43 protein-coding genes and 1 pseudogene are annotated in these 46,479 nt (G+C 73.7%); 23 read left to right on the forward strand and 21 right to left on the reverse strand.

Features of this window, described 5'->3' with window-relative positions:
- Positions 1 to 274: 274 nt before the first annotated feature.
- On the reverse strand, positions 275 to 1,435 hold the full coding sequence (locus AB0D67_RS32690; protein WP_362944592.1) for a cation:proton antiporter: 1,161 nt from the start codon (positions 1,433 to 1,435) through the stop codon (positions 275 to 277).
- A gap of 8 nt (positions 1,436 to 1,443) precedes the next feature.
- A complete protein-coding gene (locus AB0D67_RS32695) occupies positions 1,444 to 1,926 on the reverse strand; it encodes a cation:proton antiporter regulatory subunit (protein ID WP_362944594.1) in 483 nt (160 codons plus the stop codon).
- Positions 1,927 to 2,322: 396 nt separating this feature from the next.
- Here AB0D67_RS32695 and AB0D67_RS32700 point away from each other — a divergent pair, with 396 nt between their 5' ends.
- A complete protein-coding gene (locus tag AB0D67_RS32700) occupies positions 2,323 to 3,483 on the forward strand; it encodes a saccharopine dehydrogenase NADP-binding domain-containing protein (protein WP_362944596.1) in 1,161 nt (386 codons plus the stop codon).
- Between the two features lie 158 nt (positions 3,484 to 3,641).
- The gene (locus AB0D67_RS32705; protein WP_362944598.1) at positions 3,642 to 4,025 is read left to right on the forward strand and encodes a VOC family protein; all 384 of its coding nucleotides are present in this window, start codon (positions 3,642 to 3,644) and stop codon (positions 4,023 to 4,025) included.
- A gap of 169 nt (positions 4,026 to 4,194) precedes the next feature.
- Here the strand turns inward: AB0D67_RS32705 and AB0D67_RS32710 are convergent, their stop codons facing one another.
- The gene (locus AB0D67_RS32710; protein ID WP_362944600.1) at positions 4,195 to 5,163 is read right to left on the reverse strand and encodes a WYL domain-containing protein; all 969 of its coding nucleotides are present in this window, start codon (positions 5,161 to 5,163) and stop codon (positions 4,195 to 4,197) included.
- Between the two features lie 95 nt (positions 5,164 to 5,258).
- Between AB0D67_RS32710 and AB0D67_RS32715 the strand changes: the two genes are divergently transcribed.
- A complete protein-coding gene (locus AB0D67_RS32715) occupies positions 5,259 to 5,708 on the forward strand; it encodes a hypothetical protein (RefSeq protein ID WP_362944602.1) in 450 nt (149 codons plus the stop codon).
- 51 nt (positions 5,709 to 5,759) lie between these two features.
- Here AB0D67_RS32715 and AB0D67_RS32720 read toward each other — a convergent pair whose 3' ends face one another.
- The 5 genes from AB0D67_RS32720 to AB0D67_RS32740 form a co-directional block, all read right to left on the reverse strand.
- Positions 5,760 to 8,210, reverse strand: coding sequence for a polysaccharide lyase 8 family protein (locus AB0D67_RS32720; RefSeq protein ID WP_362944604.1), 2,451 nt, complete (start codon positions 8,208 to 8,210; stop codon positions 5,760 to 5,762).
- A gap of 242 nt (positions 8,211 to 8,452) precedes the next feature.
- Positions 8,453 to 8,920, reverse strand: coding sequence for a hypothetical protein (locus tag AB0D67_RS32725; protein ID WP_362944606.1), 468 nt, complete (start codon positions 8,918 to 8,920; stop codon positions 8,453 to 8,455).
- Positions 8,921 to 9,109: 189 nt separating this feature from the next.
- Entirely contained in the window at positions 9,110 to 9,700 is a 591-nt protein-coding gene (locus AB0D67_RS32730) for an HD domain-containing protein (RefSeq protein WP_362944608.1), read from the reverse strand.
- Positions 9,701 to 9,813: 113 nt separating this feature from the next.
- A complete protein-coding gene (locus AB0D67_RS32735; RefSeq protein ID WP_362944610.1) occupies positions 9,814 to 10,308 on the reverse strand; it encodes a cupin domain-containing protein in 495 nt (164 codons plus the stop codon).
- Between the two features lie 209 nt (positions 10,309 to 10,517).
- Positions 10,518 to 11,441, reverse strand: coding sequence for an NADP-dependent oxidoreductase (locus tag AB0D67_RS32740; RefSeq protein ID WP_362944612.1), 924 nt, complete (start codon positions 11,439 to 11,441; stop codon positions 10,518 to 10,520).
- A gap of 298 nt (positions 11,442 to 11,739) precedes the next feature.
- Here AB0D67_RS32740 and AB0D67_RS32745 point away from each other — a divergent pair, with 298 nt between their 5' ends.
- The 4 genes from AB0D67_RS32745 (at position 11,740) to katG (ending at position 16,395) form a co-directional block, all read left to right on the forward strand.
- Positions 11,740 to 12,396: a class I SAM-dependent methyltransferase gene (locus AB0D67_RS32745; RefSeq protein WP_362944614.1), complete on the forward strand. Its 657-nt coding sequence runs from the start codon at positions 11,740 to 11,742 to the stop codon at positions 12,394 to 12,396.
- Positions 12,397 to 12,463: 67 nt separating this feature from the next.
- On the forward strand, positions 12,464 to 13,411 hold the full coding sequence (locus AB0D67_RS32750) for an alpha/beta hydrolase (protein WP_362944616.1): 948 nt from the start codon (positions 12,464 to 12,466) through the stop codon (positions 13,409 to 13,411).
- 296 nt (positions 13,412 to 13,707) lie between these two features.
- A complete protein-coding gene (locus tag AB0D67_RS32755; protein WP_362944618.1) occupies positions 13,708 to 14,139 on the forward strand; it encodes a Fur family transcriptional regulator in 432 nt (143 codons plus the stop codon).
- Between the two features lie 15 nt (positions 14,140 to 14,154).
- Positions 14,155 to 16,395, forward strand: a complete 2,241-nt coding sequence (gene katG, locus AB0D67_RS32760) for a catalase/peroxidase HPI (protein ID WP_362944620.1) — start codon at positions 14,155 to 14,157, stop codon at positions 16,393 to 16,395.
- A 135-nt stretch (positions 16,396 to 16,530) separates the two neighbouring features.
- On the opposite strand, the gene AB0D67_RS32765 is transcribed toward katG, so the two are convergent.
- The 9 genes from AB0D67_RS32765 to AB0D67_RS32805 form a co-directional block, all read right to left on the reverse strand.
- Complete coding sequence (locus AB0D67_RS32765) at positions 16,531 to 17,997, reverse strand: MFS transporter (RefSeq protein WP_362944622.1); 1,467 nt, start codon at positions 17,995 to 17,997, stop codon at positions 16,531 to 16,533.
- A gap of 338 nt (positions 17,998 to 18,335) precedes the next feature.
- Entirely contained in the window at positions 18,336 to 20,429 is a 2,094-nt protein-coding gene (locus AB0D67_RS32770; RefSeq protein WP_362944624.1) for a M4 family metallopeptidase, read from the reverse strand.
- A 339-nt stretch (positions 20,430 to 20,768) separates the two neighbouring features.
- Positions 20,769 to 21,731, reverse strand: a complete 963-nt coding sequence (locus tag AB0D67_RS32775; RefSeq protein WP_362944626.1) for a LysR family transcriptional regulator — start codon at positions 21,729 to 21,731, stop codon at positions 20,769 to 20,771.
- Positions 21,732 to 22,114: 383 nt separating this feature from the next.
- A complete protein-coding gene (gene cpt, locus AB0D67_RS32780; RefSeq protein ID WP_362944628.1) occupies positions 22,115 to 22,648 on the reverse strand; it encodes a chloramphenicol phosphotransferase CPT in 534 nt (177 codons plus the stop codon).
- Between the two features lie 192 nt (positions 22,649 to 22,840).
- Entirely contained in the window at positions 22,841 to 23,308 is a 468-nt protein-coding gene (locus tag AB0D67_RS32785; protein ID WP_362944630.1) for a hypothetical protein, read from the reverse strand.
- Between the two features lie 127 nt (positions 23,309 to 23,435).
- Positions 23,436 to 24,008 (reverse strand): DUF4396 domain-containing protein, encoded by a 573-nt coding sequence (locus AB0D67_RS32790; RefSeq protein ID WP_362944632.1) that lies wholly within the window; start codon positions 24,006 to 24,008, stop codon positions 23,436 to 23,438.
- Positions 24,009 to 24,197: 189 nt separating this feature from the next.
- Positions 24,198 to 24,746 (reverse strand): hypothetical protein, encoded by a 549-nt coding sequence (locus AB0D67_RS32795; RefSeq protein ID WP_362944634.1) that lies wholly within the window; start codon positions 24,744 to 24,746, stop codon positions 24,198 to 24,200.
- A gap of 131 nt (positions 24,747 to 24,877) precedes the next feature.
- A complete protein-coding gene (locus tag AB0D67_RS32800) occupies positions 24,878 to 25,846 on the reverse strand; it encodes an ankyrin repeat domain-containing protein (protein ID WP_362944636.1) in 969 nt (322 codons plus the stop codon).
- Between the two features lie 70 nt (positions 25,847 to 25,916).
- Entirely contained in the window at positions 25,917 to 26,576 is a 660-nt protein-coding gene (locus tag AB0D67_RS32805; protein ID WP_362944638.1) for an endonuclease V, read from the reverse strand.
- Between the two features lie 26 nt (positions 26,577 to 26,602).
- On the opposite strand from AB0D67_RS32805, the gene AB0D67_RS32810 reads away from it, so the two are divergent.
- From AB0D67_RS32810 to AB0D67_RS32825, 4 genes are all read left to right on the forward strand, one after another.
- Positions 26,603 to 27,406, forward strand: a complete 804-nt coding sequence (locus AB0D67_RS32810) for an MOSC N-terminal beta barrel domain-containing protein (protein ID WP_362944640.1) — start codon at positions 26,603 to 26,605, stop codon at positions 27,404 to 27,406.
- Between the two features lie 71 nt (positions 27,407 to 27,477).
- A complete protein-coding gene (locus AB0D67_RS32815) occupies positions 27,478 to 28,236 on the forward strand; it encodes a protein phosphatase 2C domain-containing protein (protein WP_362944642.1) in 759 nt (252 codons plus the stop codon).
- 175 nt (positions 28,237 to 28,411) lie between these two features.
- Positions 28,412 to 28,867 carry a hypothetical protein gene (locus AB0D67_RS32820; protein WP_362944644.1) on the forward strand — a complete coding sequence of 152 codons (456 nt, stop codon included), beginning with the start codon at positions 28,412 to 28,414 and terminating at the stop codon, positions 28,865 to 28,867.
- A 54-nt stretch (positions 28,868 to 28,921) separates the two neighbouring features.
- Positions 28,922 to 29,215, forward strand: coding sequence for a thiamine-binding protein (locus AB0D67_RS32825; protein WP_362944670.1), 294 nt, complete (start codon positions 28,922 to 28,924; stop codon positions 29,213 to 29,215).
- An 85-nt stretch (positions 29,216 to 29,300) separates the two neighbouring features.
- Here AB0D67_RS32825 and AB0D67_RS32830 read toward each other — a convergent pair whose 3' ends face one another.
- The gene (locus AB0D67_RS32830; RefSeq protein ID WP_362944646.1) at positions 29,301 to 30,713 is read right to left on the reverse strand and encodes an MFS transporter; all 1,413 of its coding nucleotides are present in this window, start codon (positions 30,711 to 30,713) and stop codon (positions 29,301 to 29,303) included.
- 240 nt (positions 30,714 to 30,953) lie between these two features.
- On the opposite strand from AB0D67_RS32830, the gene AB0D67_RS32835 reads away from it, so the two are divergent.
- From AB0D67_RS32835 to AB0D67_RS32890, 12 genes are all read left to right on the forward strand, one after another.
- Positions 30,954 to 32,072: an MBL fold metallo-hydrolase gene (locus tag AB0D67_RS32835; RefSeq protein WP_362944648.1), complete on the forward strand. Its 1,119-nt coding sequence runs from the start codon at positions 30,954 to 30,956 to the stop codon at positions 32,070 to 32,072.
- 257 nt (positions 32,073 to 32,329) lie between these two features.
- Positions 32,330 to 34,090 carry a cellulose synthase catalytic subunit gene (locus AB0D67_RS32840; RefSeq protein WP_362944650.1) on the forward strand — a complete coding sequence of 587 codons (1,761 nt, stop codon included), beginning with the start codon at positions 32,330 to 32,332 and terminating at the stop codon, positions 34,088 to 34,090.
- Positions 34,087 to 36,282 (forward strand): galactose oxidase-like domain-containing protein, encoded by a 2,196-nt coding sequence (locus tag AB0D67_RS32845; protein ID WP_362944652.1) that lies wholly within the window; start codon positions 34,087 to 34,089, stop codon positions 36,280 to 36,282. Before AB0D67_RS32840 ends, AB0D67_RS32845 begins: the two co-directional genes overlap by 4 nt.
- 2 nt (positions 36,283 to 36,284) lie before the next feature.
- Entirely contained in the window at positions 36,285 to 37,328 is a 1,044-nt protein-coding gene (locus tag AB0D67_RS32850) for a glycoside hydrolase family 6 protein (protein ID WP_362944654.1), read from the forward strand.
- 245 nt (positions 37,329 to 37,573) lie between these two features.
- Complete coding sequence (locus AB0D67_RS32855; RefSeq protein ID WP_362944656.1) at positions 37,574 to 39,535, forward strand: Xaa-Pro dipeptidyl-peptidase; 1,962 nt, start codon at positions 37,574 to 37,576, stop codon at positions 39,533 to 39,535.
- On the forward strand, positions 39,532 to 40,299 hold the full coding sequence (locus AB0D67_RS32860; RefSeq protein ID WP_362944658.1) for a DUF4129 domain-containing protein: 768 nt from the start codon (positions 39,532 to 39,534) through the stop codon (positions 40,297 to 40,299). The genes AB0D67_RS32855 and AB0D67_RS32860 overlap by 4 nt, the downstream gene beginning before the upstream one ends.
- Before the next feature lie 103 nt (positions 40,300 to 40,402).
- The gene (locus tag AB0D67_RS32865; RefSeq protein ID WP_362944660.1) at positions 40,403 to 40,801 is read left to right on the forward strand and encodes a hypothetical protein; all 399 of its coding nucleotides are present in this window, start codon (positions 40,403 to 40,405) and stop codon (positions 40,799 to 40,801) included.
- On the forward strand, positions 40,802 to 41,779 hold the full coding sequence (locus AB0D67_RS32870) for a MoxR family ATPase (protein ID WP_362944662.1): 978 nt from the start codon (positions 40,802 to 40,804) through the stop codon (positions 41,777 to 41,779).
- Complete coding sequence (locus AB0D67_RS32875) at positions 41,779 to 43,194, forward strand: DUF58 domain-containing protein (protein ID WP_362944672.1); 1,416 nt, start codon at positions 41,779 to 41,781, stop codon at positions 43,192 to 43,194. The genes AB0D67_RS32870 and AB0D67_RS32875 overlap by 1 nt, the downstream gene beginning before the upstream one ends.
- 89 nt (positions 43,195 to 43,283) lie before the next feature.
- A complete protein-coding gene (locus AB0D67_RS32880) occupies positions 43,284 to 43,808 on the forward strand; it encodes a hypothetical protein (protein ID WP_362944664.1) in 525 nt (174 codons plus the stop codon).
- 182 nt (positions 43,809 to 43,990) lie between these two features.
- Complete coding sequence (locus tag AB0D67_RS32885) at positions 43,991 to 44,161, forward strand: hypothetical protein (protein WP_179817711.1); 171 nt, start codon at positions 43,991 to 43,993, stop codon at positions 44,159 to 44,161.
- Positions 44,162 to 44,309: 148 nt separating this feature from the next.
- Positions 44,310 to 45,026 (forward strand): methyltransferase domain-containing protein, encoded by a 717-nt coding sequence (locus tag AB0D67_RS32890; protein WP_362944674.1) that lies wholly within the window; start codon positions 44,310 to 44,312, stop codon positions 45,024 to 45,026.
- 66 nt (positions 45,027 to 45,092) lie between these two features.
- On the opposite strand, the gene AB0D67_RS32895 is transcribed toward AB0D67_RS32890, so the two are convergent.
- From AB0D67_RS32895 to AB0D67_RS32905, 3 genes and pseudogenes are all read right to left on the reverse strand, one after another.
- Positions 45,093 to 45,527 carry a MerR family transcriptional regulator gene (locus tag AB0D67_RS32895; RefSeq protein WP_362944666.1) on the reverse strand — a complete coding sequence of 145 codons (435 nt, stop codon included), beginning with the start codon at positions 45,525 to 45,527 and terminating at the stop codon, positions 45,093 to 45,095.
- A gap of 112 nt (positions 45,528 to 45,639) precedes the next feature.
- A complete protein-coding gene (locus AB0D67_RS32900) occupies positions 45,640 to 45,930 on the reverse strand; it encodes a putative glycoside hydrolase (RefSeq protein WP_362944668.1) in 291 nt (96 codons plus the stop codon).
- A pseudogene (locus AB0D67_RS32905) lies at positions 45,927 to 46,424 on the reverse strand (transposase); the annotation flags it as partial. The gene AB0D67_RS32900 and the pseudogene AB0D67_RS32905, both read right to left, overlap by 4 nt.
- Positions 46,425 to 46,479: the final 55 nt, after the last annotated feature.

Below are 46,479 nucleotides of genomic sequence, written 5' to 3' on the forward strand. Positions count from 1 at the left end.
CGGGGGGTCACCGCCGGGGGTCCCCGGCCCCCCGCGCGGGTCGCCGGCCGGGCGGCCGGGGAACCGCCGGCGTGGGGACGCTGATCTTCCGACATGGTGGCCGCCGTCCGGAATCAATGCGTTACAGGGGGTGCACACCAGGTTCCTGGAAGGACGACGTCCCGGCAACCGGAACGCGGCGAACGGCGTGACCCGTTGGAACCACCGGGGCCACGCGCGCGTACGGCCCGGCGCGTGGTGCGCCGGGCCGTACGTATGCGGTGCCGCCGGGCCTTCAGGCCCGGTTGGCGATGGCGGTGATGAGCGGCTGGACCAGCCGGGCCGCCAGCGGGCCGAACGCCGCGAGGATGAGCACGTAGGCCGCGGCCAGCGGGCCGAGGTCCGGATGGACCCCCGCCGAGACCGCGAGACCCGCGATCACGATGTTGAACTCACCGCGCGGGATGAGCGCGATGCCCGCCCGCGCCCGGCCGGCCCGGGCGATCCCCGCCCGCCGCGCGGCGTAGAAGCCGGTGAGCAACTTGGTGATCATGCTGACCAGCGCGAGCAGCGCCGCCAGCCCCGCGACCGGGCCCATCTTGGTCGGGTCGGTCTGCAACCCGAAGAAGACGAAGAACACCGCGGCGAACAGGTCGCGCAGCGGGCTCAGCAACGCCTGGGCGTCGTGGGCCAGCTCCCCGGACAGCGCGATGCCGACCAGGAAGGCGCCGACCGCGGCCGACACCTGGAGCTGCTGCGCCACCCCGGCGACCAGCAGCGCCAGTCCGACGACCTTCAGCATCAGCACCTCGGAGTTGGGGCTGGAGACGAAGGACTCGATGAACCGGCCGAAGCGCAGCGCCACCAGCAGGACGACGCTGACCGTGCCCAGGGCGATCGCCACGGTCACCGCGCCGGCGGCGAGGGTCAGCCCGGCGAGCATCGCGGTGAGGACCGGCAGGTAGATCGCCATGGTGAGGTCCTCGAAGACCAGCAGCGACAGCACCACCGGGGTCTCGCGGTTACCGATCCACCCCAGGTCCGACAGGACCTTGGCGGTGATGCCGGATGAGGTGGCGTAGGTCACGCCGGCCATGGCGAGCGCCGCGACCGGGCCCCAGCCCAGCAGCAGCGCGCAGATCGCGCCCGGCGCGGCGTTGAGCACCAGGTCGACGAGGCCGGCCGGGGCGTTGCCCTTGAGGCTCGTCAGGAGCTCGTCGGCGTTGTACTCCAGGCCGAGGGTGAGCAGCAGCAGGATGACGCCGAGTTCGGCGCCGACCGAGATGAACTCCTCGCTGGTGGCCAGGGGCAGGATGCCGCCCTGGCCGAACGCCAGTCCGGCGAGGAGGTAGAGCGGGATGGGAGAGATGCCGACGCGCAGGGCCAGCGCGCCGAGGATGCCGAGTCCGAGGAGGACGGCGCCCAGTTCGAGGAAAAGGATCGCGATGTCGTGCACCCGGTGGCCTATCCGTTGGTGAGGATGTCGGCGACGGCGGAGGTGCTCTCGGGGCTGCCCACCACGACGATCACGTCGTCGGCGGCGAGCCCGAACTCGGGCCCGGGGCTGGCGAAGACCTGGCCCCCGCGGACCACGGCCACGACGGAGGCGCCGGTGCGGGTGCGGACCCGTGCGTCCCCCATGGGCCGCCCGACGTACGGCGTGCCGGCCAGGACGGGGAGCTGGAGGCTGACCAGGCCCTCGACCTCACGGTGCAGGGCGTTGAGACGCTGGACGATGCGCGGGGCGCCGAGCAGCTCGCACAGCGCGTCGGCCTCCTCGTCGTTGAGTTTCACGGTCTCGCATGCCCGGTCGGGGTCGTGTTTGTCGTATATGACCAGGTCGCGGCGTCCCGTCCGGTGGGAGACGACCCCGACCCGGCGCCCCGACCGCGTGGTGAACTCATGCCGCAAACCGATTCCGGGCAGCGCCGTCTGCTCGACCTCCACCGTTCCCAACCCTTCGCTTGTTCAGGAAAATGTCTGATTTTCGCAACGAACCTATCGGCTGAGGCGTTCCCCGGCCTAACCTGCGGGCCCGCCCGGGAGAGACACGCCGGAGAAGGGCGGGGAGACGGGAGCGCGTGGCCCGGCGGGGAGCCTCCGGAGGCCCGTACGGGAGCGCGGACGGGGCGTGGGACGGGGCCGGTCGGAGGGCCGTACGGGAGCGCGGACGGGGCCGGTCGGAGGGCCGTACGGGAGCGCGGGTGGGGCGGGGGACGGGGTGGCGAGGCCGTACGGGCACGAGGGTGGATCGCGGGACGGGGCGGCGGGAGGGTCGTGCGGGAACGCGGACGGGGCGGCCGGAAGTCGCATGGGAGTCCCCGGACAGGGGAGTCTCATCCCATGTCCGAAGACCGCCCGTACGACATCGTGCTCCTCGGCGCCACCGGCTTCACCGGTGGCCTCACCGCCGAATACCTCGCCCGCCACGCCGGTCCCGGCGTCCGCTGGGCCGTCGCCGGCCGCGACCGCGCCAAGCTCGAAGCGCTCGCCGAGCGCCTCGGCCTGCCCGGACTGCCGCTGCTGCACGCCGACGCCACCGACCCCGTCTCGCTCGCCGGCGTCGCCCGCCGGACCAGGGTCGTCGCCACCACGGTCGGCCCGTTCACCCTGTACGGCGAGCGCCTGGTGGCCGCCTGCGCCGAGGCGGGCACCCACTACGCCGACATCACCGGCGAACCGGAGTTCGTCGACCTGATGTACCTCCGTCACCACGACCGGGCGCGGCGGACCGGCGCGAAGCTCGTGCACGCCTGCGGGTTCGACTCCGTCCCGCACGACCTGGGCGCCTACTTCACCGTCGGACTGCTCCCCGAGGGCGTGCCGATCGAGGTGGACGGGTTCGTCCGGGCCGGCGGCAGGCCGTCCGGCGGCACCCTCGCCTCCGCGCTCCTGGTGCTCTCCCGCGCCCGCCGTACGAGTGAGACCGCGCTGGCCCGCCGCCGGATCGAGGAACGCCCTGCGGACCGCCGCGCCCGGGGCCGCGCCGGGACGCTCCGCAACGTCGGCGGCTGGGCGCTGCCGCTGCCCACGCTCGACCCGCAGATCATCGCCCGCTCGGCCCGCGCGCTGGAACGCTACGGCCCCGACTTCACCTACCGCCACCACGTCGCCGTCCGGCGGCTGCCCACCGCGCTCGGCCTCGCCGCGGGCGCAGGGGCCCTCGCCGCGCTCGCCCAGGTGCCCCCGGCCCGCTCCTGGCTGGCGGGCCGGATCGCCGTGGGCGACGGCCCCACCCCCGAGCAGCGGGCCGAGGGCTGGTTCAAGGTCACCTTCCTCGGCCGGGGCGGCGGCGAGCGCGTCGTCACCGAGGTCGCGGGCGGCGACCCCGGCTACGACGAGACCGCCAAGATGCTCGCCGAGTCGGCCCTGTGCCTGGCCTTCGACGACCTGCCCGAGGCGGCGGGCCAGCTCACCCCGGCCGCGGCGATGGGCGACGCGCTGACCGACCGGCTGCGCCGCGCGGGCATCACGTTCCGGGTGCTGAGCGACTCACGCGCCTGACCCGCCCCGCTGGGCCGTACGGTTTCGGGTGGGACCGTACGGCCCGGCCGGGCGGGGTCGTACGGCGCGTCCGGCCGGACGGAACATGATCGCGTGACGCGCCGCCCTCCGGCACGCGGACGATGATCGGTCTCCGCGTTCCCCCTACACTGCCGGGCATGGCATGCCGCATCACCGAATTGGTCATCGACGCCGCCGACCCCGAGCGGCTCGCCGCGTTCTGGAGCGAGGTCCTCGGCTACGCCGAACTCGGCCGGGACGACGACGGAAGCATCGAGATCGGACCGCCCGGTGCCGGCAACGGCGGACCGCAGCCCACTCTCCTCTTCAGCCCCAGCGACGACCCGCGGCCCGGGAAGCTCCGGCTGCACATCGACGTCAACCCCACCGACCGTGACCAGGACGCCGAACTGGAGCGGCTGCTCGCCCTCGGCGCCAGGCCCGCCGACGTCGGCCAGACCGGAGCCGAGAGCTGGCACGTCCTGGCAGACCCGGAGGGCAACGAGTTCTGCCTCCTGCGCACCCGGGTCCAGCCGCTCTGAGATCCAGGGCCCGGCCGAGCCGTACGGTGACCATGTGTGAGGCGCCCTCCCGGCCGGTCGGCCCCGGGCGAGGGTGAGCCTGCGCCCGGCTGCCGGACGGTGGGGCCCGCCCGGGACGGACGACGCCCCTGCCGGTCCTCTCCTGGAAGTCCCGGAGCGGACCGTCCGGTCAATGGTCGGCGTAACGGGCGGCGAGAGCGCGGGACGTCTCGGCGAGGCGGGCACGCAGCTCGGGCGGTCCCAGGACCTCGGCGTCCGCACCGAGCGCGAGGAACGTCCGGTGGGCGTGGTCGAGCGACTCGATGGGCAGCGTCGCGCGGATCCAGCCGTCCGGCTCGGCGGCCCCGGTGGCGGCCAGCGCACGGGCCGCCGCGCCGTCGAGGCCCGCCGCGCCGCGCGGGGAGAGGCGGACGACCGCCTCTCCCCGGTGCAGGCGGGCGTGGAAGTCCTCCTGATGGCGCCGCCAGTGGGCGGCCAGATCGAAGCCCTCGGGCGGCGAGCACTCCTCCTCCAGCACGGTCAGCTCCAGGATCTGGTCCACCCGGTAGGTGCGCGGCTCCGCGCCGGGGTCCGCCGCCGCGACGACGTACCAGCGGCCCGCCTTGAGCACCAGGCCGTACGGCGCCAGCCGCCGCTCGACGTCGGTCGGCTCCTTCCAGCGGCGGTAGCGGACCTCCAGCATCCGGCCCTGCCACACCGCGTCCGCGACCCGCGGCAGGAACCGGAGATCGTCGTCGTCGGCGTACCAGCCGGGCGCGTCGAGGTGGAAGCGGGCCCGCATCCGGTCGGCCTGCCCGCGCAGCTCCGGCGGCAGGGCCGCGCGCAACTTGAGCTGCGCGGCCGCGAGGTCCTGTCCGAGCCCGAGCTGGGCGGCGGGCCCGGGGACGCCGGCCAGGAACAGCGCCTCCGCCTCGGCGGCGTTGAGCCCGGTGAGGCGGAGGCGGTAGCCGGCCAGCAGCCGGTATCCGCCCGAGTGCCCGGCGTCCCCGTAGAGCGGCACGCCCGCCGCGTGCAGCGCCTCCACGTCGCGGTAGACGGTGCGCACCGACACCTCCAGCTCCCCGGCGAGCTGGGCGGCGGTCATCCGGCCCCGGGCCTGGAGCAGCAGGATGATCGAAAGAAGGCGGCTCGACTTCACTGCCACAAGATGTCAGGGGAGCGGCCCTATGGTCCAGCGGTACCGGGGCGGAGACCTCGACGCCCCCTTCCCGAAGACACCACAGGAGACCGTTCGTGAACGACTTCGACTTCCTCATCGGCACCTGGGACGTCGCCAACCGGCGGCGCACGGACTTCCTCGACGCGGCGAGCGAGTGGGAGGAGTTCCCGGCGGTCAGCCACGCCTCCCGGCACTTCGACGGCGGAGCGAACTTCGACGAGATCGAGTTCCCGGATCAGGGCTCCGCCGGGCTGACCCTGCGGCTGTACGACCCCGCGACCGGGCAGTGGTCGCTGTACTGGGCGAGCAAGCGCACCGGCACGCTCTTCCCCCCGGTCGTCGGCCGCTTCTCCGGCGGCCGGGGCGAGTTCTACGGCGACGACACCTACGAGGGCACGCCCATCCGGGCGCGTTTCATCTGGTCGGACATCACCGGGGACTCCGCCCGCTGGGAGCAGGCGTTCTCCGTGGACGGGGAGAAGACCTGGCTGACCAACTGGACCATGGTGTTCACCCGCCGCTGACCTCCCGCGGCGCCCGGGGCCGCCCCGGGCGTCCCCGCCGCGGTGAGGACGTCAGCCGAGCCGTACGGTGACCGTGTGCGAGGCGCCCTCCCGGCCGGCCAGCCGGCCCCAGGTGAGGACGAGCCTCCGCCCGGTCGCCGCGGCGGTCAGCAGCGGGTGGCCGACCGGCACCGCCGCCACCGGCCGTTCCCAGGTCACGGTCAGCTCCTCCAGGTCGCGCCGGGGGTCGGAGACGGTCAGCGTCGCCGTGCCGTCGCCGCGTTCCCTGACGAGCACCGAGCACGGGGCCGAGGCGGTCAGCGGCCCCGCGGTCCCGCCGTTCCAGAAGGTGACGGCGGTGAGGCCCAGCGACGGCACGTGGACGCCCTGCCGGCGGCGGTCGTTGGCGAGCACGCGCACCCAGCCGGGATCGGCGGCGCGGGCCCGCGTCACGGCCCGGCTCGCCCCCGGCATCAGCAGATAGAGGTAGCCGGCCGAGACGGGATCGACGCCGTGGTCCAGCCAGAGCGTCACGTAGCTCCTGGTCACCGCGACTCCGGCTGCGGCGCCTCCGGCCGCGCGTCCGGCGGCCGGCCGTTCCGGGACGGCCGCCGCCGAGGGCCCTCCGTCCGCGGGGGTCGCCGCGCGTCCGGCCGGCGGCCGCCCCGGGACGGCCGTGCGCTCCTCGCGGAGCGTGCGCAGCCGGGCGCAGGGCAGCACGTAGCCGCCGTGCCCCTCGAGGTGGGCCCAGCCCGCCGTACGGTCCACGGTGAGGCGTGCGGCGGTCCGGCGGTTGTCCACGACGGTCTCCACCGGAACGCCGTCCGAGCAGCCGATCCCGGCGCCCAGGCAGACCACGGCGTCGTCGAGGAAGAACCACGACTTGAACGCCTCCATCGTGCTCTCCAGGCCGGTCAGGTGCTGGCCGGCCGCCGCGTACCGGCCGTCGGTCGCGCCGCCCGCCCAGCGGACCGGCGGGCGGGTGTCGCCCCACGCCGCGCCCGCGCCGTCGGCCGGCCGCCGGGTGGAGACCGTCGTGCCGGGCAGGCGGCAGGGGTCCACGGTGTCCCAGAAGGAGTCGGAGTACTGGTCGCCGTGGCCCTCGGCCCACCAGTAGAGCATCCCGGAGCCGGTGTGCCAGCCGCGGAGGTTCTCGCCGTTGCCGTGCTCGTAGTGGCCGATCCGGTCCGAGGCCATGCTGAGCCCCGCGCACCAGCCCCGGCCCCGGTGGACGGCGCGGGCGCTCGCCGGGAACAGCCGGTGCCCGGCGGGCTCGGCGGCGGCGGGGACCCCGTCGTCGTCGAGGAGCGAGGCGAGCCGGGCGTGGAAGCCCAGGTCCTCGCGTTCGGCCGCCCGCCGCATGGGCCGGACGGTGTCACGCAGCGCCCACCCCTTGACCAGGCTCCGCCAGCGGGCCCGTTCGGCGGGGGAGGCCGTCTCGCCCAGCAGCAGGATCGCCGCGGCGATCGCGCGCCCCCGGGCGTGGTCACCGTACGGCCCGCGGCCGACGGCGCGCCCGCTGACGAGGTCCATGCAGAGGCCGTCGTGGACGAACGGCGCGAACGACCTCTCCACCGCGTCGAGGACGACCTGCCGGGCCGGGTCGGTGACCTCCCACGGTGAACCGCGCAGCACCGCGAACAGGGCCGCGAGCCCCGACAGCAGCGACGCCCCGTAGGTGCCCTGGTAGGGGACCCAGGTGTGCTGGATGAACGAGCCGTCGCGGTGGAACCCGTCGCCCTCGGTGACGTGGGGGAAGACCGGCGACAGCGCCGCGACGGCCCGCGCGGTCCCGCCCGGGTCGGCGGCGAGGACGGCGCGCAGCAGCCGCACCGTGCACAGGTCGACCCGGTTCGCCCCGGTGCTCGTCCCGTCGTAGTCGTCCAGGACGGACTCGGGCGCGAAGTGGTCCACCGCCGCGAGCAGCGCCGCGGCCCGCTGCCGCCCCAGGTGGGGGTCTGTGAGCAGCGCCGCGTCGAGGAGCGCCCGCGGGACGCCGATCCGCCAGTGCCACCAGTTGCCGGTCGCCTCGGCGCCCGCCGCGTACACCCGTCGCCGGTAGTGGTCCACGCCGTCGGCGACGGCCCCGGCGAGGCCCGCGTCTCCGGTCAGGCCGGTCCCGGGCAGCGCGTACGCGCGGGCCATGGCCCGCAGCCGGGCCGGGGTGGCGGTGAAGGAGGGGAACGGCAGGCCGGGCCAGAGCGACGACGCGCCGGGGCGCATGGAGTCCCGGTGCCGCGCCGCCGCCGCGCCCAGCTCAGCCAGCCGGCTGCGGTACGGCTCGGCCTCCGCGTCGAACCCCGACCCCGCCGTGACATCCCGCCAGGCGCGGCGCAGTGCGGCGAAGGGGTCGCCTTCCGGGCCCGGATCTCCCGGCCGCGCGTCGTCCCGGGTTCCGGCCGGGCGCTCGGTCCGGCGTTCGGTCCACGGGTGTTCGGCCGGGGGCAGGACCAGCGCCCCGGCCGCGACGGTCCCGCCGAGGCGGAGCAGTGACCTCCGGGAGTATCCGATCATGCCGGTCATGTCGGGATTATCACGCGTGAAGCCCGCCGCGTGACCGGAACGGCGCGGAGACGGCCGTGCCGGTCCGGCGCCGGTGATGAGACGGTCGTTCCGGCCCGGCGCCGGCGGTGCAGCCGGTCCGGCGCCGACGGCGTGGACGGTCCGGTGCCGGGGACGGCCGTGCCCGCCCGGCGGGAGGGCCGGGCGGGCACGGGGCGGCGTCGCGGCGCCCGGACGACACCGCGCCGGGGCCTTCCGGGAGGTCAGCCCGTGGGCGTGTGAACCTCTCTCAGCAGGCGCGATCTCCACGGGCACCAGTAGCCGCCGGGCAGGAACGCGCCGCCCGCCTCGTCGAGGTGGTCCTCGACGTACCGTGGCGAGGCGTCGCACACCTCGATCGCGGCCTGGAAGAACGAGGTCGCGGCCGGGTCGAGGGTGAAGCTCCAGCCCGGGTTGTAGGGCGCGGGACGCTTGACGATCCTGCTCAGGACGTGGGTGCGGTCCTGCTGCGCGCCGCTCAGGATGTCCCGGGCCTCCTTGATCTTGGCGGGGTCGCTGAGCTTGAAAATGAACGTGTCGGGGGCCGGCGGGTAGTCGAACTCGAAGTAGGCGTCGCCATCGTCGGCGCGCGGGCTCACGGTGTCGGCCTGCTCCGCCACGGCGGGCTGGGCGAGGGCGAGCATCGCGATCGCCGCGAGGGCTCCGATCCTGGTGGTGATGGTGCGTCGCATGGCAGCTCCGGGGCTGTCGGGCCGCGTCCACGGCCGTTCGCCACGCAATGTAACAGTAAAGTGACTAAGAGTCACTGATGTGAGGCGGTGCAACGCCACGACGGCCCACACGGAGCCGGGACCAAAGGGATCGCCCGCGATCCCGGCGGGCCGTCGCCGCGGCACGCAGACCGTGCCGAATCGGGGAACTCAGGCGGATGGGCGGCCTTCGAGCGGATTGGCGGCGATCCGCCCGGCGACGTCGTTCCTGACCGACTCGGCGGCGGCGCTGTCCGGCTTGCGCCTCGCCTGGTCCTCGAAGCACGCCAGGAACTCCGCGCCGAATCCCAGCCGGGGATGGCGGGCGAGCGTCTCCGCCCTGGCGTCCGCGGGGAACTCCTCCGGCCGCCGCCCGGACACGTCCCAGCTCGTGGCGACCTGGAGCAGGTGGGACTCGGGGTCGGCCGACGGGGCCACGTCGTCGCGCATGTGCAGGACGATGATCTCGGCGGCCCTGCCGGCCCGCTCCGCCGGCCAGCCGGCCGCCACACCGAAGACCCAGGCCAGCTGCCCTCCCGCCTCCTCGAACGGCAGTCTGTGGCTGTCGAAGGCCTCGGTCAGCCCGATGTCGTGGAGCAGCGCCGAAACGTAGTAGAGCTCGTCGTCGAAGGCGATCCCGTGCGCCGCGCCGTACATCGCCCCCCACAGGTAGGAGCGGACGGAGTGGTTGAGCAGCGCGGGCGAGCAGAAGCGGGTGGCCACCGACAGGGCCGCCGCGGCGGCGGGAGTCTCCGGAAACATGGGTCCACCTTCTCATCGGGCCGTCGGGCCCTCGGCGTCGGACGCCGTATCCACGCCGGGGACGGTACCCGACGCGGGGGCCGAGCCCGCGCCGCCGCGCCCGGCGGACGACCCTACCTCGGCGGATCGTCGACCTTGAGCCTGTCTCCCGTGTCGGAGACGAAGACGACCAGCAGCTTCGCCGGTCGCGTCCGGCTGGTGTTCTCCGTGAGCAGATGGTGGGCGCCCGGCTGCTCGACCCAGTTCTCGCCCGCGTGATACGTGCGTGCCGGCTCGCCGCCGAGCCTGCTGCGCACGGTGCCCTCGATCACGTAGGCGTAGACGAAGGCGTCGCCGTGGCGATGCGGCGCCGCGCGTGCGGCGGGCGGGAAGCTCACGATCGCCGAAGTGAACGTCTTGCCCTCGACGTTGGGAAGCGCCTGCTCCAACAGAGGCGACAGCGTCTCGGACGGCGGCTGCGAGACCACGGCGGCCACGGGCGTCCTGCCGGTCACAGGCTCCGCCACGGGCACCCGGCCCGTCACGCGCTCCGCCGTGGGCGCGCACGCGACGGACGCGGCCACCGCGCCGACGGCCAGAAGACCGCCGGCGAACCGTACTCGGATCATGACCTCTCCTGTTCCACCGGGGCCTTTCGGGCACGCCGGGTGATCGCGAGGCGTCCCGGACTCCGCCCCACGCGGCCGGCGCGGTCCGGGGGCCGGTCCGGAGAAGTGACGGTTACCCTGTCCAGACGTTCCGAAGGTCAACCACGGGTGGATTCAAAGCCTTGGTGATGGTCCGCCCAAAAGCGGCCGAGCCCGTACGGCCCCGCCGGTCAATCACCTTCGGTGACCCGGATGATCGTCCTGCCGGGGGTGCGGTGGACGGGCGCGAACGCGGAGGGCGCCTCGGCGAGCGTCCGCACGGCTCCGATGATCGGGCGGAGCCGTCCGTCCCGGACCCGTAGCGCCAGGTCCGCGAGCCGGGCACGATCGGGCTCGACGACGAAGAAGACCGCCCGCCCGTCACGGGGCCGGACCGCGGGCGGCGAGACGACGGTGACGAGCGTGCCGCCGGCGCGCACCAGCGCGGCCGAGCGGTCCAGGACGTCACCGCCGATCACGTCGAACACCACGTCGGCCTGACCGGCGTCCTCAAGGGCATCGGCCTGCAGGTCCAGGAAGACGTCCACGCCGAGGTCGCGCGCCGTGTCCCTGTCGCCGGCCCTGCCTGTGCCGATCACCCGGGCTCCCGCCTCCCGGGCGAGCTGCGCCGCGACGGAACCGACGCCGCCCGCGACGCCGTGGATCAGTGCGGTCCGCCCGGCGGTCAGGCGGCCGTGGTCGAACAGTCCCTGCCACGCGGTCAGTCCCGAGACCGGCAGCGCGGCTGCCACCGTGTGGCCGACATCGGCCGGCAGCGGCGCGAGGTTGCGGGCCTCCACCGCCACGTACTCGGCCAGCGAGCCGTTGCGGGCCCAGTCGGTCAGCCCGAACACCCGCTGGCCGACGGACAGGCCGGTCGTTCCGTATCCCAGCTCGGCGACGACGCCCGACACCTCGTGCCCGGGCACGCTGGGCGTCCGGTCGCGGCCGGCGCGGTCGGACCACGTCGCAGGCCAGTCGAGCTCCCCGGGGGTGAACCCCGCGGCGTGCACCCGGACGACGACGTCGTTCTCGGCGGCGTGCGGGTACGGCTCCTCCGTCAGGGAGAGCCCGGCCAGACCGGCGGCGCGGTCCCGGACGGTGACGGCCTGCATGACGGGTCCTCGCTCACGGTGGAGAGATCGAACAGGACGAACGTACAGGCGTTCTCCTCCTCGGCGTGCCCGACACGATGTGACACACCGATCCGTCTGAAAGCCCGCCGCGCCCCGGCGTCCCCCGGTCCGGCGGTACGGCCGCCGGACCGGGGGACGCCCGGACCGTGGCGCCGGGCCCCGGCGGGCGCGCGGCCGCGAACCCTTGCGGGTCCCGGACCCTTCCGCTGGGATCGCCCTGAAGAACCGGTGGAACCGGCAGCGAGCCGGTGGAGCCGGCCGAAGGAAGGGGACGAAGTTGTCCGAACCATCAGAGACCATTACCGGCGACCCGTTCGGTGACCGCAGCCCGACCAGTCACGAACGGATGACCGGCCAGCCCTGGGACGCGTCGTACCACGACGGCCCCGCGCCCTGGGACATCGAACGGCCGCAGCCGGCCGTGGTGCGCCTGGCGGCCGAGGGCGGATTCGCCGGAACGGTGCTCGACGTGGGCTGCGGGACCGGTGAGAACGCCCTGCACGTCGCCGCCCTGGGACTGCCGGTCCTGGGCGTCGACGTGGCGGAGACGGCACTGGCGATCGCCCGGGAGAGGGCGGCGGACCGCGGGATCGACGCCGAGTTCGCCACGGCCGACGCCTTCCGGCTGGAGCGTCTGGGACGCAGGTTCGACACGGTGCTGGACTGCGGTCTGTTCCACACCTTCGACGCCGCCGAGCGACCCGGGTACGCGGCGAGCCTGGCGTCGGTGACCGGGCACGGCGGCACCCTGTACGTGCTCTGCTTCGGCGACGGCCCCGGCGCCGGCCCGCACCCCGTCGGCCGGGAGGAGCTGGAGGCGGCGTTCGAGCCCGGCGGCGGATGGGACGTCGTCGCCGTCGAGCCGGACCGGATCCAGACGAGGTACCACGACGACGGCGCGCCGGCATGGCTCGCGACGATCAGGCGGATCTAGGTCGTGGGCCCGGCCGCCGCCGGGCGGGGCCTGCGCGGAAGCGGGCTCCGATCAATAGGCTGCTCCCATGCCGACCGGTCCGCGCCCGTATGACGTCGCCTTCCCGAGCGGGGAGGTGACGCTGGCCGGTTCGCTGACGGTCCCCGAACGGGGCGGGGAGGCGGCGGGTGTGGTCATGGTCGGCGGGTCCGGGCCGTCGGACCGGGACAACGACGTCTACTTCCCCCCGATCCGGCGGCACCTGGCCGACACCGGCATCGCGGTGCTGTCCTACGACAAACGCGGCGTCGGCGGATCGTCCGGCGAGTGGCGCGACGCGACCATCGGGGACCTGGCCGCCGACGCGGCCGCCGCGCTGGACTTCCTGCGCGCGACGCCCGGCGTACGCGCCGGCGCGGTGGGGCTGTTCGGTCACAGCGAGGGCGGCTGGGTCGTCCTGCGCGCCGCCGCGGTCCGGGACGACCTGCCCTGGGTGATCACCAACAGCTGCCCCGCCACCACCCCCGCGGTCCAGGAGCGCCACGCCCTGACCGGCGCCCTGCGGCGGGCGGGAGCGGACGCGCGGGACACCGGCCGGACCCTGGCCCTGTACGACCACCTCGTCGAAGCGGGCCGGGCCGGCGCGGACTTCGCCACGGCGGCGGGACTCGTCGGCTCGGCCGGGCCGTCCCCCGCGTTCGCCTCCTACTGGGCCGAGGTGGACGAGCGCCTCTGGAGGTTCCTCAGGCGGAAGCAGGACCACGACCCCGTCCCGGACGCGGAGCGCCTGCGCTGCCCGCATCTGGCGATCTTCGGTGGCGCCGACGAGCTGGTCCCCGTCGCCGAGAGCGTCCGCCTGTTCGGCGACGCGGCGTGCCGCCTGGACCGTCATCCCCGGGCGCGGCTGACCGTGGAGGTGTTCCCCGGAGCCGACCACCGCGTCCAGACGGACGGCGAGGGTCTCCTGGCGTCCTGCTACCTCACCATCCTGGCCCGATGGATCGGGCAGCACACGCCCATGACTCCCACGCCGTGACCTGACCGGGACCGCCGGGGCGGCCGGCGGCGGGTCGCCGCCCCGACCGAGAGGTAGAGGTGGGGTGAGGTCCCCGGGAAATGTCAGTCCGGCGATCTAGCATGGCGCACCGGCTGTGAGACGCGAACCGACCTCGGGAGACGACCGACGAACGACACCGGGCCGCAGACGGCGGGCGGAAAGGTGCTCTGGCACTTCACGATGTCCGGACCCGGGCGAGGATGTCACGGTCGCACACCAGACCTGTATCACTCGTAACTTTGAATAATTCGTGTGTGTCGAGGTAGGTTGCGACTATGACCGCATCTCAGCCCCTGACCACCGCAGAGGAGCTGCGTGGCGTCGGCCTGCGGGTGACGGCCGCTCGTGTCGCGCTACTCGAGACGGTCCGTGACGGCGATCACCTCGATGTCGAGGCGATCGCCTCAGGAGTGCGTGCGCGGGTCGGCCACATCTCGCTTCAAGCCGTGTACGAAGCCCTGCACGCGCTCACCGCCGCCGGGCTCACCCGCCGCATCGAACCGCCAGGCAGCCCGGCCCTGTACGAGGGGCGGGTCGGCGACAACCACCACCACATCGTCTGCCGATCGTGCGGTGTAGTCGCCGACGTCGACTGCGCGGTCGGAGAGGCGCCCTGTCTGACCGCATCCGACGACCATGGCTTCTCGATCGTCGAGGCCGAGGTCATTTACTGGGGCGAGTGCCCCGCCTGTTCCACCGCCAGCTGATCCGAAAGGATTCCCATGACCGAGAACGACGGCACGCAGGGCGGCTGCCCGGTCGCGCACGACTCCGTGACCGCGCACGGCAGTGAGAGCGAGAACCCGGCGATCGACTCGCCGGCTCCGAAGACGGGAGGTCGTCCGCGCACGAGCCGGGACTGGTGGCCGAACCAGCTCGACCTGTCGATGCTGCGCGCGCACTCGTCCAAGAGCAACCCGCTGGGAGCGGACTTCTCCTACGCCAGGGAGTTCGGGAAGCTCGACGTCGAAGCCCTCAAACGCGACATCACCGAGGTGCTCACCACCTCGCAGGACTGGTGGCCGGCCGACTTCGGCCACTACGGCGGCCTGATGATCCGGATGAGCTGGCACGCGGCGGGCACCTACCGTATCCATGACGGTCGCGGCGGGGCGGGTGACGGCTCCCAGCGGTTCGCCCCGCTCAACAGCTGGCCGGACAACGCCAACCTCGACAAGGCCCGCCGCCTGTTGTGGCCGGTCAAGCAGAAGTACGGTCAGCAGATCTCCTGGGCCGACCTGCTCGTCCTGGCCGGCAACGTCGCCCTGGAGTCGATGGGGTTCAAGACCTTCGGCTTCGGTTTCGGCCGCGAGGACATCTGGGAGCCAGAGGAGATCTTCTGGGGTCCTGAGGACGCCTGGCTCGGCGACGAACGCTACACCGACGACAAGACGATGACACCCGACGTCGGCGCGACCGAGATGGGGCTCATCTACGTCAACCCGGAGGGCCCTCGCGGCAACGCGGACCCGGTCGCGGCGGCACATTTCATCCGTGAGACCTTCGCACGGATGGCGATGAACGACGAGGAGACGGTCGCCCTCATCGCCGGTGGCCACACCTTCGGCAAGACCCATGGTGCGGGCATCGCGGACGACCACGTGGGTCCGGAGCCCGAGGCCGCGTCGCTGGAGGCGCAAGGGCTCGGCTGGCTGAGCACGTACGGCACCGGCAAGGGCGCCGACACGATCACGAGCGGTCTCGAGGTGACGTGGACCGACCGGCCGACGCAGTGGAGCAACCGTTTCTTCGAGATCCTCTTCGGTCACGAGTGGGAACTCACCACGAGTCCCGGCGGCGCGAAGCAGTGGGTCGCGAAGGACGCCGAGGAGATCATCCCGGACCCGTTCGACCCGGCGAAGAAGCACAGGCCGACGATGCTCACCACCGACCTGTCGCTGCGCGTCGACCCGGAGTACCAGAAGATCTCCCGCCGCTTCCTGGAGAACCCCGACGAGTTCGCCCAGGCCTTCGCCAAGGCCTGGTACAAGCTGCTGCACCGTGACATGGGCCCGGTCAGCCGCTTCCTCGGCCCCTGGGTCCCCGAGCCCCAGCTGTGGCAGGACCCCGTTCCGGCCGTCGACCACGAACTCGTCAGTGACGGCGACGTCGCCTCGCTGAAGGCGAAGATCCTGGAGTCCGGCCTCACCACCGCCCAACTGGTCTCCACCGCCTGGGCCTCCGCCGCCAGCTTCCGCGCCACCGACAAGCGTGGCGGCGCCAACGGCGCCAGGATCCGTCTGGAGCCGCAGCGGAGCTGGGAGGTCAATCAGCCCCGGCAGCTCGCGACGGTCCTGGACCGCCTTGAGGGCATCCAGCGTGAATTCAACCAGGGCGGCGGCGCGAAGATCTCGCTCGCCGACCTGATCGTGCTGGCCGGCTCGGCCGCCGTCGAGAAGGCCGCCCGTGAGGCGGGCGTACCGGTGACGGTGCCGTTCCGCCCAGGCCGCACCGACGCCGCCCAGGAGCAGACCGACGTCGAGTCCTTCCGCGTCCTCGAACCGCGCGCCGACGGGTTCCGCAACTACGTGCGTTCCGGCGAGAAGACCCCTCCGGAGGTGCTCCTGGTCGACCGTGCTTACATGCTCAACCTCACTCCGCCGGAGATGACCGTCCTCATCGGCGGCCTGCGCTCCCTCGGCACCAACTTCGGGGGCACCCGGCACGGAGTTCTCACTGACCGGCCCGGCGTGCTCACCAACGACTTCTTCGCCAACCTGCTCTCTCCGGGCACCCGGTGGAAGGTCTCGGAGTCCGAGGAGAACGTGTACGAGATCCGTGATGTGACCACCGATGCGGTGAAGTGGACCGCCACCGCGGTCGACCTCGTCTTCGGCTCCAACTCCCAGCTACGAGCCCTCGCGGAGGTCTACGCCTCCCAGGATGCCCGGGAGAGGTTCGTGACCGACTTCGTCGCGGCCTGGACCAAGGTGATGGAACTCGACCGCTTCGACCTCGCCTGAACCGCGGGAAAAGGCCGCTCTCCGATCTCCGGAGAGCGGCCTTTTCCACGTCGTGGTCCAGCGCCACGTCCCGATCGCCCGGCATCGGCCGTGGAAGCCGGCTCGTCGGACCCTCCTTCGTGCCTCGCCGTGAGGTCAGGGGGAGGGGCGCCCCTCGGGAGCGCGGCGGTCGGCCAGGACGTCGAAGAGGGCCACCGCCAGCGTCACCGCCACGAACCCGATGGTGACGTACAGGGCGTGCCGGAACGCCGTGGCGTAGTCGCCGTGGGAGGAGGCCACCTGGGTGAAGAAGGCCGAGCCGACCACGGCGATGCCGACGGCGGTGCCGATGCGCTGCCCGGTCTGCAGCACGCCGCCCGCGCTCCCGGCGTGGGCCACCGGCACCTCCGACAGGGTGAGCGTCTGGTTGGGGGAGATCACCAGGCCGCTGCCCACGCCGGCGACCAGCAGCGGCACCGCGAGCGCCCAGGCCACGTGCTGACCGGGCACCAGCCGTACGGCGATCTCCACGGCGACGAGGCCGACGCCGACCAGCGTCAGGCCCACCGCCACCAGCGGGCGGCCGATCCGGGTGACGATCCGGCCGCCGAACACCGAGGCCGCGGCCGACCCCGCCGCGAACGGCGTGCTGGCCAGGCCCGCCGCCAGCGGCGAGTAGTGCAGGCCCTCCTGCAGGTAGATGGTCAGGATGAAGAAGATCGCGGTGAAGCCCGCGAAGTAGAGCGCCGCGATCAGGGAGCCGAGGCCGTAGGAGCGCCTGCGGAACAGCGCCAGGTCGACGACCGGCTCACCGCGCCGGGCGTACCGGCGCTCCCAGGCCACGAAGGCGCCGATCACCGCGATCCCGGCGGCCGGCAGCACCCACTTCACCGCGCCCTGCCACTCCTGGCCCTCCACCAGCGGCAGCAGGATCAGCACCACGCCGATGCCCAGCAGCAGCACGCCGACCGGGTCCATGCTCTTGCGCGGCCGTTTCTCCGCCGGTTTGGGGATGTAGCGGTAGGCCAGGACGATGGCGAGGACGCCGATCGGCACGTTGACGTCGAAGACGTAGCGCCAGCCGTCCTGCTCGCCGCCGAGGCGGATGATCACTCCGCCGAGCATCGGGCCGATCGCCGTCGAGATGCCGATGGTGGCGCCCAGCAGCCCGAACGCCCTGCCCCGCTCGGCGCCCCGGAAGAGCTGCTGGATGAGCCCGCTGACCTGCGGATTGATCAGCCCGCCCGCGAGTCCCTGGATGAGGCGGGCGACGACCAGCCAGGTCGAGTTCTGCGCGATGCCCGCGGCGGCGCTGGCCAGGGTGAACAGGGCGACGCCGAAGGCGAAGGCGTTGCGCCGGCCGTACATGTCGCCGAACCGCCCGGCGGGCACCAGGATCAGCCCGAAGGTCAGCGCGTAGCCGGAGACCACCCACTGCAGGTCGCTCTGCGGGGCTTCGAGACCGGTGCGGATGGCGGGCAGGGCGACGTTGACGATGCTGACGTCCAGCAGCGTCATGAAACCCGCCACCAGACAGACGATCAGCGCCTTCCAGCGGCGCGGGTCGGCCGCCTGGTCGTCCTGCGCGGTCGAGGTGCCTCTCTGCCGGGCCCCGGCGCTCACAGGACCGGAAGCCGGCGGGTGCCGGTCCGTCCAGCGCCGTGCCGGGTTCCGAGCGGCGTCCGCCGCGGGGTGGGAGTCATCGTTACCGCCTCGTTCTCTCCGTCGGGGAGCGCTTTTCCGCTGTCCAGGAGCGCGTACCTACCCCTTTTCGTCAGGTCATTCACCATATCGACCGTCACCATACCGACCGTACGGACCGAGGCGGAGGATCCGCGGACGGGGGAGATCCACGGGCGGGGAAGAGACGGGGGAGATCCACGGGTGGGGGAGAGGAGAGACGGGTACGGCGGGCGGCCGTGGGGCCGCCCGCCGTACCGGGTCGCGGAGCCGTCAGCCGGTCAGGTCCGCTGCCACAGCGCCGGGACGTTCGGCGGCTCCCAGCCGGGCACCGAGGTGTGCCCCTGCAGGCACCGGTAGGTGACGCCGTCGTAGGTCACCGTGTCGCCCACGGCGTAGGAGGTCCAGGGCGCCCAGGTGCCGCCACCCTGGCCGTCGCCGCCGACGGTGAGGGTGAGGCGCGCCGTGTGGTCGGCGTTCGCCCCGTCGGCGGTGAGGGTGACCGTGTACGTCCCCGCCAGGGTGGCCGCCGAGGTGGCGACCGTGACGGTGGTGGACTGGCCGGAGCTGATGGAGGCGGGGCTGAAGGACGCGGTCGCCCCGGAGGGCAGGCCCGAGGCGCTCAACGTGACGTTCTGCGCGCTCCCGGAGGTGACCTGGGTGGACAGCGTCGCGGTCGCCGAGCCGCCGGGCTGCACCGTCACCGAGGACGGGTTCACCGTGACCGAGAAGTCGTTCCCGGGCGGGTTGGAGGTGCAGGACGGCTCACCGCTCTGCACCGGGACGTTGACCGCGGACCAGGCGGCCTTGACCGCGTCGACCTCGGCGCAGCCGCCGGGGAAGAGCTGCCGGGCCGCGGCCACGGTGGCGGCGCGGGCCTTGGCGTGCGTCCACGGGACGGTCTTGCTGTTCAGCCCGGCCATGAAGATCTGCCCGGCCTTCTGGACGCCGATGCCGGTCAGGGCGGACGGCCCGGAGCAGACGGGGCTGGACGGCTTGCCCGGCGGGTTCGTGCCCTCGGCGAGCAGGTAGAACCAGTGGTTCTGCGGGCCGGCCGCCGCGTGCACCTCGGTGTTCGGGATGGACGAGCTGTAGCAGTTCGGGTCACCCAGCGCGCCCGGGTTGTACATGTTGCGGATCGGGCCGTTGCCGACGAGGTTGACCTCCTCGCCGACCGTGTAGTCCGGCGGGTCGGCGGAGTTGGCGGCGAAGTGCTCGGTCAGCGCGCCGAAGATGTCGCCGGTCGACTCGTTCAGGCCGCCGGCCTCGTTGCCGCTGCCCGCGCCGCCGGACCCGGAGAACTGGAAGATCGCGTGGCCGAACTCGTGGGCCACCACGTCCATCGGCGTGGCCTGCTGGGTGCCGGCCTGGTTGCGCCCGAAGTTGGTGTAGGAGCCGTTCCAGTAGGCGTTGACGTCGGTCAGCCCGACCCGGGCCGGGAACGCGCCGCCCGAGCCGTTGAACCCGTTGCGGCCCAGCCAGGAGCGCAGCATGTCCCACTCCCGCTGGGCGGCGTACAGCGCGTCCACGCAGGCGGTCTCCAGGTCGGTGCCGCGCCCGTTGCCCCAGGAGTCGTCGGGGCCGGTGTAGGCGGAGCCGTTCTGCCCGCCGCAGCGCAGGCCCGGCCGGGTGCCGTCGGTCATCGAGTAGGAGCCGCCGGAGCCGGAGGTCTGGAGGGTCACCGGGTTGCCGTTGTAGAAGCCGTTGCCGGTGCCGGCGCGCACGTCGTCGTAGGATTCGACGACCGAGCCGTCCCTGGCGTCCACGAAGACGTGCAGCACGCTCGGGACGCCGTCCGCGGTGGCGCCGGTGACCACGACCTCCCACGCCGTGCGGGGGCGCGGCCCGGCGGCGTGGACGACGAGCCGGGGCGTGTCCGTGCCCTCCACGGACGACATCAGGCCGCGGGCGGTGGCGGCCGCGGCGTCGGCGCCGACCTTGCTCGTCACGTCCACCTTGATCTCGGTCCGCTGCCCGGAGACCACGGACCCGACCCGCTCTCCCGTGCCGTCGGTGGCGACGATCACGTCGCCGCCGTAGACCGGCAGGCCGCGGTGGGTGCGAGCGTAGGTGAGGTACTGCAGGCCGCGGGTCCCGCTGACGGTCCTGGACAGGGTGAAGGCGTCGTCGGGGCTCTTGAACAGCGCGCCGGACCTGGCGGCGAGGGCGTCCGCGGCGCTGGCGGCCGCGCGCCTGCGCGCCTCGGGGCCGGGCGGCGCGAACGCCGGAGGGTCGGCGGGCGCGGTGCGGGCGGCGGGGACCGCCTGCGCCGCGGTGGCGGGGGAGGCTGGGGCCGCGGCGTGCGCCGCCGGGCCCGTGGTCATGGCGGCGGCCGCCAGTACGGCGACCGCGCCCAGTCTGGCCTTGGAATTCACGCGGGGTGACTCCTTCTCGGTTTCCCCTGGGGGGTGGAGGGACGCGAGGAGCCCGGGACGCCCGGTGGCGGACCCCGTGAGGGAGCCCGCCGGGAGGCGTTCCGACGGTTCGGGCTGGACCAAAACTGACATCGCCGCGGCGGGCGGAGTACCCCACGAAATTCCATAACCCGGCCATATGGGGAGGGCACGGTGACGAGGCCGGGGGTCCCGGGTGGGCCCGGTGGATCGCGGGGTCTCAGGTCGGCGGGGCCGTAGGTCTCGGGTGGGCCCGATGGGTTGCGGGGTCTCAGGTCGGCGGGGCCGAGGGCCCGGATGAGTCCGGCGGATTCCGAGGTCTCAGGTCAGCGAGGCGAGGGGGCCGTGGCGGTCCAGCCACGCCGCGTAGACCGGGGAGCGGCCCACCCCGGCCCAGTAGGCGGCGGTGACCGCCTGGACCAGCGAGGCGGAGTGCGGGGCCACCGGACCCCGCTCGGTCCACCCGATCATGTGACGGAAACGCAGCGGGGTCCCGGCGAGGGGCCGGATGGCGATCCCGGGGTAGCCCTTGCTCGTCGCCTGGAACATCCCCACGCACCTGGCCGAGGCGATGAGGTCGAGGGCGAGGCCGAGGTCGGCGGAGTAGGCGACCTGCGGCGCGAAGCCCTGTCCGGCGCAGGCGGCCCAGAAGTGCTCCCGGTGCCCCGTCTCGGCCAGCGCGTGCAGGCTCCAGTCCTCGGCCGCGAGGTCGCGCAGCGCGATCTCCTCACGCCGGGCGAGCGGGTGGGACTCGGCCAGTCCCACGAAGATCGGCTCGACGGCGACGCCCGCGTACCGGACGCCCGGGGGCGGCGACAGCTCGTGCCCCGGGTAGTCGCCGAGGGTGGCCAGCTCCAGCCGCTCGGACGCGAGCAGCCCCGGGAGGAGGTCCATGGCCTCCTCGGTGCGGACGACGACGTCGGCGCCCGGCAGCAGCTCGCCGAGGCACTTGATCACGTTGATCGCCAGGTGGCTGGACATGCAGCCCACCCGGACCGTGACCCGCTCGGCGGCCTGCCCGGCGTAGCGCATGCCGTCCCGGCGCAGCTCGTCGAAGGCCGGCAGCAGCGAGCGCGAGCGCACCAGCACCCAGGAGCCGAGCTGGGTGGGCCGGGCTCCGTCCCGGCCCCGCTCGAACAGCGGCCCGCCGAACATCCGCTCGATGCGCCGCAGCTGCGTGGCGAGCGCCGGCTGGGACATCTTCAGCGCGGTCGCCGCCTTGGAGATGCTGCCCGAATCGGCTATCGCGCAGATCGCGCGCAGATGACGTACTTCCAGGTCCACAACGGCAGGTTAATAGTAAACAACCTTTCCGGTAAGCCCTTCGGTGGAAACGGCCGGAAAAGGCCCGCCGAGCAGGGCGTCCCCGCGGTGGCTCAACCGTCGGCGGGCCGGACACGCGGGCTGCGGAGCCCGTAGGGAGGCAGCTCCAGCGAGCAGACCGTCCCCGCCGCTCCGCTCGTCCCCGCCGCTTCGGCCGTCCTCGCCGCAGGCGGTGCCGCACCACGTCGCGAGTGTCGGGCAGCAGATCCAGGTCGGCCTCGAACGCCTTCTCCGCGCCGACCGTGACGCATTCGAACGGCATCGCCCCGCCGTCGGGGTCGAGCAGCCTCTCCGGGATCACCGAGGAGGGCCGGCCGGTCGCTCCGGATGGGGGCGAGGGTCGGTCAGCGGACGTGGGCGGCGATGGCGCGGGCGCACACGACGGACTCGGTGCGCGTCGTGTCCACCTCCACGTCGTAGCGCACGCCGTCATGGACGATCCGCGCCTGCGACGCGGCCATCCCGATGACCCGGTCACCGCGCGCGATCTCCCGCCCGGCGGCGACCTCGCCCTCGCACCGCACCCCGGCCCACAGGACCTCGATGCCGTCCAGGACGTCCAGCCAGCGCCGCTGGGACGCCGCACCACCGAGGAGGACCTCGTCGAGGATTATCCGTGCGCCCTTCCGGGCCATCGTGGCGATGCCCGCCGCCCACGCGCTCTCCAGCTCCCGGAACGCCGGTCCGACGTTCACCCCGCCGTCCGGGGTGAGCTCGATGCCCGCCGCCGAGGTCCGCATGGACGCGGGCATCGCCTCGATCAGCGAGTCCACCCCGAAGGTCAGCCACGGGTGCGGCAGCACCGCCTGCAGGCACCTGGCGATCCCGGACTTCCCGGAGCTGGAACCGCCGTTGAGAATGATCATCTGTGTCGTCACCGGGTCACGGTAGAGGAGGCGGGCCGGGGCCGAAAACGGTTTTCCGGCCCGACGGCGAGGCGGACGGGGCGGACAGGGCGGGCCGTACGCGTGGTGGCCCGGGAGGGGTCGCGTGTACGGCGTCCCGGAAACGGGGGACCCGGCGGCGGCGTCAAGGGGAGGCGCGCCACCGGGTCCGTCGCGGCCCGTCGGTCAGACCCGCCGGAGGGTCCAGGTCTGCTCGCCATCGCCGAAGGGGATGAGCCTGACGGGGGTGTCCTCGCCTTCACTGGTCATGTAGAAGGACGAGCCCAGGGCGATGACGACCCGGTCACCACCGGCGTCGGCGACGGTCCACGTCATGTCCGGGCCGGAACCGCAGGGCGCGGTGCCGACGAACGGCGGATAGATGCGCAGCCGGCTCATGGCCAGGCAGTTCTCCGTGCCGGCCTGCTTGATGACGTAGCCGTCCCCGTCCTCGGAGGAGATCAGCTCCCACGAGGTGTCGCACTCGCCGGTCCGCACCGTGGCGGAGGGTTCGCCGCCGCTCCACAGGCACTTCCCGCTCGCGTCGACGATCTGGTAGACGGCCGCCGCCGAGGACGCCAGGGCGGGGGCCGCCGGAGCGGCGGAGGCGACCGCGGTCAGGACGGCGGCGGCGAGGGAGAGGCGGACGCGCATGGGTGATCCCCTTCCGATCGGTGACTCTGGGTAATGAATGGTTACACAGAGTTCCAAGCGATGGGAGGCCGTGGCCGCTCGCGGCCTGTCCGGATCAGGACGTCGTCCCGCCTCGGGTCCCCGTTCGTCAGTGATGGTGGGCGTGGGCGACGGCGTGCCCCCGGCCGCGGGCGATCATCCAGCGGTTGACCGGCACCGTCACCACGAAGGCCAGGGCCAGGGAGAAGGCCAGCGACGCCCAGAACAGCACGGTGGTCAGACCGGCGTCCATGGCCCCGGGGACGGCGACCATCACGGTGTTGTCGATGATCTCCATGACCAGGATGGAGACGGTGTCGGCGGCCAGGGCCACCTTCAGCGCCTGCCGGAGGGTCAGCCCGGCCCGGAGCATGCCGCGCATGGTGAGCGCGTAGCCGAAGACGAAGGCCAGCGCGACCGACAGTGCCACGACGGCGCCCGAGTGCAGCCCGGCCGCGGTCCCGATGACCATGCCCAGGACCTCGCCGATGGCGCATCCGGTCAGGCAGTGCAGCGTCGCCTGTACGGCGGTGCGCCAGGAGGCGTCACCGTGGGCGCGGCCGTGGTCGTGGGGCCCTCCCCGGGCGCCGTCGTGCCCGCCGGTGGAGACGTCCGCGTGGTCGTGGGTGTCACCGTGGGGGTGCGCGCCGTCACCATGGCCGGTGTGGTCTGTGCGGTCCATACTCCTCGCCACTTCCCTTCCTCCCTGATCGCGAACCGTCCGGCCCGCCCTCCAAGGAACCGGATACCCCCTCCAGGTATTCCGGCGATATGGGGGACGACGCGGCGGCGTTCCGGGAGACGCATGGGACGCGGCCGTCGCGGATCCGGCCCGGACCCCACCGGACACGGCCGGACGCCGCCGGATCCCTCAGCCGGAGGCGTGCTGCCAGTAGGGGTCGCGGTAGAGCACCACCGAAGGCCCGCGCAGCAGCTCGTCGGGGGCCGAGACCAGGATGAGCTCGCCCTCCGCCTCCAGGCGGCGCAGGATCTCCCGGACCCGCGGGCCAACCGGCAGACGGCCCACGGGAAGGCCCAGGGCGTCGCGGACGGCGTCGGCCACCTGCGACAGGCGGAACGGCTCCCTCATCGGCGCGATGATCGTGCGGACGACCTCGGGGGTGATCATCCTCTCGGCCTCGGCGTAGGCGAGGTTCCAGGTGACCTGGACCTTACGGCGGCCGGTGCCGGCGCAGGCCGTGCACGTCTGCGAGTAGCCCGGCACGATGTCCTCGGTGGTGGAGCCCAGGCAGGCGGTGCACTGCTTCGTCTCCAGGGCGTGCAGCTCGGCCGCGGCCCGGTCGGGAAGCCGTTTCCCGCAGAAGCAGAGATAGGTCCGGTAGCCGCCCCCGACCAGGGCGAGATCGTCGGCGTCCTCGGGAATCTCGTTCCACGTCGCGGTGATCGTGTGCTTTTCCATGGTCGTGTGACTCTACCGATCCCGGCCCCGCACCCGCCCGTTCCCGGCGTCGTGCCGCCCGCGGAACCCGCGCGGGACCGGCTCCGCGCCCGCCCGGGGCCCGGCCCCGCGCCGCCCGCCGCGCGTCCCCGTCAGGCCGCCGGCGTGACGGGGACCAGCCGCATCGGCGCGCTCCAGAGCCACTCCTCGGTGACGTAGGCGCCGGTCAGCAGGGTCATCAGCGCCAGGATCCGCTCCGCGGAGGTGGAGGGGTGCGCGCCGCAGTCGCCGAAGTGGCACATCCACAGCTCCAGCGGGCTGTCGTCGCTGAGCTGGTCGTAGACCGAGGGCCGTCCGACGTTGAACCCGTCGCGCCAGATGTCCACAGAGGAGCCGCAGTCGGGGAAGGCCCCGGCCAGCACGCCGCCCCCGGTGGTGACCATCCGGGCGACGCCGTCCCGCACCGGCAGGGAGCCCTCGGGCTGGGCGAGCACCACCCCGCCGCCGGGCGGGCAGGCCACCCGCAGCACCTCGCCGTCGCGGGCCCGCTCCGCCTCCCGCAGCGCGCCGGCCGCCATCGGAGGGCACAGACCGGGGGAGGACCCCAGCCGCCGGACGACCTCCTCCTCGCTCACCCCGCCCACGAAGGCCAGGCAGAAGCCCTCGGCGTAGTCCTCGTAGGAGAACATCATCTCGTCGACGGTCTCCTGGAGGTCGCGCAGCCGGTGCCCGATGCGCGGCGCCCCGGGGAGGTCCGCGAACATTCCGGCCAGCTCGGTGAAGAGAGCCTGCACGCCGGGGGAGCGTCCGGCGATGCACGGCCGCCACGGGTCGGCGCCCGCGTCCAGCAGCACCTGCACGGCGTCCTCCTGGCCGTGCCGTACGGCCTCCCACAGCGGGGTCGCGCCGTACCGGTCGGCGGGATCGACCTCGGCGCCCGCGGCGAGCAGCAGCTCGATCACCCGCGTCGCGCCCTCCTGCGCCGCCTGGTGCAGCGGCGTCGAACGCAGCCAGAAGAGCCGCCGGCCGGGATCGAACCCGCCCGCCAGGCGCGCCCTGATCTCCTCCAGGTTCGTGTCACGCCAGACGCCGACGTCCCCGCTCCACTGGTCGTCACTCACGTTCCGATCCCATCTCATCACACTGAAGGATCAAACCAGCCTAAGCCGACATTTTCCGTCGGCGTCCGGATCAGAGGCCCGCCAGGGCCCGGCGGGACAGCCGATCGGCGACGCGGGTGGTCTCCGGGAGACGGTAGGAGGGGGTCAGCGCGAGGACGTTGTGGCAGGCCGTGTCCAGGTCGACGCGGTGACCCACCGAGACGAAGACCGGCTTGACCCCGTCCCGGGTGCGCAGCACGCGGCCGACGACCTCGCCGTCCAGCGTCAGATCACTCGCCGAGCCCCGCTCCGGGCCGGGATCGGCGTAGGAGCCGACGAAGGCCGTCTTGCCGACCCCGATCGCCGGCAGGCCGGTCAGCACGCCCAGGTGGCAGGCCAGGCCGAAACGGCGGGGGTGGGCCAGGCCGTACCCGTCGCACACGACGAGGTCCGGGGTGACGGTCAGGCGGCCCAGGGCGTCGAGGAGGGCGGGCAGTTCCCGGAAGGCCAGCAGGCCCGGGACGTAGTCGAACGCCACGGATCCGCCGACCGCCACCTGCTCGACGACCTCGAGCGTGCCGCCGTCCAGCACCGCCACCGCCGCGGCCAGCCGGTCTCCGGCGTAGGCCACGTCCACCCCGGCCACCAGGGCGGGCCGCCGGGGTCCCGGCCCGGTGAGGTCCAGCAGCGGCCGCAACTCGTCCTGGATCGCCTCGGCCTCGGCGACGGACCGGGGGGGTCGTGTCTTCATGAACCTATGATCGGTATTTTTGTGGCATGGGTGTGTACCGGGGTCGTGTCCAGCGGGTCCTCAGGTGGCCGGTGAAGTCGCTGCGCGGCGAGGAGCTCGGGGAGGCGTTCCTCGACGGGCGCGGCCTGGCCGGGGACCGCGCCTACTCGCTGGTCGACGAGCGCGAGCACCACGGCGGCAAGGTGCTGACCGTGCGGCAGCGCGCCGAGATGCTCCACTGGCGCGGCGCCCTGCTCACGACGGCCGGCGCCGCGACCGGCCCGGACGGCCCCGGTGATCTCGGCGGTCCCGGCGGTACGGCGGGCGGGCCCCTGCTGACCGCCCCCGACGGCACCGTCTGGCACTGGGACGACCCCGGCCTGACCGCCGCCCTGCGGGAGTCCCTGGGCGTCCCGCTGAGCCTGCGCGCCGCCGACGGCCAGCAGGACCGCGGACCGACCGTCCTGGTGACCTGCGAGGCGTCCCGCGCGGCGCTGGAGGAGGAGCTGGGCATGCCGCTGGACGTGCTGCGGTTCCGTCCGAACCTGCACCTCGACCTCGACGCGCCGGCCTTCGCCGAGGAGGACTGGGGCCCGGGGACCTTGATCACCGCGGGAGACGCGGAGCTCACGGTGACCGGCCCCCACACCGGTCCGTGCATCCGCTGCGCCGTGCCGAGCTGGGACCCGCACGGCCGGGAGCGCCGGCCCGAACTGCAGAAGTGGCTGATCGCCGAGCACGCGAACAAGTTCGGCGTCATCATGCGGGTCACCCGTCCCGGCACCGTACGGCGGGACGACCCCGTGACCGCGAGCCCCGCGCCCCCGGAGGCGCGGGAGGGCGAGGACTGAGGACTGAGGCCCCGAGGGAAGCCCCGGCGGTCCCGGCCGCCGGGCCCGACACCGACGGAGACCCGCACCGGATGCGCATCACCCACGAGACCGCCGCGGCTCCCGGTCGCCCGCGCAACGAGGACTTCGTGGTCACCGGCCCCGACTGGGCCGCCGTGCTCGACGGCGCGACCGCCCCGGCCGGCGTCGTCTCCGGCTGCGTGCACGACGTGCCGTGGCTGGTCGCCCGGCTCGGCGGCGCCCTGGCCCACCGGCTCGCGACGGGGTCGCGGGAGAGCCTGCCCGACCTGGTGGCCGCCGTCATCCGGGACACGATGACCGCGCACGGCGACGCCTGCGACCTGACCGGCCCCGACAGCCCCTCGTCGACGATGACGGTCCTGCGGCGGCGCGGCGGCACACTGGACTACCTGGTGCTGTGCGACTCGCCGATCGTGCTGCGGCACACCGGCGGCGCCGTCACCGTGCTCGACGACGACCGCCTCGACCACCTGCCGGGAGGCCGGCCGTACGGCCTGGAGCTGGTCCGCGGCCTGCGCAACCGTCCGGGCGGGTTCTGGGTGGCGTCCGTCGTCCCGGAGGCGGCGTACGAGGCGCGGGCCGGGTCGGTGCCGCTGGCGGACGTGTCGGGCGCGCTGCTGGCCACCGACGGCGTGACCCGCCTGGTCGAGGCGTACGGCTGGACGTGGGAGCGGCTCGTCGCCGTCGCGGACGCCGACGGGCCCGGCCGGCTCATCGCCGAGGTGCGCGCCGCCGAACTGGAGCACGGCGCGCCGCACCCGACCGCCAAGCCCCACGACGACGCCACCGCGATCTGGATGACCTGGTGACGCACTCCGGCCCCTGATCGTGGTTCCGGCGGAGAACGGTCTTGTCGAGAGGGCCTCGCCAACCGGAGAGACCTCCGGCATGGATGCCACCCCTGGCACCGATGCCAGGGGTGGCATGGATGCCCGGCAGACCCCTGGCATGGATGCCACCCAAATAATCCTTATGAAAAATCCTGTGAAGAATCCCTCTCTCTCCGGCGCGGCCGTGCAGCAGGTCATGACGGCCGTCGGCGCGACCGCCGAGGAGGCGAGAGAGATGATCGAGATCATCAGGACGGACAACCCCGGGATCCGGGCGCTCCCGGCTTACCTCACCCGTATGGAGGACAACGGCACCCTGCGTGTCCTTCTGGAACGGGTCCGCGCCGGGGAACGTGCCGTCTCCCGTGTGACGCCGACGCCGCCGCCGTACGCCGAGATCCACGCCTCCCAGGCGATCCAAGCCGTTCCGGTGCAGCGCGACGCCGAGCCGCCGAACCGGGACCGGTCCATCGCCGCCGCCCGTGCCCGTCTCCGAGAGGTCACCATGCGCGCCGCCGGACCGCCTCGGCCACCGGACGTCATTTCGGAGCCGACGCGGGCCGGTCCGCACCCGCGCGGTCGGGCATGCACGGGCGGGTGGGCAGAATGAGCTGTCCGGTGGGGCCGAGGGCTTTCACGGCCAGGGGAGGAGAAGGGCATGTCGGTGCTGGTGGCGTTCAGCGTGACGCCGATCGGGGTGGGGGAGGACGTGGGCGAGCTCGTCGCCGAGGCGGTCCGGGTGGTCCGCGCGTCGGGCCTGCCGAACCGCACGGACGCCATGTTCACCACGGTCGAGGGTGACGACTGGGACCAGGTGATGGGGGTCGTCGGGGACGCGGTCGCGGCGGTGGAGGCCCGGTGCGGCCGGGTCAGCCTCGTGCTGAAGGCCGACATCCGCGCGGGCGGGGGCGGCCGGCTGGAGAGCAAGGTCGCCACCGTGGAGCGGCACCTGGCGTGAGCCCGGGGCGTCCCACCCGGGTCGTTCGGCGGGCGGGCACGGGGGCGTCTCGCCCCGGTCGTCCCGCGGACCGCAGCCGGGCGTCTCACCCGGTCGTCTCGCGGGCGGCCGCGGAACCGGTCAGGGCAGCCGCGGAGGCGGCCGTCGCGGGCGTGGAGGCCAGCCGTCGCAGGCAGACGCGCCGCTGTACGGCCGACAGTCCCGCGACCGCCGCGCCGAGGGCGAGCCAGCCCGCCGGTCCGGCGGCCATCACCGCGCCGGTCAGCAGCAGCGGTCCGGCGGACTTCTGCACGCCCTGGGACATGGCGGACACACCCAGGTAGGCGGCCCGCGCCTCCTGGGGTGCGAGGGAGACCGCCAGTTCCCAGGAGCTCGCGGAACGCATCAGCTCCGCCGCGGTGAGCAGCACCGCCGCGGCGAGCATGGCGATCGAGGCCGTCCAGGCCCCTCCCGCGGTGGCGGTCGCCAGGAGCGCGCAGCACGCGAGCACCGCCAGCCCGTACAGGCCCACCGCCGTCGTGGCCCGGCGCGGATCCTCGATCCTCGCCGACACGTGGATCTGCAGGACGACGATGAGCACGGTGTTGACCGCCAGGAAGGCGGGGACGAGGACGTGCGGCGCCGCGGTGTGGCCGATCAGCCACAGTGGGAGCCCGACGTTGAGGATCGAGTCGTCGAGGTACATCGGCACGTCGAGCAGCGCGAACAGCAGGTATCCGCGGTCCCTCCACGGGCTCGGCGCGGCCGGCCGGGCCGTCGTGACGGCGTCGCCCGGCCGGCCGGCCGTGGCGGCGTCGCCTGACCGGTCCGCGGGGGCCGTCCCGTCCGGCCGCGCCGCGGCGTGCTCCGGGCCGTGTTCGGGGCCGCGCGGCTCCCGGGTGCGCCACACCAGTGCCGCGGCGACGAGGAACGACAGCGCGTCGCCCAGGATCAGGGCGTGGTAGGCGTCGCGGGTGCCCACGGCGAGACCGATCGCGGCGATGCCCGAGCCGAGCGCGTAACCGGCGTTCGCCGCGCTGCGCGACAGGGCCCGGTAGGTGGAGCGCCGCTCGCCGGCCACCCGCGTGGCGTAGAGCATCTCCAGCGGCTTGGCCGCCCGGTCGGCCATGTAGGTGACGGTGACCACGGGCAGCAGTACCTCGAAGCGGGTGAACGCGACCGTCAGGCAGAGGGCCGCGATGCGCAGGAGGTGGCAGCCGATCAGCAGCGAGCGCGCCGGGAGGCGGCCGGCCAGGCGGCCCGCCAGCGGTGAGCCGGCGATGCCCAGCACCCCGGCCGTGCCCAGCAGCAGTCCCAGCCTGCGGGCGTCCAGCCCGACCACGAGGGTGAAGTACAGGACCGAGGACGCGCCCCACACTCCCGACCCGGTCCGGTCCAGGAAGTAGGCGAGCAGCATGATCCGGGCGTCGCGGCCGCCCGGCGGGTTGCGCATCTGCGCGATCAGGCCGGTTCCGTTCCGCCGGTTCTCCCGGGCCCCAGCCCCCGTGCCCCGCCGCATTCCCGGCCTCCATGTCGTCGCAAAGGTCTCTCGATGTCAAGAGACCTGCGAGATCTTGTACGACATTAAACTTGATGTCAAGATACTTGATGTCAACATAGCCAGGTGGGCGGGGAGTGGACCCCGCTGCCGGCCCCCGTCGAGGACCCGACTGCCGACCCCGCTGCCGAATTCCGTACGGCGAGGCGGAAAAATGACCCCGGAAAGACGGATCAGGCGCGTTCCAGGAAGTGGTGACCGATGGCGGGAAGAGGATCGGCCGGAAGGCTCGTCGCGGGCGGACTGGCGCTGGCCGCGCTCGGATGGGCGGTCAGGGAGGTGCCGGCCGAACTGGGCGGCCGGGCCGGGGGAGAGCGGCTGGAGCGGATGCGGCGCTCGCCGCGGTTCCGCGACGGCGCCTTCCACAATCCCGTGCCGAGCACGACCACCCCGCCGCCGAGCAGTTTCCCGGAGATGCTCAGGGACATGGTCGCCGGCGGTGACGGGCGGCGTCCGAGCGCCCCGGTGCCCCTGGTGGCGTCGCCGGCCGTACCGCCGTCGGAGAACGGCCTGAGCGCGGTCTGGTACGGCCACGCCACCACGCTGGTGGAGATCGAGGGGCGGCGGGTCCTGTTCGACCCCGTGTGGAGCGAGCGGGTGTCGCCGTCCCGGCTGGTCGGCCCGCGACGGCTGCACCCGGTGCCGTCCCCGCTGGAGAGCCTGCCGCCGGTCGACGCGATCGTGATCTCCCACGACCACTACGACCATCTGGACCGGGCGACGGTCCGCGCGCTCACCGCCTCGCACACCGCGCCGTTCCTGGTCCCGCTCGGCATCGGCGCCCACCTGGAGCGCTGGGGCGTCCCCGCGCCGCGGATCGTCGAGCTCGACTGGGAGGAGGAGGCGAGCGTCGCGGGGCTGCGGTTCGTCTCCACCGCCGCCCGGCACTTCTCCGGGCGCACGCTCACCCGCAACGACACCCTGTGGGGGTCGTGGGCGGTCATCGGCGAGAACCGCCGGGTCTTCTACGCCGGGGACTCCGGCTACTTCGACGGCTACGCGAAGATCGGCGCGGCGCACGGCCCCTTCGACCTGACGCTCATGCCGATCGGCGCCTACAGCCCCGCCTGGCCCGACATCCACATGACGCCCGAGGAGGCGGTCGCCGCCCACCTGGACCTGGGCGGACGGCTGTTCCTGCCCGTCCACTGGGCCACGTTCAACCTGGCGTTCCACGCGTGGGCCGAACCGGTCGACCGCCTCTGGCGGGAGAGCAAGGCCCGCGGCGTCGGCATCGCCGTCCCGCGTCCGGGGGACCGGATCGACGTGGACGACGTGCCGCTGGTGGAGAGCTGGTGGGAGATGTTCGGCCCCCGCTGACCGGCCGGCCTTCGCCGGCCGTGCGGTTCCGCCGGCCGTACGGTCCGCGGAGGGCGGAAGCCGGTCCGTAAATATTTAGATCAAGGAGGAAAAATCACCCTCTGAGGGGAAGCGAGCGGGATCCGGGTCGCTGATCGCAATATGATGGCCCCTGTTCACCGATCTTCGATCCGGCCTGACGGCGCCGTGCGCGCGGCCGACGCGAACCAAGCCCGGGGGAGGCGCTTCGTTGTGCCCGCGATGAGGCGGCCGGACCGATGAGGATGACCGGATCGATGCGGAAGGCCGGGCGCAGGACGGCCGGGACGATCCGCCCGGTCGAACCCACGAAGATCATCCTCTACGACTACGAGCGGTTCAGCGGGCTGGCCGGACCGGTGACCGAGCCCGAGCCGGGCCTGCCGTACCGGGTGGCCTACCGGTCGATGCTGGCCGCGGAGCCGCACCGGGTGCGGGCCGTGCTGCTGATGGCGGCCGCGATCGTCGTGGAGTTCACGATGATGACGTGGCTGCTGCTGCCGTCCCACTGGACGGTCCGACTCGACCCCTACGGCATGCTCCCGTGGTACGTGCCGGCCGCCGACAGGGCCATGCTGGTCATGATCGCGCTGATCGAGATCTTCCGCCTGGTCAGCGTGGTCTCCAACGTGCACGCCATGCTGGCGGCCAGGGACCCGGTCCCGGTCCCGCCCGAGCCGGGCACCCGGGTGGCCTTCATCACCACCTGCGTGCCCGGCAAGGAACCGCTGGAGATGGTCCGGGAGACCCTGTCCGCCGCCCTGCGGGTCCGCCACGACGGCGTCCTGCACGTGTGGCTGCTGGACGAGGGCGACGACCCCGAGATCCGCGAGATGTGCGAGTGGATGGGCGTCCGCCACTTCAGCCGCAGGGGCGTGCCCCACTGGAACCGGCCCAAGGGCTCCTTCCGGGCGAAGACCAAGCACGGCAACTACAACAGCTGGCTGGACGCGCACGGCGACGACTACGACTTCTTCGTCTCGGTCGACACCGACCACGTCCCGCTGCCGGAGTTCTGCGAGCGCATGCTCGGCTACTTCCGCGACCCCCGGGTGGCCTTCGTCGTCGGGCCGCAGGTCTACGGCAACTACACCTCTGCGGTCACCAAGGCCGCCGAGAGCCAGCAGTTCCTGTTCCACTCCCTCATCCAGCGGGCCGGCAACCGGTACGGCGCGCCGATGTTCGTCGGCACCAACAACGCCGTGCGGATCAGGGCGATCAGGCAGATCGGCGGGCTGTACGACTCGATCACCGAGGACATGGCCACCGGCATCGAGTTCCACCGCTCCCGCGACCCCGAGACGGGCGAGCGCTGGATGTCGGTCTACACCCCCGACGTGCTCGCGGTGGGGGAGGGGCCGTCGTCGTGGACCGACTTCTTCAGCCAGCAGCTGCGCTGGAGCCGGGGCACCTACGAGACGCTGCTCACCCAGTTCTGGAAGGCGGCCTTCCGGCTGTCGCCGGGACGGCTGTTCAACTACACGCTGATGGTGACGTTCTACCCGATGTCCGCGCTCAACTGGCTGCTGGCCGGGCTCAGCGCGACGCTGTTCATGGCCGTCGGCGGCTCGGGCGTGACCGTGCCGATGGACGTGTGGCTGATGCTGTACGGCGACGCCGCCCTGCTGCAGGTCATGCTCTACACCTGGAACCGGCGGCACAACGTCAGCCCGCACGAGCCCGAGGGCTCCTCCGGGGTGGCCGGGATGGTGATGTCGGCGCTGTCGGCCCCCATCTACGTGGCGTCGCTGATCGGGGCCGCGCTGCGCCGGCCGAGCAGGTTCGTGGTCACCCCCAAGGGGGACTCCGCCAGCCCCGACCGGCTCGCCACCTTCCGCATCCACCTGTGGTGGGCGCTGATCTTCGGCGCCGGGCTGCTGCTCGCCGCCCTCTGGACCGGTCACGTGCACCTGGTCATGACCCTCTGGGCGATCCTCGCCCTCGTGATCTGCCTGGGGCCCGTGGCGACCTGGGCCTGGAACAGCCGGGGTGCCCGTTGAGCCGCCTGCGCAAGAACCTCATCGCCGCCGCCGTGGTGACCGCGGTGCTGGGGGTGAACGTCCCCGCCATGGCCGGCTTCGCCTCCCGGCGGTGGCACGACTACAAGATCAACACCGACGACTACAAGGCGCGCAACGGCCACTGGGACCTGCTGAACATCCCCGACGAGTACAAGGTCAACGCCATCCACGCGGCGCTGCTGCACACCGGCAAGGTGCTCATCGTCGCCGGGTCGGGCAACAACGCCGCCAACTTCGACAAGGGCACCTTCAAGACCGTCCTCTGGGACCCGTCCCGGCCCGGGAAGCCGGGGGAGTTCAAGCTGGTGCCGACGCCGGTGGACCTCTTCTGCTCGGGGCACGTGTTCCTGCCGAACGGCAACCTCCTCATCGGCGGCGGCACCCTCCGCTTCGAGGTGCTCAAGAGCAAGGTGAAGCGGGCCGGCGGACCTCTGGTGATCAAGAACGAGAATCCCGACGCCAAGCCCCGCGTGCTGCGCGCCGGCGCGCTGGTCGCCGCACCCGGCGGACGGCTCTACCGCACCACCGCGGCCGTCACGGTGCCGCCCGCCACGAAGACCGAGACCGGCGCGCCCGGCCGGGTCCGGGTCAGGCCCAGCGAGACCAAGGTCTTCGCCGAGGCCGCCGTCGAGGGCGCGCCCGGCCTGCTGGACACCGGCGGCCGGATGGTCAAGTACGAGATCCAGGGGCTGACCCGCCGCGAGCGGCGCGACCTGTACGCCATGGGCGGCGCCATGACCATGGACAAGCAGGACTACCAGGGCGTCAGGGACGCCTTCGAGTTCGACCCGGTCGCCGAGCGCTACATCCGGGTCCCGGACATGGCCGAGGGCCGCTGGTACCCCACCATGACCGCCCTGCCCGACGGGAAGGTCATGACGGTCTCCGGCCTGGACACCGTCGGGCAGATCACCCGGGACAACGAGATCTACGATCCCGCCACGAAGACCTGGTCGCCCGGCCCCAAGCGGTTCTTCCCCACCTACCCGGCGCTGTTCCTGCTGGACGACGGCACCCTGTTCTTCTCCGGCATGAACGCCGGGTACGGTCCCGGCCAGCTCGCGCTGCGCCCTCCGGGCATCTGGGACTACCGCCGTGACACCGACCGCCTGGTTCGGACGCCCGGCGCGCCCGGCGGCAAGGCGCCCGACGAGACGGAGGCGTTCACCCCCGTCCCCGGGCTGCCCGAGCCGGAGCTCAACGAGACCGGCGCCTCGGTGCTGCTGCCCCCGGCGCAGGACCAGCGGATCATGGTGATGGGCGGCGGCCCGGTCGGCGAACGCCAGCCCGGCCAGAAGAACGCCACCGACCGGACGGCCATCATCGACTTCAAGGACCCCGGCCCCCACTACGAGCGCGGGCCGGCCCTCTCCCACCCCGTCCGCTACCCGTCGGCGGTCCTGCTGCCCGACGACACCGTCTTCTCCTCCCACGGGTCGGGCAACTACCGCGGCCGGGGCGGCAGCGACGTGCTGCGGGCGGAGGTGTACCGGCCCGCCACCAACACCTTCCACGAGGCGGCGGCCCCCTCGGTCGGCCGCAACTACCACTCCGAGGGGCTGCTGCTGCCGGACGGCCGGGTGCTCAGCATGGGCTCCGACCCCCTCTTCGGCGACAGGGCGGGCACGATGCCCGGCACCTTCGAACAAAGGGTCGAGGTCTACAGCCCGGCCTACCTGTTCAACGGCGAGAAGCGGCCGGAGTTCACCGACGGCCGCCGGGAGCTGACGATGGGCGGCCGGGGCGGGTTCAGGACGCCCGACGCCGCGCGCATCACGCGGGTCCGCCTGATGCGGCCCAGCGCGGTCACCCACGTCACCGACGTCGAGCAGCGCTCCATCGAGCTGGACTTCACCCGCGTGCCCAGCGGCGTCGTGGTCACGATCCCGTCGAACCCCGCGCTGGTGCCGCCCGGCTGGTACATGCTGTTCGGGATCACGGCCAAGGGCACCCCGTCCCACGGCCGGTGGGTCCACATCCGGCCGGGCCCGGCCGGCCGCTCCCGCCGTACGGGCCAGGCGAACCGCACGGATCAGGCGAACCGTACGGGTGAGACGGGCCGGACAGGGCAGACGGACCCGGCCGGTCAGGCGGGCCCGGCCGACCAGGGCACCCGGACAGCCCGGACAGCCCGGACCGGTCCGGAAGATCAGGCAGGCCAGGGAGGATGAGGATGAACAGGTACGGCCGCGCCACCGCGGTGCTGGCGTTCGCGCTCGCGGCGGCGGCCTGCTCCGGGGATCCCGCGCCCCCCTCGCCCTCCGCGGCCCCGCCCGCCGCCTCCGCCGGAACGGAGCCCCCGGCCGCCTCCCCGGGGGCCTCGACCGGAGCGAAGAGCGGGGCGACGCGTTTCTACGTCGACGCCGACGGCGCGGCGGCCAGGGAACTGCGCCGGGTCACCGAGCAGGGCCGTACCGAGGAGGCGGCGCTGCTGAAGAGGATCGCCGAGCGGTCGGCCGCGATCTGGATCGGCGACCGGGACCCCCACGACCGGGTGCGCGACATCACCACGGCGGCGCAGCGGGCGGGGCGGGTTCCGGTCCTGGTCGCCTACCACATCCCCGACCGCGACTGCGGGCAGTTCTCCGCCGGAGGCGCCGCCGACGCCGGCGAGTACCGCGCCTGGATCGCCCGGTTCGCCGAGGGCATCGGCGACCGGCCGGCCTGGGTCGTCGTCGAGCCCGACGCCCTGGCGCACATCCTGGACGACTGCACCCGGGGCGGCCGGGCCGCCGAACGGCTCGGCCTGCTCCGCGAGGCCGTCCAGACGCTGAAGCGGCGGCCCGCCACCCGGGTCTACCTCGACGCGGGCAACGCCGGGTGGATCGCCGACCCCGCCGCCTGGATCGGGCCGATGCGCGAGGCCGGGGTGGAGGAGGCCGACGGCTTCGCCTTCAACGTCAGCAACTTCTTCACCACCGAGGAGAGCAGCGAGGTCGCCCGCCGCCTGTCCGACGGCCTCGGCGGGGCGCACTTCGTGATCGACACCTCGCGCAACGGCAACGGCCCGCTCCGCGAGGGCGGCGACTCCTGGTGCAACCCGAAGGGCCGGGCGCTCGGCGCGGAGCCGACCACCCGGACCGGGGACGAGCGGCTGGACGCCCTGCTGTGGGTCAAGCGGCCGGGGGAGTCCGACGGCGAGTGCGGCCGGGGCGAGCCGAGGGCGGGCGACTGGTTCCACGGCTACGCCCTGGACCTGGCCCGCAACACCCGCTGACGCCCGCCGGGGTCCGCTCTCCGGGCGTTTCCCCCCGCGCTTCCGCACCGTCCCGTTTCCGTGCCGTCCCGGGTCTCTGCGGGTCCGGGTCCGCGGAGATCCCGGCTCGGGTCGCGGCCGGTTCTCGCCGTGCCCGGTCCGTGCCGGACCGTGATTTGTTATATCCCCGATCTTGCGCATATGGATGGCTCTGAAGGAGATTGACCGGAGTCATGTGATTCCACACCCCCCGGGAGTCTCCCTCCATGCACAGATGGAAGACCGTCCTGATCGCCCTGGCGGTGGCCGTACCCTCCGGCGCGCTGCCCGCGGCGGCCGCGCGATCCGCGGCCGCGCCGATCCAGAACAACGAGACCCAGCCGGTGTACTCGCGCGCCGACGCCGTGACCCAGACCGTGTTCGTCGAGGTCGCCGGCACGGACAGCGACGCGGACGGCCGGCCCGACCGGGTCGCCGTCGACATCATGCGGCCCAGGGAGACCGAGTCCGGGCTGAAGGTCCCGGTCATCATGGAGGCCAGCCCCTACTACGCCGGCGGCAACGACGTGCCCAACCACGTCGTCGACCTCGACGGCTCCGACCCGGCGGGCATGGACTACCGGCGCAACAAGTTCGACGAGCTGCGCGACGAGATGTTCGGCCTCGACGAGGAGCGGGGCGTCGCCCGCGCCGACCAGCCGCCCTTCCCCGGCTACTACGACAACTACTTCGTCCCCCGCGGCTACGCCGTCGCGCTGGTGGAGAACCTCGGCTCGGGCCGCGCGACCGGCTGCCCGACGACCGGCCTGGCCAACGAGACCGCCGGCCCCAAGGCCGCCATCGACTGGCTCAACGGCCGCGCCCGCGGCTTCGACGCCGGCGGCGAAGAGGTCAGGGCGACCTGGTCCACCGGGAACGTCGGCATGATCGGCGTCTCCTACAACGGAACCCTGCCCAACGCCGTGGCCGCCACCGGCGTCCAGGGCCTCAAGACGATCGTGCCGATCGCCGGGATCTCGTCCTGGTACGACTACTACCGCTCCGGCGGCGGCGTGGTCGCCCCCGGCGGCTTCCAGGGCGAGGACGCCGACGTGCTCGCCCGCTACGTCCTCACCCGGGAGAACGGCCAGGAGGCGTGCGGCCGGCTGATGGACGCGATCGAACGCGACCAGGACCGCGTCACCGGCGACTACACGGCCTTCTGGGCCGCCCGCGACTACCTCCGCGACGTGAACAGGGTCCGCGCCAGCGTCTTCCTCGTCCACGGCCTCAACGACTGGAACGTCAAGACCTCCCAGGGGGTCCAGTGGTGGGACGCCCTGGCCAAGCGGGGCGTGCCGCGCAAGATCTGGCTGCACCAGGGCGCGCACTTCAACCCCTTCTCCTTCGCCGACCGCAACGCCGAGTGGCTGCGCCAGCTGCACCACTGGTTCGACTTCAACCTGTACGGCCTGCGCAACGGCATCATGGACGAGCCGCAGGCCGACGTGGAGTCCGGCCCCGGCCAGTGGGGGCGGTACGCTTCCTGGCCGCTGCCCGGCACCCGCGACGTGACGCTGCGCCTGTCCGCCGGGAAGGCCGGGCAGGACGGCGGCAACGGGGCCCTGGGCGCCGAGGGGCGGCGCGGCCACGAGACCGAGTCGTTCACCGACCAGAACGTCCGCACCGCCGAGCAGCTCGCCGCCGACGTCACCGCCACCGACCCCAACCGCCTGGCCTACCTGTCGCCCGCCCTGGGCAAGGACGTCCGGATCTCCGGCACCCCGGCCGTGTCGGTCAGGGCCGCCTACGCCAAGGGGCGCTCGCCGTACCTGACGGCGCTGCTCGTGGACTACGGCACCGACACCCGCGCCTACGGCCGCGTCGCCTACGACGCGACCCCGGTCTGCTACGGCCAGGGCGTGCCCGGCGACACCGGCTGCGCCCGCCTGGCCCGGCACGTCCCGGAGACCGCCCCCTACAAGATCATCACCAGGGGGTGGCTCGACGTCCGCAACCGCCACTCGGCCGCGCGGACCGAGCCGCTGCGCGAGGGCCGCTTCTACGACTTCGACCTGAACCTCCAGCCCAACGACTACATCGTCAAGGCCGGGCACCGGATCGGCGTCGTGCTCATCTCCACCGACCACGACTTCACCCTCCGCCTGCCCGCCGGGACGACCGTCTCGGTCGACCCGGGCGCCAGCTCGGTGAAGCTGCCCCTGGTCGGCGGCCGCTCCGCGCTGTGACCCGTCCGCGCACGACGGACACCGGTTCCGCAGGGACCGCCGCCCGGGAGACCGTTCCCGGGCGGCGGCTCCCACGGCTCCCACGGCTCACGGAGGCGCGGCGGTCCGGGCGGCCGTGGTGGCCGGGCCGGGCGTCCTTCGCCCTGGTGGCGCTGGGCCTGTTCGCCGCCGGGGTCGCGGCGAACGCGGTCCGGCCCGTCGCCGCGTTCCATCTGCGGTCCTTCGCGCCCCACCCGGCCGCCGAGAGCGCCGATCGGGATCCCGGCGGCCTCGAGCCGCAGTTCAGCGTGGAGGGCACGCTGAACGGGATCCCGTTCTGGACGCTGGTGGTGCTCGGCGCCGCGTTCGCCGCCGTCCTGCTGGTCTCCTTCCTCCGGGCGCTCAACCGCCTGGAGTACGGCTCGCCGAAGGCCGCCCAGGACCGGGAGGAGCCGCCGGCCGCCACCGGCGGCGAGATCCGGGCCGCGCTCCGGGCCGGCCTGGCCGACCTGGACGCGGGCGGCGACCCGCGCCGCGCGGTGATCGCCTGCTGGCTGCGTCTGGAGCACGCCGCCGCCGGCGCGGGCACCCCCCGCATGGCCGCCGACACCCCCGCCGAACTGGTCGCGCGGCTGCTGGCCGGGCACCGGGTCGGCGGGGCGGCGCTGGACCGCCTCGCCGCGGCCTACCGCCGGGCCCGCTACGCCCCGCACGAGGTGACCGTCTCGCTGCGCGCCGAGGCGCGGGCGGCGCTGGCCGAGGTGGACGCGGAGCTGGCGTCGTGACGGCCCCGCCGCGACACCCCGGCCGTCACCGGGACGGACACGGAGCCGGTGCCGTGACGGCTCCCCGGTGGTGTCCCGTCGCGCCGGACGCGGAGCCGCCGACGTGACGGCCCTGCTGTGGCATCTCGGCGTGCTGGCCGCCGCCGTCGCGTCGATCACCCTGATCGTCCGCCGGATCCCGGCGCCGCCCCCCGAACCGCCCCCGCCGCCCCCGGCGGCCGGTGGCGTCGAGGTGTCCGACCGGGCGTTCGCCGAGGCCCGCTGGTGGGAGCACCGGCTCGCCTCCACCCGGGACGACCCGCAGCGGTTCCGCACGCTGGTCCAGCCGCGCCTGGCCGAGATCGCCGCCGAACGGCTCCGCCGCCGCCACGGCCCGGCGGGCCCCGCCCGCGCCGCGGAGATCCTCGGCCCCGACCTGTACGAACTGATCACCGCCCCCGTGACGGCGGTCCCGACCCGCGCCGAGCTGGCCCGCCTGCTCACGCGCATCGAGGAGATCTGAATGGAGCTCGCCGACGTCGGCGCGCGCGCCCGCGAGGTGCTCGACAGGGTCGGCACCGTCGTGGTCGGCAAACGCGACGCCCTGGAGCTGGTGCTCGCCGGGATCCTGGCGGGCGGCCACGTGCTGATCGAGGACTTCCCCGGCCTGGCCAAGACCCTCACCGCCCGCTGCTTCGCCCAGACCCTGGGTCTGGGGTTCACCCGCCTGCAGTTCACCCCCGACCTGCTGCCCGCCGACGTGACCGGGTCGTTCCTGTACAACCAGCGCGAGGGCGACTTCGTCTTCCGCCCAGGCCCGGTCTTCACCCAGCTGCTGCTGGCCGACGAGATCAACCGCACCCCGCCCAAGACCCAGGCGGCGCTGCTGGAGGCCATGCAGGAGCGGCAGGTCAGCGTCGAGGGCGTCACCCACCCGCTGCGGGCGCCGTTCCACGTCCTGGCCACCGCCAACCCGATCGAGTACGAGGGCACCTATCCGCTGCCGGAGGCCCAGCTCGACCGGTTCCTGCTGCGGGTGTCCTTCGGCTACCCCTCCCCGGAGGAGGAGTGGACGATGCTGGGGCGGCGGATGACCCGCCGCACGGAGGAGACCGTACTGGAGCCCGTCGTGGACGCCGGGACGCTCGGCGAGATGCAGCGGGCGCTGGAGGACGTCGCCGTGGAGGACTCGGTGGGCCGGTACATGGTCGCGCTGGTCGCCGCGACCCGCGAACACCCCCAAGTCCAGGTCGGCGCGTCCCCGCGCGGCTCGCTCGCCCTGCTGCTGACCGCCCGCGCCCGCGCGGTGCTCGACGGCCGCGACTACGTGGTCCCCGAGGACGTCAAGCGCGTCGCCCCGGCCGCGCTGTCCCACCGGATCGGGCTGCGCCCGGAGACCTGGCTGCGCCGCGTCGACCCGGTCTCGGTCATCGAGGAGATCTGCGCCCGCGTCCCCGCCCCGCTGTCGGAGCAGCTGCCCGCCTACACCGGCGGCACGTGATGCGGCCGCGCCGCCGCACCCCCGAACCGGCCCCCGGCCCGGTCTCCGTACCTGCTCCCGACCCGATGTCCGGGTCGTCCCCGGGACCGGCCGTCGTGCGGGCCGGCGCCGTACGGGACGACGCCCGCCGGACCCCCGAACCGGCCGCCGGCTGGGCGCCCACCGCCGCGCTGCGCCGCGCCGCCGTGTTCGGCTGCGGCCTGTGCCTGCTCGCGGTCGGGCTCGGCCGCCCGGACCTGCTGGCCATGGCCGTTCCGTTCGCTCTGGGCACCGTCTGGACGCTGCGCGCCCGCCCCGCCCACCCGCCGCGCGCCGCCCTGCGCCTGGCCGGCGCCGACGTCACCGGCGGCGTCGCCGACGCGGTCGAGGGCGACGCCGTCGAGGCCACGGTCGTCGTGGAAGCCGAAGGCGCGACGCTGTGCGTGGTCGGCGCCGCCGCCTCTCCCGCGCTGGGCCTGACGGCGGGCCACCACGTCGCGGCGCCGCCCGCCGAGGTGGAGCTCACCGGTACGGCGCACCGCTGGGGCGTCCACCCGCTGGGGCCGGTGCGGGTCCGCGTGATCGCCCGCGACGGCCTGCTGGCGTTCCCCGCGCTGACCCTGCCCGCGGCCGGCGTGCGGGTCCTGCCGCTGGCCGGGCCGTTCACCTCGCGCGCCCCCGTGCCCCGCCCCGGCGGGATGTCGGGCGTGCACCGCTCCCACCGCTTCGGCGAGGGCGGGGAACTGGCCGGGGTGCGCCCCTACGGGCCCGGCGACCGGCCGCGCCGCATCGACTGGCGGACGACCCTGCGGACCGGCGAGCCGTACGTCGGCGCCACCCGGCCGGAGCGCGACGCCGAGATCGTGCTGCTGCTGGACGTCCTGCACGAGGCGGGCGGCGAGGACGGCGTGCCGAGCGTGCTGGACACCGCGGTCCGGGCCGCCGCCGCGATCGCCGAGCACCACGTACGGCAGGGCGACCGGGTCTGGCTGATGGAGTTCGGCCCCCGGATGCGGCGGCTGCGCCCCGGCACCGGACGGCGCCACCACCTGGCCCAGCTCGCCTGGCTGGCCGAGACCAGGCCCATGCCCGAGGGGCGGGAGGCGTCCGATGACCGGCCGCCGGTGGCCGGGCTGCCGCCGAACGCCCTGGTCGTCATGCTGACCCCGCTCCTGGACTCCCGCAGCGCCGCCGCCCTGGCCGCGCTGGCCCGCGCCCGCCGTCCCCTGGTCGCGGTGGACACCCTGCCGCCCGGGCTGCGGCGCCGGGTCACCGGCGAATGGTCGGACGTCGCCGAGCGGCTCTGGCGCCTGGAACGCGAGAACACCGTCGGCCGGCTGCGCGAGGCCGGGGTCCCGGTCGAGGCCTGGCGCGGCGCGGGCAGCCTGGACGCGGTCCTGCGGGACGTCGCCCGGATCGCGGCGGCGCGGCGATGAGCGCCCCGCGCCCCGCCGGGCGTCCCGAGTCCGGGCGTCCCGAGTCCGGGCGGGCGGAACCGCGCTCCGGAGGCCGGGATCGCGGGGCGGTGGGCGCGCCGCCCCGGGCGACGACGGCCGCGCTGCCCTCCCTGGTCTGGCGGTTCCTGATCTGGGCCTGCGGGACGGCGGCGCTGCTCACGGCGATGCCGCCGGACTACCGCGCCGGGGCCGTGATGCCGCTGTTCGCCGCCCTGCTGGGCCTGCTGGCCGCCGCCGAGCCGGAGGGGGTGTGGGTGCTCGCGCTGGAGGCCACGACGGCGGGGACCTGGCTGGTGACCACCCTCGCCTACGGCGAGGACCCGTCACCGTTCACGGCGTCGGCCATCGGGTCGCTGCTGTACGTCCACCACGCCATGGCCGCCCTGGCGGCCCACGTGCCGGTGCGCGCCCGGCTCCCGGTGCCGCTGCTGGTCGCCTGGGCCGGCCGTACCGGGGGAGTGCTGGCCGCCTCGGCCGCCGTCTGCGCGGCCCTCGTCGCGCTGGTGGTCCTGCCCGGCGGGCCGCCCCCGGCGGTGGCCGTCGTGCTCGGCGCCGCCGGGGCCCTCGCCGTCGCCTTCGCCCTCACCCGATAGGCGTCCGGGGCCCGCGGCACGGAGGCGCTGCGGTGCCGTGGCGCCGGGCGGCCGTCCGCGCCCGCCCGGTGGGGGTGCCGGGGCCCGATCACGGATCACGAGGTGAGGGAAAACCCTGGCTCGCCCCTGACATCGGCGTCCGGGCCCGCCGCGGGCCGGTGTCCCGGCGTAGCGTGGTGGCCATGGGACGAATCCTCCTGATCGTGGCGGCCGTGGTGCTCGCCTTCTTCCTGCTCGGCTCGATCCTGGGCTTCCTCGTCGGACTGGTCAAATGGGCGCTGATCATCGGCCTGGTGGCCGTGGTGGTCACGTTCGTGACCAGGCTGCTGCGCTCCTCCGGGGCGCGCCGCTGACCCTCCACCCCGGCCACCGCGCCCGGGCGGGTGCGTGGAACACTGCCCGGGCGCTTGACTTCATGTCGGCTTGAAGGCCCATGCTCGCCACATGTCCGAACACGATGCGACGAGCACGATGAACGATCCCGTCGACTCCCTGATCAGAATGCTTGACGCGGCCGAATCCCTTCCGGGCACCACGCGGCTGCGAGCCCGCTCGTATGAGCTTCTCAGAACGGCGCCGGGCGCCGCCGTGGTGGACGTCGGCTGTGGTACCGGACGAGCGGTCGCCGAGATGAGAGACGGCGGCGCGCGGGCGATCGGAGTCGACGTGAGCGAGCATATGGTGGCGGCGGCCGAGCGGCGCCACCCCGGCCTGGACGTCCGCCTCGGCGACGCCTGTGCCCTGCCGCTCCGAGACGGCGTGGTCAGCGGTTACCGGGCCGACAAGGTGTACCACACACTCGACGACCCGGACCGGGCCCTCGCCGAGGCCGCGCGGGTGCTGGCTCCGGGAGGCCGCATCGTCCTCATGGGCCAGGACTGGGACACCACCGTGATCGACTCCGACGACTCTGCCCTCACCCGCGCCATCGTCCATGCCAGGGCCGACGTCGTACCGAGCCCGCGGGTGGCGCGCCGCTACCGGAACATGCTCCTGGACGCGGGCTTCGAGGACCTTTCGGTGGAGGTGCGCACCCTGGTCTTCACCGACGAGGCGATGCTCCCCATGCTGTCCGGCATCGCGCGGGGCGCCCGTTCGACCGGCGCGGTCAGCGAGGAGGAGGCCGAGAGGTGGATCGCCGAGCAGACCAGGCGGGGGCGGGAGGGCCGGCTGTTCGTCGCGCTGCCGATGTTCGTGGCCGCGGCGTCCCGCCCGTGACGGCGTGATCGGCCGGTGAGCCGTCCGGCTCCGTGCCGCCGTCGCCCGGCGGCGGGCGTTCCGGCGTCACGGAGCCGGGAGACGCTCCGCGTGCTCGGCCACGAGCTGTTCGAAGGGCGTCCCGTTCACCGGCCTGTCCAGCGACCCGGTCATGTACGGGCACTCCCTGGCCGGGTGTTCGGCCGGGCACAGGAGCGCGTGCCGAAGGAAGAGCTGGGCGCTCTGAGCGCGGCCGATGAGCTCTTCGAGCTTGTCGATCTGCTCGCCCACCGTCTGCCGCCACCGCTCTCCGGGCTCGTCGAGTACGGCGGCGGCCGTGCCGAGGCCCAGCCGCTGCATGATCTGGATGAAGGCGAGCCGGCGCAGCTCGTCCGGGCCGTACCTCCGGTGGCCGTGGCTGCGGCCGGCGGGACGCACCAGGCCGCGCTCGTCGTAGTAACGCAGGGCCGAGGCGCTCATGCCCAGCCGCCGGGCGGCCTCGCCGATGGGGATCAGCTCCATGCACTCGTTTCACTTCGCGCAGGGCTCAGGGGGGCGTCCGTCCCGGGGCGCGGACGCCCCGCGCTCGTATGGTAGATGCCGGCGACCGGCGGTGCGATGCGGTGTGAAGCGGCTAGGTGAGGTCGCCGCAGGCCACGGCGTCGGAGTCCTCGGCCGCGTGCGGCGCCCACCGGACGTTCGCGAACGACGCGGAGAACGCGCCCTCGGTGTAGACGAGGAACGGCGTGTTGACCTTCTCCAGGTCGAGGCCGGCGTCCGCGAAGCACGAGATCGGGATCTTCACCGTCGCCCTGCTCCCGGCGGGAAGCCCGCGGAACAGCGATGTCGCCACCACCTCCGACAGACACGGTTGACGCGCTCCCTGGCCTGAAGGCCGGGGATTCAGCCCGTGCCGCGCGTTCACGCGGCACCCCTGAGGCTTCCTGCTTCGCTGACCTGTGCCACCGCGAGCGGTGGTCTCACCGGGTCTCCACAGGCGTTTAGCCTGTCCGCCCGTCCGGCGGCCAGGATGTTGATCGCCGCGTTGACGTCCCGGTCATGGGCCGCCCCGCACGGGCAGATCCATGATCGGACGTTCAACGGCATCGACTCGGCGATGGCACCGCAGGCCGAGCAGAGCTTCGACGACGGAAACCAGCGGTCGATCCTGGCGAAGGTCCGCCCGTACCGGACGGCCTTGTACTCCAGCATCCCGACGAAGGCCGACCAGCCCGCGTCATGGACGCTCTTGGCCAGCCTGGTGCGCGCCAGGCCCTTCACCGACAGGTTCTCCACGTAGACCGATTGGTTGTCTCGGATCAGCGCGGTGGAGAACTTGTGGGCGAAGTCGCGGCGCGCGTCGGCCACCTTCGCGTGCGCCCGCGCGACCTTCACGGCGGCCTTGGTGCGGTTGTTCGACCGTTGCTCAGAGCCTCAGCGGCTCTCAGCATTCCGGGCATTTCTGCCTGGAAGG

The sequence above is a fragment of the Streptosporangium sp. NPDC048047 genome, from assembly GCF_040653115.1.
Taxonomy (GTDB): domain Bacteria; phylum Actinomycetota; class Actinomycetes; order Streptosporangiales; family Streptosporangiaceae; genus Streptosporangium.

What these genes read in the sequence shown, in the direction of transcription:
- AB0D67_RS32700 (WP_362944596.1), top strand. Translation starts at nt 2,323, where the DNA reads ATGTCCGAAGACCGCCCGTACGACATCGTGCTCCTCGGCGCCACCGGC.
- AB0D67_RS32705 (WP_362944598.1), top strand. Translation starts at nt 3,642, where the DNA reads ATGGCATGCCGCATCACCGAATTGGTCATCGACGCCGCCGACCCCGAG.
- AB0D67_RS32720 (WP_362944604.1), bottom strand. Translation starts at nt 8,210, where the DNA reads ATGACCGGCATGATCGGATACTCCCGGAGGTCACTGCTCCGCCTCGGC.
- AB0D67_RS32725 (WP_362944606.1), bottom strand. Translation starts at nt 8,920, where the DNA reads ATGCGACGCACCATCACCACCAGGATCGGAGCCCTCGCGGCGATCGCG.
- AB0D67_RS32730 (WP_362944608.1), bottom strand. Translation starts at nt 9,700, where the DNA reads ATGTTTCCGGAGACTCCCGCCGCCGCGGCGGCCCTGTCGGTGGCCACC.
- AB0D67_RS32735 (WP_362944610.1), bottom strand. Translation starts at nt 10,308, where the DNA reads ATGATCCGAGTACGGTTCGCCGGCGGTCTTCTGGCCGTCGGCGCGGTG.
- AB0D67_RS32740 (WP_362944612.1), bottom strand. Translation starts at nt 11,441, where the DNA reads ATGCAGGCCGTCACCGTCCGGGACCGCGCCGCCGGTCTGGCCGGGCTC.
- AB0D67_RS32750 (WP_362944616.1), top strand. Translation starts at nt 12,464, where the DNA reads ATGCCGACCGGTCCGCGCCCGTATGACGTCGCCTTCCCGAGCGGGGAG.
- AB0D67_RS32755 (WP_362944618.1), top strand. Translation starts at nt 13,708, where the DNA reads ATGACCGCATCTCAGCCCCTGACCACCGCAGAGGAGCTGCGTGGCGTC.
- katG (WP_362944620.1), top strand. Translation starts at nt 14,155, where the DNA reads ATGACCGAGAACGACGGCACGCAGGGCGGCTGCCCGGTCGCGCACGAC.
- AB0D67_RS32785 (WP_362944630.1), bottom strand. Translation starts at nt 23,308, where the DNA reads ATGCGCGTCCGCCTCTCCCTCGCCGCCGCCGTCCTGACCGCGGTCGCC.
- AB0D67_RS32790 (WP_362944632.1), bottom strand. Translation starts at nt 24,008, where the DNA reads ATGGACCGCACAGACCACACCGGCCATGGTGACGGCGCGCACCCCCAC.
- AB0D67_RS32795 (WP_362944634.1), bottom strand. Translation starts at nt 24,746, where the DNA reads ATGGAAAAGCACACGATCACCGCGACGTGGAACGAGATTCCCGAGGAC.
- AB0D67_RS32805 (WP_362944638.1), bottom strand. Translation starts at nt 26,576, where the DNA reads ATGAAGACACGACCCCCCCGGTCCGTCGCCGAGGCCGAGGCGATCCAG.
- AB0D67_RS32810 (WP_362944640.1), top strand. Translation starts at nt 26,603, where the DNA reads ATGGGTGTGTACCGGGGTCGTGTCCAGCGGGTCCTCAGGTGGCCGGTG.
- AB0D67_RS32815 (WP_362944642.1), top strand. Translation starts at nt 27,478, where the DNA reads ATGCGCATCACCCACGAGACCGCCGCGGCTCCCGGTCGCCCGCGCAAC.
- AB0D67_RS32830 (WP_362944646.1), bottom strand. Translation starts at nt 30,713, where the DNA reads ATGCGGCGGGGCACGGGGGCTGGGGCCCGGGAGAACCGGCGGAACGGA.
- AB0D67_RS32835 (WP_362944648.1), top strand. Translation starts at nt 30,954, where the DNA reads ATGGCGGGAAGAGGATCGGCCGGAAGGCTCGTCGCGGGCGGACTGGCG.
- AB0D67_RS32840 (WP_362944650.1), top strand. Translation starts at nt 32,330, where the DNA reads ATGAGGATGACCGGATCGATGCGGAAGGCCGGGCGCAGGACGGCCGGG.
- AB0D67_RS32850 (WP_362944654.1), top strand. Translation starts at nt 36,285, where the DNA reads ATGAACAGGTACGGCCGCGCCACCGCGGTGCTGGCGTTCGCGCTCGCG.
- AB0D67_RS32855 (WP_362944656.1), top strand. Translation starts at nt 37,574, where the DNA reads ATGCACAGATGGAAGACCGTCCTGATCGCCCTGGCGGTGGCCGTACCC.
- AB0D67_RS32870 (WP_362944662.1), top strand. Translation starts at nt 40,802, where the DNA reads ATGGAGCTCGCCGACGTCGGCGCGCGCGCCCGCGAGGTGCTCGACAGG.
- AB0D67_RS32875 (WP_362944672.1), top strand. Translation starts at nt 41,779, where the DNA reads ATGCGGCCGCGCCGCCGCACCCCCGAACCGGCCCCCGGCCCGGTCTCC.
- AB0D67_RS32885 (WP_179817711.1), top strand. Translation starts at nt 43,991, where the DNA reads ATGGGACGAATCCTCCTGATCGTGGCGGCCGTGGTGCTCGCCTTCTTC.
- AB0D67_RS32890 (WP_362944674.1), top strand. Translation starts at nt 44,310, where the DNA reads ATGCTTGACGCGGCCGAATCCCTTCCGGGCACCACGCGGCTGCGAGCC.
- AB0D67_RS32895 (WP_362944666.1), bottom strand. Translation starts at nt 45,527, where the DNA reads ATGGAGCTGATCCCCATCGGCGAGGCCGCCCGGCGGCTGGGCATGAGC.